Annotated in this window: 58 protein-coding genes, 1 tRNA gene and 1 riboswitch (2 of these 60 cut by a window edge); of the genes, 25 read left to right on the top strand and 34 right to left on the bottom strand. The window is 57.0% G+C overall.

From position 1 onward, the window contains the following. A protein-coding gene (lysM, locus tag AC1VYI_RS05170) for a peptidoglycan-binding protein LysM (RefSeq protein WP_023309194.1) crosses the window boundary here: on the top strand, positions 1 to 138 show its final stretch. Its footprint begins 303 nt before the window's first position; the window shows 138 of its 441 coding nt (coding positions 304-441); its start codon lies beyond the left edge, outside the window; its stop codon occupies positions 136 to 138. 17 nt (positions 139 to 155) lie between these two features. Here the strand turns inward: lysM and AC1VYI_RS05165 are convergent, their stop codons facing one another. Genes AC1VYI_RS05165 through AC1VYI_RS05145 form a run of 5 tightly spaced genes read right to left on the bottom strand, consistent with a single transcriptional unit; the run spans position 156 to position 4,829 of the window. Then, positions 156 to 1,043 carry a MurR/RpiR family transcriptional regulator gene (locus AC1VYI_RS05165; protein ID WP_023309195.1) on the bottom strand — a complete coding sequence of 296 codons (888 nt, stop codon included), beginning with the start codon at positions 1,041 to 1,043 and terminating at the stop codon, positions 156 to 158. Then, entirely contained in the window at positions 1,040 to 1,990 is a 951-nt protein-coding gene (locus AC1VYI_RS05160) for an iron-siderophore ABC transporter substrate-binding protein (RefSeq protein WP_226484295.1), read from the bottom strand. The genes AC1VYI_RS05165 and AC1VYI_RS05160 overlap by 4 nt, the downstream gene beginning before the upstream one ends. A 9-nt stretch (positions 1,991 to 1,999) precedes the next feature. After that, the gene (locus AC1VYI_RS05155) at positions 2,000 to 3,040 is read right to left on the bottom strand and encodes a FecCD family ABC transporter permease (protein ID WP_134867151.1); all 1,041 of its coding nucleotides are present in this window, start codon (positions 3,038 to 3,040) and stop codon (positions 2,000 to 2,002) included. Further along, positions 3,037 to 4,020 (bottom strand): FecCD family ABC transporter permease, encoded by a 984-nt coding sequence (locus tag AC1VYI_RS05150; protein WP_134867150.1) that lies wholly within the window; start codon positions 4,018 to 4,020, stop codon positions 3,037 to 3,039. The genes AC1VYI_RS05155 and AC1VYI_RS05150 overlap by 4 nt, the downstream gene beginning before the upstream one ends. Beyond that, a complete protein-coding gene (locus AC1VYI_RS05145) occupies positions 4,017 to 4,829 on the bottom strand; it encodes an ABC transporter ATP-binding protein (RefSeq protein WP_029740700.1) in 813 nt (270 codons plus the stop codon). Before AC1VYI_RS05145 ends, AC1VYI_RS05150 begins: the two co-directional genes overlap by 4 nt. A 386-nt stretch (positions 4,830 to 5,215) precedes the next feature. Between AC1VYI_RS05145 and AC1VYI_RS05140 the strand changes: the two genes are divergently transcribed. Continuing rightward, positions 5,216 to 7,357: a TonB-dependent siderophore receptor gene (locus tag AC1VYI_RS05140; RefSeq protein ID WP_226484297.1), complete on the top strand. Its 2,142-nt coding sequence runs from the start codon at positions 5,216 to 5,218 to the stop codon at positions 7,355 to 7,357. Between the two features lie 126 nt (positions 7,358 to 7,483). On the opposite strand, the gene parE is transcribed toward AC1VYI_RS05140, so the two are convergent. Genes parE through nudF form a run of 5 tightly spaced genes read right to left on the bottom strand, consistent with a single transcriptional unit; the run spans position 7,484 to position 11,892 of the window. Continuing rightward, positions 7,484 to 9,376, bottom strand: a complete 1,893-nt coding sequence (gene parE / locus AC1VYI_RS05135; RefSeq protein WP_029740698.1) for a DNA topoisomerase IV subunit B — start codon at positions 9,374 to 9,376, stop codon at positions 7,484 to 7,486. A gap of 28 nt (positions 9,377 to 9,404) precedes the next feature. Next, on the bottom strand, positions 9,405 to 9,986 hold the full coding sequence (gene yqiA, locus AC1VYI_RS05130; protein ID WP_008502976.1) for an esterase YqiA: 582 nt from the start codon (positions 9,984 to 9,986) through the stop codon (positions 9,405 to 9,407). Next, positions 9,986 to 10,813, bottom strand: coding sequence for a 3',5'-cyclic-AMP phosphodiesterase (cpdA, locus tag AC1VYI_RS05125; RefSeq protein WP_023309202.1), 828 nt, complete (start codon positions 10,811 to 10,813; stop codon positions 9,986 to 9,988). Before cpdA ends, yqiA begins: the two co-directional genes overlap by 1 nt. Positions 10,814 to 10,840: 27 nt before the next feature. After that, positions 10,841 to 11,263: a DUF1249 family protein gene (locus AC1VYI_RS05120; RefSeq protein WP_003862516.1), complete on the bottom strand. Its 423-nt coding sequence runs from the start codon at positions 11,261 to 11,263 to the stop codon at positions 10,841 to 10,843. Further along, the gene (nudF, locus tag AC1VYI_RS05115) at positions 11,260 to 11,892 is read right to left on the bottom strand and encodes an ADP-ribose diphosphatase (protein WP_008502974.1); all 633 of its coding nucleotides are present in this window, start codon (positions 11,890 to 11,892) and stop codon (positions 11,260 to 11,262) included. Before nudF ends, AC1VYI_RS05120 begins: the two co-directional genes overlap by 4 nt. Positions 11,893 to 12,099: 207 nt before the next feature. Between nudF and tolC the strand changes: the two genes are divergently transcribed. The 3 genes from tolC (at position 12,100) to AC1VYI_RS05100 (ending at position 15,599) form a co-directional block, all read left to right on the top strand. Then, positions 12,100 to 13,578 carry an outer membrane channel protein TolC gene (tolC, locus tag AC1VYI_RS05110; protein ID WP_032659905.1) on the top strand — a complete coding sequence of 493 codons (1,479 nt, stop codon included), beginning with the start codon at positions 12,100 to 12,102 and terminating at the stop codon, positions 13,576 to 13,578. A gap of 189 nt (positions 13,579 to 13,767) precedes the next feature. Continuing rightward, complete coding sequence (locus AC1VYI_RS05105; RefSeq protein WP_023309204.1) at positions 13,768 to 14,436, top strand: DUF1190 family protein; 669 nt, start codon at positions 13,768 to 13,770, stop codon at positions 14,434 to 14,436. A gap of 2 nt (positions 14,437 to 14,438) precedes the next feature. Next, positions 14,439 to 15,599 carry a glutathionylspermidine synthase family protein gene (locus AC1VYI_RS05100; RefSeq protein ID WP_134867149.1) on the top strand — a complete coding sequence of 387 codons (1,161 nt, stop codon included), beginning with the start codon at positions 14,439 to 14,441 and terminating at the stop codon, positions 15,597 to 15,599. 92 nt (positions 15,600 to 15,691) lie between these two features. Here AC1VYI_RS05100 and ygiD read toward each other — a convergent pair whose 3' ends face one another. Beyond that, a complete protein-coding gene (gene ygiD / locus AC1VYI_RS05095; protein ID WP_047650096.1) occupies positions 15,692 to 16,480 on the bottom strand; it encodes a 4,5-DOPA-extradiol-dioxygenase in 789 nt (262 codons plus the stop codon). Between the two features lie 196 nt (positions 16,481 to 16,676). On the opposite strand from ygiD, the gene zupT reads away from it, so the two are divergent. Beyond that, positions 16,677 to 17,450: a zinc transporter ZupT gene (gene zupT / locus AC1VYI_RS05090; RefSeq protein WP_033146665.1), complete on the top strand. Its 774-nt coding sequence runs from the start codon at positions 16,677 to 16,679 to the stop codon at positions 17,448 to 17,450. 32 nt (positions 17,451 to 17,482) lie between these two features. Here zupT and ribB read toward each other — a convergent pair whose 3' ends face one another. Then, a complete protein-coding gene (gene ribB / locus AC1VYI_RS05085) occupies positions 17,483 to 18,136 on the bottom strand; it encodes a 3,4-dihydroxy-2-butanone-4-phosphate synthase (RefSeq protein ID WP_023309208.1) in 654 nt (217 codons plus the stop codon). 106 nt (positions 18,137 to 18,242) lie between these two features. Beyond that, a riboswitch (FMN riboswitch) is annotated at positions 18,243 to 18,393 on the bottom strand. 119 nt (positions 18,394 to 18,512) lie between these two features. Between ribB and ubiK the strand changes: the two genes are divergently transcribed. Then, positions 18,513 to 18,809 (top strand): ubiquinone biosynthesis accessory factor UbiK, encoded by a 297-nt coding sequence (gene ubiK / locus AC1VYI_RS05080; RefSeq protein ID WP_014071796.1) that lies wholly within the window; start codon positions 18,513 to 18,515, stop codon positions 18,807 to 18,809. A gap of 114 nt (positions 18,810 to 18,923) precedes the next feature. On the opposite strand, the gene hldE is transcribed toward ubiK, so the two are convergent. From hldE to AC1VYI_RS05065, 3 genes are read right to left on the bottom strand one after another with little or no spacing between them, the layout of a single operon-like run. Continuing rightward, on the bottom strand, positions 18,924 to 20,354 hold the full coding sequence (hldE, locus tag AC1VYI_RS05075; RefSeq protein ID WP_045404039.1) for a bifunctional D-glycero-beta-D-manno-heptose-7-phosphate kinase/D-glycero-beta-D-manno-heptose 1-phosphate adenylyltransferase HldE: 1,431 nt from the start codon (positions 20,352 to 20,354) through the stop codon (positions 18,924 to 18,926). Between the two features lie 40 nt (positions 20,355 to 20,394). Next, positions 20,395 to 23,250: a bifunctional [glutamate--ammonia ligase]-adenylyl-L-tyrosine phosphorylase/[glutamate--ammonia-ligase] adenylyltransferase gene (gene glnE / locus AC1VYI_RS05070; protein ID WP_226484299.1), complete on the bottom strand. Its 2,856-nt coding sequence runs from the start codon at positions 23,248 to 23,250 to the stop codon at positions 20,395 to 20,397. A 21-nt stretch (positions 23,251 to 23,271) separates the two neighbouring features. After that, positions 23,272 to 24,573: a CYTH domain-containing protein gene (locus AC1VYI_RS05065; protein WP_134867147.1), complete on the bottom strand. Its 1,302-nt coding sequence runs from the start codon at positions 24,571 to 24,573 to the stop codon at positions 23,272 to 23,274. 229 nt (positions 24,574 to 24,802) lie between these two features. Here AC1VYI_RS05065 and AC1VYI_RS05060 point away from each other — a divergent pair, with 229 nt between their 5' ends. Then, the gene (locus AC1VYI_RS05060) at positions 24,803 to 25,423 is read left to right on the top strand and encodes a TIGR04211 family SH3 domain-containing protein (protein ID WP_024906484.1); all 621 of its coding nucleotides are present in this window, start codon (positions 24,803 to 24,805) and stop codon (positions 25,421 to 25,423) included. A gap of 60 nt (positions 25,424 to 25,483) precedes the next feature. Continuing rightward, positions 25,484 to 26,725 carry a multifunctional CCA addition/repair protein gene (locus AC1VYI_RS05055; RefSeq protein WP_023309213.1) on the top strand — a complete coding sequence of 414 codons (1,242 nt, stop codon included), beginning with the start codon at positions 25,484 to 25,486 and terminating at the stop codon, positions 26,723 to 26,725. A 10-nt stretch (positions 26,726 to 26,735) separates the two neighbouring features. Here the strand turns inward: AC1VYI_RS05055 and bacA are convergent, their stop codons facing one another. Continuing rightward, positions 26,736 to 27,557: an undecaprenyl-diphosphate phosphatase gene (gene bacA, locus AC1VYI_RS05050; RefSeq protein WP_023309214.1), complete on the bottom strand. Its 822-nt coding sequence runs from the start codon at positions 27,555 to 27,557 to the stop codon at positions 26,736 to 26,738. 105 nt (positions 27,558 to 27,662) lie between these two features. Further along, entirely contained in the window at positions 27,663 to 28,031 is a 369-nt protein-coding gene (gene folB / locus AC1VYI_RS05045; RefSeq protein ID WP_023309215.1) for a bifunctional dihydroneopterin aldolase/7,8-dihydroneopterin epimerase, read from the bottom strand. 107 nt (positions 28,032 to 28,138) lie between these two features. Between folB and plsY the strand changes: the two genes are divergently transcribed. Both plsY and AC1VYI_RS05035 read left to right on the top strand, forming a co-directional pair. After that, positions 28,139 to 28,759 (top strand): glycerol-3-phosphate 1-O-acyltransferase PlsY, encoded by a 621-nt coding sequence (plsY, locus tag AC1VYI_RS05040; protein WP_023309216.1) that lies wholly within the window; start codon positions 28,139 to 28,141, stop codon positions 28,757 to 28,759. Between the two features lie 84 nt (positions 28,760 to 28,843). After that, positions 28,844 to 30,310: an MFS transporter gene (locus AC1VYI_RS05035; protein ID WP_226484301.1), complete on the top strand. Its 1,467-nt coding sequence runs from the start codon at positions 28,844 to 28,846 to the stop codon at positions 30,308 to 30,310. 40 nt (positions 30,311 to 30,350) lie between these two features. On the opposite strand, the gene AC1VYI_RS05030 is transcribed toward AC1VYI_RS05035, so the two are convergent. Next, on the bottom strand, positions 30,351 to 30,773 hold the full coding sequence (locus AC1VYI_RS05030) for a MarR family winged helix-turn-helix transcriptional regulator (RefSeq protein WP_045356087.1): 423 nt from the start codon (positions 30,771 to 30,773) through the stop codon (positions 30,351 to 30,353). Between the two features lie 147 nt (positions 30,774 to 30,920). Here AC1VYI_RS05030 and AC1VYI_RS05025 point away from each other — a divergent pair, with 147 nt between their 5' ends. The 9 genes from AC1VYI_RS05025 (at position 30,921) to ureG (ending at position 37,565) form a co-directional block, all read left to right on the top strand. Continuing rightward, on the top strand, positions 30,921 to 31,934 hold the full coding sequence (locus AC1VYI_RS05025; RefSeq protein ID WP_134867146.1) for an alpha/beta hydrolase: 1,014 nt from the start codon (positions 30,921 to 30,923) through the stop codon (positions 31,932 to 31,934). 145 nt (positions 31,935 to 32,079) lie between these two features. Then, complete coding sequence (locus tag AC1VYI_RS05020) at positions 32,080 to 32,907, top strand: urease accessory protein UreD (RefSeq protein WP_134867145.1); 828 nt, start codon at positions 32,080 to 32,082, stop codon at positions 32,905 to 32,907. Positions 32,908 to 32,917: 10 nt separating this feature from the next. After that, on the top strand, positions 32,918 to 33,220 hold the full coding sequence (locus tag AC1VYI_RS05015) for an urease subunit gamma (RefSeq protein WP_006811999.1): 303 nt from the start codon (positions 32,918 to 32,920) through the stop codon (positions 33,218 to 33,220). Between the two features lie 10 nt (positions 33,221 to 33,230). Next, positions 33,231 to 33,545: an urease subunit beta gene (locus AC1VYI_RS05010; RefSeq protein ID WP_045404057.1), complete on the top strand. Its 315-nt coding sequence runs from the start codon at positions 33,231 to 33,233 to the stop codon at positions 33,543 to 33,545. After that, positions 33,538 to 35,241, top strand: a complete 1,704-nt coding sequence (ureC, locus tag AC1VYI_RS05005) for an urease subunit alpha (RefSeq protein ID WP_134867144.1) — start codon at positions 33,538 to 33,540, stop codon at positions 35,239 to 35,241. Before AC1VYI_RS05010 ends, ureC begins: the two co-directional genes overlap by 8 nt. A 9-nt stretch (positions 35,242 to 35,250) precedes the next feature. Then, entirely contained in the window at positions 35,251 to 35,715 is a 465-nt protein-coding gene (gene ureE / locus AC1VYI_RS05000; RefSeq protein ID WP_039263017.1) for an urease accessory protein UreE, read from the top strand. 9 nt (positions 35,716 to 35,724) lie between these two features. Further along, on the top strand, positions 35,725 to 36,264 hold the full coding sequence (locus tag AC1VYI_RS04995; protein ID WP_134867143.1) for a HupE/UreJ family protein: 540 nt from the start codon (positions 35,725 to 35,727) through the stop codon (positions 36,262 to 36,264). Next, on the top strand, positions 36,264 to 36,938 hold the full coding sequence (locus AC1VYI_RS04990) for an urease accessory protein UreF (RefSeq protein ID WP_023309226.1): 675 nt from the start codon (positions 36,264 to 36,266) through the stop codon (positions 36,936 to 36,938). Before AC1VYI_RS04995 ends, AC1VYI_RS04990 begins: the two co-directional genes overlap by 1 nt. Positions 36,939 to 36,947: 9 nt before the next feature. Further along, a complete protein-coding gene (gene ureG / locus AC1VYI_RS04985; protein ID WP_014071813.1) occupies positions 36,948 to 37,565 on the top strand; it encodes an urease accessory protein UreG in 618 nt (205 codons plus the stop codon). Between the two features lie 45 nt (positions 37,566 to 37,610). On the opposite strand, the gene tsaD is transcribed toward ureG, so the two are convergent. Further along, complete coding sequence (tsaD, locus tag AC1VYI_RS04980; protein WP_029741753.1) at positions 37,611 to 38,624, bottom strand: tRNA (adenosine(37)-N6)-threonylcarbamoyltransferase complex transferase subunit TsaD; 1,014 nt, start codon at positions 38,622 to 38,624, stop codon at positions 37,611 to 37,613. A 236-nt stretch (positions 38,625 to 38,860) separates the two neighbouring features. Between tsaD and rpsU the strand changes: the two genes are divergently transcribed. The 3 genes from rpsU (at position 38,861) to rpoD (ending at position 42,938) form a co-directional block, all read left to right on the top strand. Next, a complete protein-coding gene (rpsU, locus tag AC1VYI_RS04975) occupies positions 38,861 to 39,076 on the top strand; it encodes a 30S ribosomal protein S21 (protein ID WP_001144069.1) in 216 nt (71 codons plus the stop codon). 115 nt (positions 39,077 to 39,191) lie between these two features. Next, on the top strand, positions 39,192 to 40,937 hold the full coding sequence (gene dnaG / locus AC1VYI_RS04970) for a DNA primase (RefSeq protein WP_134867142.1): 1,746 nt from the start codon (positions 39,192 to 39,194) through the stop codon (positions 40,935 to 40,937). Between the two features lie 153 nt (positions 40,938 to 41,090). Next, the gene (gene rpoD, locus AC1VYI_RS04965) at positions 41,091 to 42,938 is read left to right on the top strand and encodes an RNA polymerase sigma factor RpoD (RefSeq protein WP_482878161.1); all 1,848 of its coding nucleotides are present in this window, start codon (positions 41,091 to 41,093) and stop codon (positions 42,936 to 42,938) included. 532 nt (positions 42,939 to 43,470) lie between these two features. Here rpoD and mug read toward each other — a convergent pair. Further along, positions 43,471 to 43,977 (bottom strand): G/U mismatch-specific DNA glycosylase, encoded by a 507-nt coding sequence (mug, locus tag AC1VYI_RS04960; protein WP_023309229.1) that lies wholly within the window; start codon positions 43,975 to 43,977, stop codon positions 43,471 to 43,473. 125 nt (positions 43,978 to 44,102) lie between these two features. Here mug and AC1VYI_RS04955 point away from each other — a divergent pair. Then, positions 44,103 to 44,178, top strand: a tRNA-Ile gene (locus AC1VYI_RS04955). Between the two features lie 618 nt (positions 44,179 to 44,796). On the opposite strand, the gene AC1VYI_RS04950 is transcribed toward AC1VYI_RS04955, so the two are convergent. The 4 genes from AC1VYI_RS04950 to AC1VYI_RS04935 form a co-directional block, all read right to left on the bottom strand. Beyond that, on the bottom strand, positions 44,797 to 45,120 hold the full coding sequence (locus AC1VYI_RS04950) for a hypothetical protein (protein ID WP_226484311.1): 324 nt from the start codon (positions 45,118 to 45,120) through the stop codon (positions 44,797 to 44,799). Between the two features lie 350 nt (positions 45,121 to 45,470). Continuing rightward, a complete protein-coding gene (locus AC1VYI_RS04945) occupies positions 45,471 to 45,743 on the bottom strand; it encodes a hypothetical protein (protein WP_045404077.1) in 273 nt (90 codons plus the stop codon). Next, positions 45,727 to 46,275 (bottom strand): DUF2778 domain-containing protein, encoded by a 549-nt coding sequence (locus tag AC1VYI_RS04940; RefSeq protein WP_047173619.1) that lies wholly within the window; start codon positions 46,273 to 46,275, stop codon positions 45,727 to 45,729. The genes AC1VYI_RS04945 and AC1VYI_RS04940 overlap by 17 nt, the downstream gene beginning before the upstream one ends. Further along, positions 46,275 to 46,766 (bottom strand): Hcp family type VI secretion system effector, encoded by a 492-nt coding sequence (locus AC1VYI_RS04935; RefSeq protein WP_126303108.1) that lies wholly within the window; start codon positions 46,764 to 46,766, stop codon positions 46,275 to 46,277. Before AC1VYI_RS04935 ends, AC1VYI_RS04940 begins: the two co-directional genes overlap by 1 nt. Before the next feature lie 325 nt (positions 46,767 to 47,091). On the opposite strand from AC1VYI_RS04935, the gene AC1VYI_RS04930 reads away from it, so the two are divergent. Next, positions 47,092 to 47,310, top strand: a complete 219-nt coding sequence (locus tag AC1VYI_RS04930) for a hypothetical protein (RefSeq protein WP_063408917.1) — start codon at positions 47,092 to 47,094, stop codon at positions 47,308 to 47,310. 126 nt (positions 47,311 to 47,436) lie between these two features. Here the strand turns inward: AC1VYI_RS04930 and AC1VYI_RS04925 are convergent, their stop codons facing one another. From AC1VYI_RS04925 to AC1VYI_RS04880, 10 genes are all read right to left on the bottom strand, one after another. Further along, on the bottom strand, positions 47,437 to 47,637 hold the full coding sequence (locus tag AC1VYI_RS04925) for an ogr/Delta-like zinc finger family protein (protein ID WP_029741756.1): 201 nt from the start codon (positions 47,635 to 47,637) through the stop codon (positions 47,437 to 47,439). A gap of 67 nt (positions 47,638 to 47,704) precedes the next feature. After that, on the bottom strand, positions 47,705 to 48,859 hold the full coding sequence (locus AC1VYI_RS04920) for a phage late control D family protein (RefSeq protein ID WP_134867141.1): 1,155 nt from the start codon (positions 48,857 to 48,859) through the stop codon (positions 47,705 to 47,707). Then, positions 48,856 to 49,320, bottom strand: coding sequence for a phage tail protein (locus tag AC1VYI_RS04915; RefSeq protein WP_226484315.1), 465 nt, complete (start codon positions 49,318 to 49,320; stop codon positions 48,856 to 48,858). The genes AC1VYI_RS04920 and AC1VYI_RS04915 overlap by 4 nt, the downstream gene beginning before the upstream one ends. A gap of 11 nt (positions 49,321 to 49,331) precedes the next feature. Then, complete coding sequence (locus tag AC1VYI_RS04910) at positions 49,332 to 51,611, bottom strand: phage tail tape measure protein (RefSeq protein WP_226484324.1); 2,280 nt, start codon at positions 51,609 to 51,611, stop codon at positions 49,332 to 49,334. Further along, positions 51,604 to 51,723: a GpE family phage tail protein gene (locus AC1VYI_RS04905; protein WP_023616176.1), complete on the bottom strand. Its 120-nt coding sequence runs from the start codon at positions 51,721 to 51,723 to the stop codon at positions 51,604 to 51,606. Before AC1VYI_RS04905 ends, AC1VYI_RS04910 begins: the two co-directional genes overlap by 8 nt. A gap of 32 nt (positions 51,724 to 51,755) precedes the next feature. Next, positions 51,756 to 52,064 (bottom strand): phage tail assembly protein, encoded by a 309-nt coding sequence (locus AC1VYI_RS04900; RefSeq protein ID WP_023309234.1) that lies wholly within the window; start codon positions 52,062 to 52,064, stop codon positions 51,756 to 51,758. Between the two features lie 56 nt (positions 52,065 to 52,120). Then, complete coding sequence (locus AC1VYI_RS04895; protein WP_023309235.1) at positions 52,121 to 52,639, bottom strand: phage major tail tube protein; 519 nt, start codon at positions 52,637 to 52,639, stop codon at positions 52,121 to 52,123. Between the two features lie 11 nt (positions 52,640 to 52,650). Continuing rightward, positions 52,651 to 53,838, bottom strand: a complete 1,188-nt coding sequence (locus tag AC1VYI_RS04890; RefSeq protein WP_023309236.1) for a phage tail sheath protein — start codon at positions 53,836 to 53,838, stop codon at positions 52,651 to 52,653. Between the two features lie 125 nt (positions 53,839 to 53,963). After that, a complete protein-coding gene (locus AC1VYI_RS04885) occupies positions 53,964 to 54,485 on the bottom strand; it encodes a tail fiber assembly protein (protein ID WP_045353954.1) in 522 nt (173 codons plus the stop codon). Then, positions 54,482 to 55,036 carry the end of a phage tail protein gene (locus AC1VYI_RS04880; protein WP_134867139.1) on the bottom strand. It continues 1,227 nt past the right edge of the window, so 555 of the gene's 1,782 nt are visible here — the last part of the coding sequence; its start codon lies off the right edge, out of view; its stop codon occupies positions 54,482 to 54,484. The genes AC1VYI_RS04885 and AC1VYI_RS04880 overlap by 4 nt, the downstream gene beginning before the upstream one ends.

The raw sequence follows: 55,036 nt of genomic DNA, 5'->3' as shown, positions 1-55,036 counted from the left end.
GATACCCTGAGCGCTATCTCCAAAACCGTCTACGGCGATGCCAACAAGTACAATAAGATTTTTGAGGCTAACCGCCCGATGCTCTCCAGCCCGGATAAAATCTATCCTGGCCAGACGCTGCGTATTCCTAAGGCGTGATCCGCGAGCCGGGGAAATCAGCTGCTTTTCTTCCCCGGTTTTAACCCACGATGTAACTCGTTGATGCGCTTCATCGACTTGATGGTGCGCTGCGGCTCGGTGGAGGCCACGGATAAAATAATCATCTCCAGACACAGCAGCACCGTGCCGTGGAGCGGAATTTTGCCTTTTTCGCCGCCGCGCGGAACGTGAATCACCACGCTGGCCTCCTTGCTGAAGCGCGAATCGAGGGCGTTGGTCAGCAGGATGGTTGGAATGCCCAGACGCTTCGCTTCACGCAGCGTGGTTTGCCCCTCCCGGTGCGCGGATTTCTGCGCCATCATCACCAGCACGTCGCCGCGCTGAAGCGCAATCAGCTGCTCGGCAAGCCCTATTCCGGTACGGTTAAGCGGCGTGGCGGGTAACCCCATTCGGCTGAACAGCCTGGCGGTGTACTCGGCCAGAATGCCGGAGGCGCCAATGCCAAATATGGCGACCTGCCTCGCCTGCGCCAGCAGAGAGACGGCCTGGGCCATCGCGTAGCGGTTGTGGGGCTCGGATAACACTTCGCAGGTGTGCTGATGCCCCTCCAGCACGAAATCAATGCTCGCGTTGACGTCGCTGGCGAGCGTATTCACCGTGGTGGACATCTTTTCGCTGGAGGTGACCACCGGACCAAACCACTGCTCCAGCGTTTGCTTGAGATCGCGCAGCCCGGCGAAACCCAGCGCCTGAATGGCGCGGACCACCGTGGCGTCTGAGGTTTTCAACAGCGTCGCGATCTCCATCGCGGTCTGTTCCATCACCGCTTCTCGGTTGTCATGAATATAGCGTGCAACCTGCAGCAGACGCGGCGTCAGCTGATGCGCGCGCGCGCGAAAGCGGTCGCCATAGACATCCACGCGCCCTTTCTCTTTGCGGATCACCGTGTCGCCTCCGGCAGCGGACGTCCGGCAATCTGCGACTGCACCTGCGCGGCCATCAGCCCTAACGAGGCGTACGAATTCGAGATGGCCTCTTCACGCGAGATCAGTACGTAATGCCCGGTTCGGCAGGCATTCAGGAACTGACACCAGCCCGGCATGACCGCATCCATCGCCGCCAGCTCGTCCTGCGGTTTACCGCCCGTATCCCCGCGCCAGGTGGCGAAGACGAAATCGGCATCCAGCTCCGGCAGGCGCTCGGCGCTGACGTCGATGCGCCCTCCTTCCGGGATGCTCTCAATCAGCGGCGGGAAGGTGAACCCGGCGTCGCGCAGCACGCGGCCCAGCGAGTGGTAGCTGTGCATGGCGTTAATCTTTCCCTGATTCGCCTGAATCACGGACACGGTCACCTTGCGGGTATCAATAGTCGCCTTCAGCGCCTTAATCTGCTCCTGATAGCGCCGCTCCAGAACCTTAAGCCGCGCCTGCGTTCCCGTCAGCTGAGCCAGCTTGCGGTAGATTTCCGGCGCGCCGCCGTCGAGATGATCGATGCTCACCGTCGGGGCAATTTTCGCCAGCTGTTCCACCGGGGTGTTGCGGGTCGGCTCGGTAACGATCAGGTCAGGCTTTGCGGCGGCGATGGCTTCAATGTCGATATCGGCCGTGCCGATAAATTTAATGTCGGAATTATCGAAGTCGACGCCGGTCAACATGCCGCTGGAGCGCAGAAAGTGGCTGCCGTCCGGCCGCGTGCGGCCATGGCTTGCCACCGGCGGCACGCCAAGCTCAATCAGCGGAATGGTGATATCCAGATCGTGTAAAGAGACAATCCGTTTCGGATGAACCGGCACCACCACTTTTCGGTTCAGATCGTCAGTAAACGTCTGCGTCGGCTCCGCCGCACCCACCGCGAACCCCACCAGCAACAGCATCGAAAACATTACGCGCATCATAGTCTCCTAAAATCTGTCCCGACGCTGCCAGAGCAGCAGCAGGAAAAACGGTCCGCCAATCAATGAAATCACAATTCCCGCCGGCAGCTGCAGCGGGAGGAATGCCAGACGTCCGACATTATCCGCCAGCAGCACCAGCAGCGCGCCCAGCACGGCGCTTCCAGTCAGGAGCGCGATTTGCCCACCGCGTAGCAGCAGGCGCGCCATATGCGGGGCAATCAGCCCCACGAAACCAATACCGCCCACGCACGAGACGCAGGCCGCCGTCAGCACCACCGGGGCGAGAACCCGCAGCAGCGCCAGCCGGGTTATGCGCACGCCAAGGCCCACGGCGGCCTGATTGCCGAGCAACGCCACGTCCGCAGCCCGTGCGGTAAAAAGCAGCAGCGCAAACGCGGGGGCAGCCCAGAGCGCGGCTAACCCCACCAGCGTCCAGTTTGCCGCATGCAGGCTTCCCGCCAGCCACAGCATCGCCGTCTGCACGTCCCGCACGTCGGCGGTGGTGATAAAGACGCCCATTGCGGCGGCAAACGCCCACGACACGCCGATGCCGATCAGGATGAACCGCGGGCGCGAGATATCGCGCGCCAGGCCGATAACCAGCAGCGCGGTAAGCAGTCCACCGGCCATGCCGACCAGAGGACGCCAGGCCAGGCCCAGCGTCGGGAACTGAAAAATCAGCAGCAGTACCGCCGCGCTACAGCCCTCCTTCACGCCGATAAGCCCGGGATCGGCCAGACCATTGCGGGTGATGGACTGCATTGCCGCCCCCGCCATGCCGAGCATCGCGCCGCACAGCACCGCCATCAGCAGGCGCGGCAGGCGAATATCCATCACGATGTAGCGCGTCTCCGCCGTCAGACTCTCAGGAGAAAACAGCGCGCGCCCGATGGCGGAGGTGGGAACAGGCAGAGATCCGTGCGTCAGACCAAAGCCCAGCAGGCTTAACGCCACCAGCGCCAAAAGCGTCAGGCACGCCAGCGCCCGCGGGCGAACCAGCGCCGATACACGGCCAATACGGATCGCGCGGAATCCGGCCTGGTTCATTTGAACATCCTCGACGCCATAAAGATGAATACGGGTGCGCCGACCAGGGCCGTCATGATGCCGGTTGCCAGCTCCCAGGGCGTAAACAGCGTGCGGGCGGCGATATCCGCCAGCAGCAGAACCAGCGCGCCGCACAGGGCTGACAGCGGCACCATCACGCGTAAATCGACCGACACCAGACGGCGAATGAGCTGCGGCACGACCAGGCCGATAAAGCCAATCGGCCCGGCAATAGAGACGGCCGCGCCGCAGAGCAGCGCTATGGCCAGCAGGGCGAGCAGGCGGGTTTTCAGCAGCGACACGCCAAGCCCCTGCGCCATTCGGTCTCCCAGCGCAAGCATGTTGAGCGAGGGCGACAGACCGATGGCGAGAACAAAACCGGCTGCTGCGGCCCAAAGGGCGCTCCGGAGCGTCTGCACGTTGATCCCGGCCAGGTCCCCTGCCAGCCATGTGCGCATGGCGAGCAGCGTCTGTTCATCGAGAATTAACACCGCGGCGGTAATCGACGAGGCAAACGCCGACATCGCCACGCCGCACAGCGTGACCTTCATCGGCGTAAGCCCGGTGCGACCGGACGAGGAGAACATCAGAACCAGCAAAAACAGCGCGGCGGCACCGGCGGCGGCAACGAGCGGGCGACCAAACGGCAGCGACAGCCCAAGCGCGCTGGTAATCACTACCCCCAGCGCGGCCCCGGCGTTGAGTCCCAGAATATGCGGCTCGCCGAGCGGGTTGCGGATCACGGACTGCAGCAGCACGCCCGCCACGCCGAGCGCGGCGCCCGTCACCATCGCGGCGCAGAGGCGCAGCAGTCTTAATTTGATAATGACGTTATGGTCGAAATTGCGCGGATCGAAATGGAAGAATGCCTCCACCACCGTCTGCGGGGCGATGAAGCGTGCGCCGATGCCCAGGTGCAGAATAGCGCCCAGCGCCAGCAGCAGTGCGGAGATCGGGAAGGCCAGAGAGGAGCGTATCATGGCTGAACAGTGCTCTGGCGAAACGGCATAAAGAACGGCTTGCCGGTCAACGGGTTTATGGACATATGCACGTCGACATCAAACACCGCTTTGATCAGCTCCGGCGTGCAGGCATCGCCCTCATGCAATACGCCTTCAACTTTCCCCTGGCGTAAAAAGACCAGCGAATCGCCGTAGTTCACGGCGAAGTTGAGATCGTGCAGCACCACCACGACGGTACGTCCGTGCTGGCGGGTCAGGGTGTGCAGCAGTTCCAGGATCTCCACCTGATAGCGAAGATCGAGAAACGTCGTGGGCTCGTCAAGCAGGATATACGGCGTTTGCTGCGCCAGCGCCATGGCGATCCAGCAGCGCTGACGCTGGCCGCCGGATAAGCTTTCCACCGGCATATGGGCAAACTCCGCCGTTCCGGTCAGACGCAGGGCCTCTTCCACCGCCAGCTCGTCCTCGTCGCTCCACTGGCGCATAAAGTTTTGCCAGGGAAAACGCCCGCGCGAGACCAGCTCAAAGACGGTTAACCCTTCCGGCAGCAGCGGAGACTGCGGCAGGATACCCAGCTCGCGGGCGACGGCTTTGGTCGGCTGCTCGTGGATCGCCTTGCCGTCGAGAACTGCCGCGCCGCCAAGCGGCTGAAGCAAACGCGCAATGGTGCTCAGCAGCGTGGATTTTCCGCAGCCGTTCGCCCCTACCAGCACCGTCATTTTCTGCTGTGGGATCGCAAGGGAGATATCATCAACGATGATTTTTTTCTGATAGCCCGCAGAGAGGTTCTCCAGAACCAGTCCCGGTTTTTTTGTGTTGTGAGCCACGTGAATGCCAACGTAATAAAAAAGCGCAACAAATATAAATAAAAATCATTCTCTTTTGAGAGTTTGACGCTGCGCCATGTAGTAGTCAAGAGAAGAAACACCCTGATAAAACCAGGGATAAGTCTAAGGGGGAATGAACAAGAAAGGACTTTCAAAAGCATTTAATTCAATAAGTTAATAATTATCCCGCTGCGCTTATACGCCCGGATAAACGTTGTAGCCGATTTTTTCTTTTTTCCATTTACTACTACATTCGCGCATGATTGAATGATTCTCAATTACATGTCCGATGCCCGCCGTGGCTAACGGACAGACCGTAAAGGGCAATGACTCACACATTTTTCCGCGAAACGTCATTCGCGGGATATTTCGGGATAACAGATGTAATGGCTACGTTCACACCTCCACTCTCTGGGGTAAAAGGGCGCGCGCTCTTTTCACTGCTGTTCATGGCGCCGCTGGTGCAGGCAGCAGATAACACCGCGACTAAAGACGGCGAAACGCTTACCGTCACCGCCGATCCAAATACGACGGCGGAGGCCACGAATGGCTATCAGCCGTTGAATACCTCCACCGCGACGTTAACCAACATGCCGATGCTGGACATCCCGCAGGTGGTCAATACCGTCAGCGACAAAGTGCTGGAGGATCAGCATGCCACCACGCTGGATGAAGCGCTCTATAACGTCAGCAACGTGGTGCAGACCAACACCCTGGGCGGTACGCAGGATGCCTTCGTGCGCCGCGGATTTGGCGCGAACCGCGACGGCTCGCTCATGACCAACGGCCTGCGCACCGTGCTGCCGCGCAGCTTTAATGCCGCAACCGAGCGCGTGGAGGTGCTGAAAGGCCCGGCCTCGACCCTATACGGTATTCTCGACCCCGGCGGCCTGATCAACGTCGTCACCAAACGCCCGGAGAAGACCTTCGGCGGCTCACTTTCCGCTACCTCGTCCAGCTTTGGCGGCGGCACCGGACAGGTTGATGTTACCGGCCCGATTGACGGCACGCGTCTGGCGTATCGCCTGACGGGCGAATATCAGGACGAGGATTACTGGCGTAATTTCGGCAACGAACGCAGCACCTTTATCGCCCCGTCGCTGACCTGGTTCGGCGACGATGCCATTGTGACCGTGCTCTATTCGCATCGCGACTATAAAACGCCGTTCGATCGCGGAACGATCTTCGATCTCAACACTAAAAAAGCCGTCGACGTCGATCGCAAAACCCGCTTCGACGAACCGTTTAACGTGACCGACGGCCAGTCCGATCTCGCTCAGCTCAACGCGGAGTATCGCCTCAACAGCCAGTGGACCGCGAAGTTCGACTACAGCTACAGCCAGGATAAATACAGCGATAACCAGGCCCGCGTGATGGCCTACGATTCAAAAACCGGCAACCTGACCCGCCGCGTGGATGCGACCCAGGGCTCGACCCAGCGTATGCACACGACGCGCGCGGATCTACAGGGAAACGTGGACATCGCGGGCTTTTACAATGAGATCCTGACCGGCGTGTCGTATGAGAATTACGATCTGCTGCGTACGGACATGATCCGCTGTAAGAACGTTAAGGATTTCAATATTTACAACCCGAGCTACGGCAGCCTCGGCAAGTGCACCACCGTCTCGGCATCCGACAGCGATCAAACCATCAAGCAGGAGAGCTACTCCGCCTACGCGCAGGACGCGCTGTACCTGACCGATAAGTGGATCGCCGTCGCCGGAATGCGCTATCAGTATTACACCCAGTATGCGGGGAAAGGCCGTCCGTTTAACGTGAACACCGACAGCCGCGACGACCAGTGGACGCCGAAGCTGGGTCTTGTTTATAAGCTCACCCCAGCGGTCTCGCTGTTTGCCAACTATTCCCAGACGTTTATGCCGCAGTCGTCCATTGCGAGCTACATCGGCGACCTGCCGCCGGAAACGTCTAACGCGTATGAAATCGGCGCTAAGTTTGACCTGTTCGACGGCATTACTGCCAATATCGCGCTGTTTGATATCCACAAGCGCAACGTGCTGTACACCGAAAGCATTGGTGATGAAACCGTCGCCAAAACCGCGGGCCGCGTGCGCTCCCAGGGCGTGGAGGTGGATCTTGCCGGCTCGCTGACCGAGAACACCAACATTATCGCCAGCTACGGCTATACCGACGCGAAGGTGCTGGAAGACCCGGACTATGCGGGCAAACCGCTGCCAAACGTGCCGCGCCATACCGGCTCCCTGTTCCTGACCTACGATATTCACAATGCGTTTGCCGGGAATACCCTGACGCTGGGCGGCGGCGGGCACGGCGTAAGCCGTCGTTCCGCAACCAACGGCGCGGATTATTATCTGCCGGGCTATTTCGTGGCGGATGCGTTTGCGGCGTACAAAATGAAGCTACAGTATCCGGTGACGCTGCAGGTGAACGTGAAAAATCTGTTTGATAAGACCTACTACACGTCGTCCATTGCGACCAACAACCTGGGCAACCAGATTGGCGATCCGCGCGAAGTGCAGTTGACGGTGAAGATGGAGTTTTGACGTCAGTGCGGGGCGTTCCCCTCACCCTAACCCTCTCCCCAAAGGGGAGAGGGGATCGCTCGTAGGCCCGGTAAGCGCAGCGCCACCGGGCAAAAAAAAGCCCTGCATCGCAGGGCTTTTTCAGCATCAGGCCTCAATATCCGCCATATCGCCTTTCTCCTGCAGCCAGTTGCGTCGGTCTTCCGAACGTTTCTTGGCAAGGAGCATATCCATCATGGCGTTGGTTTGCTGTTCGTCTTCGTCGCTGATCGTCAGCTGCACCAGACGGCGCGTGTTCGGATCCAGCGTCGTTTCGCGAAGCTGCATCGGGTTCATCTCGCCCAGCCCTTTAAAGCGCTGCACGTTCGGTTTGCCCTTCTTGCGCTTCAGCTGTTCCAGCACGCCCGCTTTCTCTTCTTCCGTCAGCGCGTAGTAAACCTCTTTGCCAAGGTCGATACGGTACAGCGGCGGCAGCGCCACGTGGACGTGACCGTTTTTCACCAGCGTTTTGAAATGCTTCACGAAGAGCGCGCACAGCAGCGTGGCGATGTGCAGACCATCGGAGTCCGCATCCGCGAGGATACAGATCTTGCCGTAGCGCAGCTGGCTCAGATCGTCGCTGTCCGGATCGATGCCGATCGCTACCGAGATATCGTGCACTTCCTGCGAGGCCAGCACTTCATCAGAAGAGACCTCCCAGGTATTCAGGATCTTACCCTTGAGCGGCATGATCGCCTGATATTCACGATCGCGCGCCTGCTTGGCCGATCCGCCCGCCGAGTCCCCTTCCACGAGGAACAGCTCGGTACGGTTGAGATCCTGCGCGGTACAGTCCGCAAGCTTGCCAGGCAGCGCAGGGCCGCTGGTTAGCTTTTTACGCACCACTTTCTTCGCGGCACGCAGACGACGCTGGGCGCTGGAAATCGCCATTTCGGCCAGCATCTCTGCCGCCTGCACGTTCTGGTTCAGCCACAGGGTAAACGCATCTTTCACCACGCCGGAGACGAATGCCGCGCACTGACGTGACGACAGGCGCTCTTTGGTCTGGCCGGCAAACTGCGGATCCTGCATCTTCACGGAGAGCACGTAGGCGCAGCGATCCCAGATATCTTCCGCCGACAGCTTCACGCCGCGTGGCAGAATATTGCGGTATTCGCAGAACTCACGCATCGCGTCCAGCAGCCCCTGACGCAGGCCGTTGACGTGGGTACCGCCGAGCATGGTCGGGATCAGGTTAACGTAGCTTTCCGTCAGCAGCTCGCCGCCTTCCGGCAGCCACAGCAGCGCCCAGTCCACGGCTTCGGTATCGCCGCTAAAGTTACCGACAAACGGTTTTTCCGGCAGCGTTGGCAGGCCGTTTACCGCTTCGCACAGGTAGTCGTTCAGACCGTCGGCGTAGCACCAGGTTTGTGCGGTATTGTTAACGTGATCGGTAAAGGTGATTTCCACGCCCGGACACAGCACCGCTTTGGCTTTCAGCAGGTGCGTCAGGCGAGAAACGGAAAAGCGCGGGCTGTCGAAGAAGCTTTCGTCAGGCCAGAAGTGGACGCTGGTGCCGGTATTGCGTTTGCCGCACGTGCCGACAACCTGCAGATCCTGCACCTTATCGCCATTTTCAAACGCGATGTTATAGACCTGACCGTCGCGACGAACGTTCACTTCCACGCGTTTGGACAAGGCGTTCACGACGGAAATGCCCACGCCGTGCAGACCACCGGAGAACTGGTAGTTCTTGTTGGAGAACTTACCGCCCGCGTGCAGACGACAGAGGATCAGCTCAACGGCAGGCACGCCCTCTTCCGGGTGGATATCCACCGGCATGCCGCGCCCGTCGTCGATGACTTCCAGCGACTGATCGGCGTGCAGGATAACGTCGACGCGTTTGGCATGGCCCGCCAGCGCTTCGTCCACACTGTTATCAATAACTTCCTGGCCCAGATGGTTTGGGCGCGTCGTATCGGTGTACATCCCCGGGCGGCGGCGAACCGGCTCAAGCCCGGTGAGGACCTCAATGGCATCAGCGTTATAGGTTTGCGTCATGATTTAAACTAGCAATTCGCATTGATTGTCAGTGGCTGTGCAGTCCAAGAAAATCGACAATCTGGGTGAAATGATTCTCAAAGCCCGTGAAAGCATGGTTTCCGCCCTCTTCTATAGTCTGGCGGCAGGAGGCGTAATACGCCACTGCCTGGCGGTAATCCAGCACTTCATCACCCGTCTGTTGCAGCAGCCAGATGAGATCCGGCGCCTCAAGCGGGTCGACCTGCATAACTTTGAGATCGTAAATATGGCGTGACTCTAGCACATATTGCTGGCCGGTGTAGGGGTTCTCGTTTTCGCCAAGAAAGTCCCTCAGCAGCTCAAATGGCCGAACCGCCGGATTAACCACAACGGCGGGCAGCATGAAGCATTGTGAGAGCCAGGTGGCGTAATACCCGCCCAGCGATGAACCGACCACACCGAAGGTTTCGCCGCCGTGCGCAAGCACAATAGATTCCAGCATCTCAGCGGCCTCTGCCGGGTAAGGCGGCAGCTGCGGGATAATCATCTCAACGTCGGGGTGATGCTCGCTCAGCCACTGGCGAAACTGTGTCGCTTTTGCGGAGCGCGGCGAGCTGTTGAATCCGTGCAGATAAAGGAGCGTAGACATCAATAGCCTTCTGAAGCGGTATCCGGGCGGAATTTTGCACCGGTCAAACGGCAGACTTCCGTGGTCAGCGAGCCGTCGGCATGCAGTTCCAGCCAGCGCCAGCCTGGCGCGATGGTATCCAGCGTAAAGTTGGCGCAGTGCGGCTTAAACTGAACGCAGGTCGATGGCGTCGCCAGCATGCGGCGTCCGTTCCAGTCGAGATCCTGTTCCTGGTGAATATGCCCACACAGCAGATTTTTCACCCGCGGGAACTTCGCCAGCACGCGATCCAGCGCTGCGGAGTTGCGCAGGCTGTGCTGATCGAGCCAGCTGCAGCCCGCCGGCAGAGGATGATGATGCAGCAACAGCAGCGTGTGGCGTTCAGGTTCAGCAGCCAGTTTGGTCTCAAGCCAGTCGAGCTGAAACTCGCTTAACTCACCGTGCGGGACGCCGAACACCTGGCTGTCAAGCAGCAGGATCTGCCACTGCTCACCCGCAAATACGCATTTCGCCGGCGAAATGCCCGCATCCTGAAGAGAACTGTACATAGCAGGCTGGAAGTCATGGTTTCCTGGCAGCCAGACGCAAGGCACGCTAAAGCTCGCGATGCCTTCAGCAAAATGCTGGTAGGCCGCGGAGGACTGATCCTGCGCCAGATCGCCCGTTGCGACAATCAGATCGCATGCACGGTTTTCAGCGTGAATGGCGCTAAGCACCGCCTGATAACTCTCCCAGGTGTTAACCCCCAGTAGCGTCTCATGCTTTTCGGCAAAAAGGTGGGTATCGGTGATTTGTAATATCCTGACTGGCGCCCCACCAGCAACAGTCAGGTTCAACAGGCTTTCCAAATGGTGTCCTTAGGTAGGTTTATGACGCTAACAAACCGGAATCGCCATTGCTCCATGTGCTAAACAATATCTTAGCCAGTCGGCTAAAAACTGGTTAATTTGATGCTTTTCGTCGCGTTGATGCAACTTTTTATTCGGGTAATCATACCGCGCCTTGAAGCGAAAGATCTGCTGGCTTGAACACACTTCAGCGACCATCGCGTCGTGATAGAGACGCACCGTCATCGACGGCAGGCTCCAGTAGCTAATGCTGGGTGCCGTTTGCTCAATCTCCACCAGCGTAGTGTAGCGCGTTGATTCTGTTATCGTTAACCGATACTGCGCGTTGCTCACCTGATAGCTTACCGTTTCGCCGGGTGCGTCGTTTCGCGGCAGCAGGCGGCGCAGCTGTGCGAAATTGGTTTCGCACAGGCGCATCATTTCTGGGAAGTCAGGCGTATAGCGCTTCATTTTTTCCACTCGTTTCGTAATGTCTGATAATGCAGCTGTAGCCATTGCAGGGCGATGACAGACGCTGCGTTGTCGATTTTCCCCTCTTCTACCCACTGATAAGCCTGTTCCCGGCTCACCACATGAACCCGAATATCTTCGTTTTCATCTGCCAGACCGTGGATCCCTTCCGCCGTCGTGGCGTCCACTTCGCCCACCATAATGGACAAGCGCTCGCTGGTACCGCCCGGGCTTGCCAGATAGCTCAGCACCGGCTTGGTGCGACCCACCACCAGTCCGGCCTCTTCCAGCGCCTCGCGCCGGGCGACGTCTTCAACCGTTTCGCCTTCTTCGATCATCCCGGCCACCATCTCCAGCAGCCACGGGCTCTCACTGACGTCATAAGCGGCGATGCGGATCTGCTCCACCAGCACAACTTCGTCACGCACTGGGTCAAAGGGTAGCAAGACTGCTGCATGCCCGCGCTCAAAAATTTCGCGTCTGATTTCGCCGCTCATTTCCCCGTTAAACAGGCGATGCCTGAAACGGTAAAGATCCATTGAAAAAAAACCGCTATAAAGCGTTTCTCGTGCAATAATTTCTACATCGTTTTTGGCGAATGTCACGGGCAACTTTTCTGGTTTTTGCATGAGTCGAGTCCTGGTAGCAATGGTGATGAAATTGTGAATTTCAAGGCTGTTGTTTGGCTGCCGTTTGTAAGGCTATATGGTAGATTGGTGCAAATTACCGCCAGATGGCACGTTACGCCAACCTTTTGGTATGGAAGATTCTGTTAGAATCGGCAATTATTTTTAAATTAGATCAGCGCTAATACTGCTTCACAACAAGGAATGCAAATGAAGAAATTGCTCCCCATCCTTATCGGCCTGAGCCTGACGGGCTTCAGTGCAATGAGCCAGGCGGAAAACCTGTTACAGGTCTACCAGCAGGCACGTCTGGGCAACCCTGATTTACGTAAATCAGCGGCCGATCGTGATGCTGCGTTTGAAAAGATTAACGAAGCGCGTAGCCCCTTGCTGCCACAGTTAGGTTTAGGTGCAGATTATACCTACAGCAACGGTTTCCGCGACGCTAACGGCGTAAACTCCAATGCTACCAGCGCCTCACTGCAATTGACACAGACGCTGTTTGATATGTCCAAATGGCGCGCCCTGACCCTGCAGGAAAAGAGTGCGGGTATTCAGGATGTGACCTATCAGACCGACCAGCAGACGCTGATCCTGAACACTGCCACGGCGTACTTCAACGTGCTGAGCGCGATTGACGCACTCTCCTACACCGAAGCGCAGAAACAGGCGATTTACCGCCAGTTAGATCAAACCACCCAGCGTTTCAACGTGGGCCTGGTGGCGATCACCGACGTGCAGAACGCCCGTTCACAGTACGATACCGTGCTGGCTAACGAAGTGACCGCGCGTAACAACCTCGACAACGCGCTGGAATCCCTGCGTCAGGTCACCGGGAATTACTATCCTGAGCTGGCGTCGCTGAACGTGGACAGCTTCAAAACGGATAAACCGCAGGCCGTTAACGCCCTGCTGAAAGAGGCGGAAAACCGCAACCTGAGTTTGCTGCAGGCGCGTCTGAGCCAGGACCTGGCCCGCGAGCAAATTCGTCAGGCGCAGGACGGTCATCTGCCAACCCTGAGCCTGAGCGCGTCTACCGGTGTCTCTGATACGACCTACAGCGGCTCTAAAACCAATACGTCCCAGTATGACGACAGCAATATGGGTCAGAACAAAGTAGGTCTGAGCTTCTCCCTGCCGCTGTACCAGGGCGGCCAGGTCAATTCTCAGGTGAAACAGGCGCAGTACAACTTTGTTGGCGCGAGCGAGCAGCTGGAAAGCGCCCACCGCAACGTGGTGCAGACCGTACGTTCCTCCTTTAACAACGTGAACGCCTCGATCAGCAGCATCAACGCCTATAAACAGGCCGTTGTGTCTGCACAGAGCTCTCTGGATGCGATGGAAGCGGGCTACTCGGTCGGTACACGTACTATCGTGGACGTGCTCGACGCGACCACCACGCTGTACAACGCGAAACAGCAGCTCTCAAGCGCGCGTTACCAGTACCTGATTAACCAGCTGAACATCAAACAGGCTTTGGGTACGCTGAACGAGCAAGATCTGCAGATGCTGAACAGCGCGCTGGGCAAACCGGTCTCCACCTCTCCGGACAGCGTTGCACCGGAGAACCCGGAGCAGGTTGCCGCGGTTGATAACTTCAACGCTAACAGCAACACCCCAGCGGCACAGCCGGCCGCTGCGCGTACCACTACATCCGCCAGCAAAGGCAATAATCCGTTCCGTAACTAAGAGTGTCATCAGGTCCACTGCGGCCTGATGCCCTCGCCCCGCCCTCTCCCACAGGGAGAGGGCGCATCTGAATCACATCCGAACGTAAGCCAACGTAAAGATCCCCCTGATTCCGCCCCTCTTCGCTTCATTTTCAACCACTCATCCTCTATCCTGAGCGTTATTACCACTGGGTCCTGGAAGACAAAGATGAAACGGACAAAATCTATAAATCACGCTTCGTTCCGTAAGAGCTGGAACGCGCGTCACCTCACCCCTGTTGCGCTGGCGGTCACGGCTGTCTTTATGCTGGCAGGCTGTGAGAAAAATGACGAAACGGTTTCGCTGTATCAAAACGCGGACGACTGCTCTGCCGCCACTGGTAAAGCGGCCGAATGTAAAACGGCCTACACCAGCGCGCTGAAAGAAGCGGAACGTACCGCGCCGAAATATGCCTCACGCGAAGACTGCGTGGCGGAGTTTGGTGAAGGTCAGTGCCAGCAGGCACCGGCTCAGGCCGGCACCGCACCTGAAAATCAGGCTCAGGCGCAGTCCAGCGGCAGCTTCTGGATGCCGCTGATGGCAGGCTACATGATGGGTCGCCTGATGGGCGGCGGTGCGGGCTACCAGCAGCAGCCGCTGTTTAGCTCGAAAAACCCGGCCAGCCCGGCTTACGGTCAATATACCGATGCCAGCGGCAAAGGCTACGGCGCAGCGACCCCTGGCCGCACCGTGACCGTACCGAAAACGGCGATGGCGCCGAAGCCTGCGACGACCAGCACCATCACCCGCGGCGGGTTTGGTGAATCTGTGGCGAAGCAGACCAGCATGCAGCGTAGTGCGACAGGCACCTCCTCTACTCGCTCAATGGGCGGCTGATCATGGAACGAGTCAGTATCACCGAGCGCCCGGACTGGCGCGAAAAAGCCACAGAGTACGGTTTTAACTTCCACACCATGTACGGCGAGCCGTACTGGTGTGAAGACGCCTATTACAAGCTCACGCTGGCCCAGGTGGAAAAACTGGAAGAGGTGACGGCCGAGCTGCACCAGATGTGCCTGAAGGTCGTGGAAAAGGTCATCGACAGCGACGAGCTGATGGCAAAGTTCCGCGTTCCGAAGCACACCTGGGGCTTTGTGCGCCAGTCGTGGAAAACGAATCAACCTTCGCTTTACTCTCGCCTGGATCTGGCGTGGGACGGCAAAGGCGAGCCTAAGCTGCTGGAAAACAACGCCGATACGCCAACCTCTCTGTATGAAGCGGCGTTCTTCCAGTGGATCTGGCTGGAAGACCAGGCCAATGCTGGAAACCTGCCGGAAGGCAGCGACCAGTTTAACAGCCTGCAGGAAAAGCTGATTGAGCGTTTTGCCGAGCTGCGCGAACAGCATGGCTTTAACCTGCTCCATCTCGCCTGCTGCCGCGACACGGAAGAAGACCGTGGCACGGTTCAGTATCTGCAGGACTGCGCCGCCGAAGCGGAAGTGGCGACCGAATTCCTCTATATCGAGGATATCGGCCTGGGTGAAAAAGGTCAGTTTACGGATATGCAGGACCAGGTGATCAGCAACCTGTTCAAGCTCTACCCGTGGGAATACATGCTGCGCGAGATGTTTTCCACCAAGCTGGAAGATGCTGGCGTGCGCTGGCTGGAGCCGGCCTGGAAGAGCATCATCTCTAACAAAGCCCTGCTGCCGATGCTCTGGGAGATGTTCCCCAACCACCCGAACCTGCTGCCAGCCTATTTTGCGGAAGATGATTACCCGCAAATGGAGAAATACGTCGTTAAGCCGATCTTCTCCCGCGAAGGGGCAAACGTCTCGATTATCGAAAACGGCAAGACGCTGGAAGCGGTTGAAGGGCCATACGGCGAAGAAGGGATGATCGTCCAGGAGTTCTGGCAGCTGCCGAAATTTGGCGACAGCTATACCCTGATTGGCAGTTGGCTCATTAACGATCTGCCGGCCGGGATTGGCATTCGCGAAGATCGCGCGCTGATCACGCAGGATCTGTCACGGTTTTATCCGCACATTTTTGTCGAATAGGCCGCAGCCTGATGCCCTCACCCCGCCCCTCTCCCACAGGGAGAGGGTGCAAACACTAAAAACGGCAACCTGAGGTTGCCGTTTTGCTTTTATTATCCCACCTGCACCGACAGCATACTCAAACTCCCCATCTCGATACCGTCGACCGGGATCGTCACCGGTTCCTGACCATCCCACGCGCCAAGAACGTACAGCAGCGGCAGGAAGTGTTCCGGCGTCGGGTTAGAGAGCGAACCGCCTTCGTGATCCAGATAGTTCACCAGCGGATGCTCCTCAGCCGGGCCTTGCCAGGTCAGGTTCGCTTTGACGTAGTCGTTAAAAGAGGTTGCCCACGGGTACGGCGTGTTCTCACCGTGCCAGCGTGCGGTACGCAGGTTATGCACCACGTTGCCGCTCGCCACCAGCATGATGCCTTCATCACGCAGGGTTGCCAGCTTACGCCCCATCTCCAGATGCCAGGCCGCCGGTTTAGTACTGTCGATGCTCAACTGCACCATCGGGATATCCGCGTCAGGATACATTTTAATCAGCACGCCCCAGGAGCCATGGTCAAAGCCCCAGGCTTCTTTATCCAGCGTCACAGGGACAGGTGCCAGCAACTCTACCAGCTTTTGCGCCAGCTCAGGCGAGCCGGGGGCCGGATAATGCGTGTCGTACAGCGCCTGCGGGAAGCCGCCAAAATCATGAATGGTTTTTGGCGCTTCCATGGCGGTCACGCCTGTCCCACGGGTAAACCAGTGCGCAGACACCACCACGATCGCTTTCGGACGCGGCAACGTCTCGCCCAGATGACGCCAGGCGCGGGTATAGACGTTGTCTTCCAGAACGTTCATTGGGCTACCGTGGCCTAAAAACAGGGCTGGCATACGGGAAGAAGTCATGGTGATATCCTTACAGAAGGTGTCAATTTAATGGTGCTACATTACGCGCAATCCGGCAAAGATGAACGCAGATAAGCGTGAAGAACATCATCAGGAAATTTGAATGTAAGGAATGTGTAAAGCCGGGTTTTAACCCTCGCTTTGCCAGAAATGAATCATTTATATTAATGATAATCATTATCAAAAGGAGCAATGCATGTCAGTCCCCTTGATCCTGACCATACTGGCGGGCGCCGCGACCTTCATCGGTGCGCTCCTCGGCGTGCTCGGCCAAAAGCCCTCTAACCGCGTACTGGCCTTCTCACTGGGCTTTGCTGCCGGGATCATGCTGCTCATCTCCCTGATGGAGATGCTGCCTGCCGCGTTGGGCACAGAAGGCATGTCTCCGCTGCTTGGCTACGGCATGTTTGTCTTTGGCCTGCTGGGATACTTTGCCCTCGATCGGATGCTACCGCACGCGCATCCGCAGGATTTAATGCAGAAAAACGTGACGCCCATGCCGCGCAATATCAAGCGTACCGCCGTGCTGTTAACGCTTGGCATCAGCCTGCACAACTTCCCTGAAGGGGTCGCTACCTACGTGACGGCCAGCAGCAATCTTGAGATGGGCTTTGGCATCGCGCTGGCGGTCGCCTTACACAATATTCCTGAAGGACTGGCCGTCGCCGGACCCGTGTATGCCGCAACGGGATCGAAACGCACTGCGGTGTTCTGGGCGGGCATTTCCGGGATGGCCGAAATCCTCGGTGGCGTACTGGCCTGGCTGATCCTTGGTAGCCTGGTCTCTCCGGTAGTAATGGCGGCGATTATGGCCGCGGTAGCCGGGATCATGGTTGCGCTTTCGGTGGATGAACTGATGCCGCTGGCGAAGGAGATCGATCCTAACAACAACCCCAGCTATGGCGTGCTGTGCGGAATGTCGGTGATGGGATTAAGTCTGGTTCTGCTGCAGACTGCAGGAATCGGGTAAAAAAACGCCGGGACTTCCCGGCGTTTTTATTTTCAGCTGGCTTTGCGCTCGTGCGCCTGACGATACTCAACCAGATCTTCAATCGTGACCACCGGCATGTTGTGCAGGCGGGCAAAAGTGATGCACTCCGGCGCGCGCGCCATGGTGCCATCATCGTTGGTCAGTTCGCACAGCACGCCAGCAGGTTTGAAGCCAGCCAGCGTCACCAGGTCGATCGTCGCTTCGGTGTGACCACCGCGGGTCAACACGCCGCCCGCCTGTGCACGCAGTGGGAAGACGTGGCCAGGACGGTGCAGATCGGATGGTTTGGCACCATCAGCAATCGCTGCACGTACGGTGGTCAGACGGTCAGCCGCAGACACACCGGTGGTCACGCCATGCGCCGCTTCAATGGTCACGGTAAAACCGGTACCAAAGGCGCTGGTGTTGTTTTCGACCATCATCGGCAGATCGAGCTGCTTACGACGATCTTCATTAATACACAGGCATACGATGCCGCTGCCGTGACGGATGGTCAGCGCCATCTGTTCAACGGTCATGTTTTCGGCGGCGAAAATCATGTCGCCTTCGTTTTCACGGTTTTCATCGTCAAGCACCATCACACCGCGGCCTTCGCGCAGTGCATCCAGTGCATGTTCAACACGTTGAGTTGAAGTGCCAAAAGAGGAAAGTAGCGTCTGATTCATGGTAAAAAAACCTCATTAACATTATGGTTACCAGAATCAGGGCAGTCTTAGGAGCGCCGTATAAGCGGCAAAAAGATAACGTGAGCGGGCCCATGCCCGACTTGATCGTTACTCTCTCCCATCCGGACTCTAACCGTCGGCCCCGGAATTACACCGGATCTGCTGACCTTTGAGTTTTCACCCAAAGCGCTCGCGGGCTTTCAGCGTCACGCTGATTTACCGCCGGTGGGGAATTTCGCCCCGCCCTGAGAATAAGCGAGATAACTATAACGCTATTGATTATCCTGGGCAATGCATAAGCATCAAACAATTTTGTTTACCCCGGGCATGACGCGCTACAATGGACACTAACACTTTTCCATCAAGGGAAACGCCAATGATTGACCCGAAAAAAATTGAGCAGATCGCGCGTCAGGTTCACGAGTCTATGCCAAAAGGCATTCGTGAATTTGGTGATGACGTAGAAAAGAAAATCCGCCAGACGCTGCAGGCGCAGTTGGTTCGCCTTGATTTAGTCAGCCGCGAAGAGTTTGACGTGCAGACCCAGGTTCTGCTGCGCACCCGCGAGAAGCTGGCGCTGCTGGAACAGCGTCTGACCGAGCTGGAAAACCGCAATGCGCCGGAAGAAGTGAAGCCGGCACCGGCTATTCCACCGGTGGACGACCAGGAGTAAGTGCTGGTTGTATCGCCCGGTGGCACTTCGCTTACCGGGCATACATATACGCGTAGGTCGGGTAAGGCGCAGCCGCCACCCGACATAAAAAAACGGGCCAGCTGGCCCGTTTTTTTACTGACTGTCCTTCTGGATCTTCTTGATGATGTTGGTGGTTGAACACCCGTCCTCAAAGTTGAGCACCATCACCTCGCCGCCGTTCGCCCAGACCTCTTCGCTACCCGCGATTTGCTCCGGCTTGTAATCCCCGCCCTTGACCAACAGATCCGGCAGAATACCTGCAATCAGGCGCTGCGGGGTATCTTCTTCAAACGACACCACCCAGTCCACCGCTTCCAGCGCGCCGAGCACAATCATGCGCTGCTCGAGCGGGTTCACCGGACGCGTTTCGCCCTTCAGGCGCTTCGTCGATGCATCGCTGTTAACCGCCACAATCAGGCGATCGCCCAGCTTGCGCGCGTTCGCCAGATACGAAACGTGACCCGCGTGCAGAATGTCGAACACGCCGTTGGTCATCACCACTTTTTCACCACGCTTGCGCGCGGCGGCGACGGCCACCTTCAGCTCGTCTTCGGTCATGACGCCAAAACCGGTATCCGCACGACCGCGCACCGCGTTTTCCAGCTCGATTGGCGAAACGGTTGAGGTACCGAGTTTACCGACGACCACGCCCGCCGCGGCGTTAGCGAAGTAGCACGCCTCTTCCAGCGAGTTTCCTGCTGCCAGCGTCGCCGCCAGCACGCCGATCACCGTATCACCGGCACCGGTCACGTCGTACACCTCCTGCGCCTGGGTTGGCATATGCAGCGGCGCTTTGCCCGGCTGCAGCAGCGTCATCCCCTGCTCGGAGCGGGTGACCAGCAGCGCGGACAGCTCAAAGTCAGCAATGATCTTCATGCCGCGCTCAACCAGCTCTTCCTCGGTTTTGCACTTGCCCGCCACCGCTTCAAACTCGGAGAGGTTTGGCGTCAGCAGCGTCGCGCCGCGATAGCGCTCAAAGTCGGTCCCTTTCGGGTCGATCAGCACCGGCACGCTGGCTTTACGCGCCAGCTGAATCATCGTTTGCACGCTCGCCAGCGCGCCTTTAGCGTAGTCGGACAGTACCAGCGCGCCGATATTGCCCAGCGCCTGGTTGATACGCTCGTGCAGCGGCTCGGGATCAACGCCTTCGAACCCTTCTTCAAAGTCGAGGCGGATCAGCTGCTGGTTGCGCGACAGCACGCGCAGCTTGGTGATGGTCGGGTGGGTCGGAACAGAGACGAAGTCGCACTTCACGTTCACGTCCGCCAGCGACTTGCTCAGCGCGCGCGCCGCATCGTCGATGCCGGTCAGGCCCACCAGACGCGACTGCGCGCCCAGAGAGGCAATGTTCATCGCCACGTTTGCCGCGCCGCCGGGACGCTCTTCAATGGTGTCGACCTTAACCACCGGTACCGGTGCTTCCGGAGAGATGCGGCTGGTAGGCCCATACCAGTAGCGATCCAGCATCACATCCCCAACAACCATTACCCCAGCACGTTCAAACTCTGGCAGTGTTACTTTCATTCCTGACTCCAGAAAGATTCACAATTTGCGCGCGATAATATCACACTTGATTTGTTACGCACGGTTCCACCAGCCACTTCTGCCAGCTGGCCGTTACCTGAGCACGTTCATGAGCAAAACAGTCCAGCGCCACGTGCCCCGGCTGCTCCTGCAGCGCCAGGTGATGAAGCTCATCGCGAAGCGTCGTGTAGGCGCGGGTTAAAGCCTGCGCCTCCTGCTCGTCCATGATGTCATTTTGCGCCAGCAGCTCCAGAATGCGCACGTTATCGGACCAGCGCGTCAGCTTCGGCTTGTCGTGGGCGTGCAGCAGCACCAGATACTGGGTAATGAACTCAATATCGGTAATCCCGCCCTCGTCGGCTTTAATATCAAAGCGATCGCGGTGTTTATTGCCGAGGTGCGCGCGCATTTTCTCACGCATTTCCCGCACTTCTGTTTGTAATGTGGCGCCCTCTCGCACCGTCGTCATAACGTCCTTACGGATGACGTCAAACTGCGTTTTGAGCTGCGGATCGCCATACACCACGCGAGCGCGCACCAGCGCCTGATGCTCCCACGTCCAGGCTTCATTCTTCTGGTAATCGGCGAAGGATTCCGTTGAGGTCACCAGCATGCCCGCCGCGCCGGACGGACGCAGACGGGCATCCACTTCATACAAAATGCCCGACGAGGTGCGGGTGCTGAACAGGTGCATGATGCGCTGCGCCAGGCGCAGGTAGAACTGACGCCCGTCAATTTCACGCTCGCCGTCGGTCATTACGTCAACCGGGCAGTCGTGCAGGAAGATTAAATCCAGATCGGAGCTGTATCCCAGCTCCCAGCCGCCAAGCTTGCCGTAACCCACCACGGCAAACCCTCGTCCCTCACGTTCGGCCAGGTGTTTCGGCTGGCCGTAGCGGGCCACCATCTGCACCCACGCCTGATGGACCACCGCGTCGATGATCGCCTCTGCCAGCCAGGTTAAGTGATCGCTCACTTTCATCACCGGCAGCGTTCCGGCAATGTCCGCCGCCGCCACGCGCAGCATCTGCGCCTGCTTAAACTGGCGCAGCGCCTCCAGCTGTTGCTCTTCGTCCTCTTCCGGCACGCGCAGCAGATACTGACGCAGCTCGTCCCGGTAGGCATCCGTCGCCGTTGGCTGATACAGCGTGTTCGGATCGAGCAGCTCATCCAGCAGCAGCGGGTAACGCGCCAGCTTGTTGGCCACCATCGGCGACGCGGCGCAGAGCGTAATCAGGTGTTTCAGCGCCCCCGGAAACTCGCTCAGGAGCTCCAGATAGGTGGTACGCGTGATAATCCCGCTCAGCAGCGGCATCATGCGCGACAGCGGCACCGGCGCGTCCGCCCGCGAGCAGACCTCGCTCAGCAGGTGCGGCATCAGGTGATCCAGCACCTGACGGCCGCGCGGGCCGATGGCGCGTTTGTTCAGCTCAAGACGGAAATCAGCGATCAGCGCCACCACGCGATGGCGCGCGTCGTCGGTTAAGTGCGTCAGCACCGGCGTGGTGTCATCTTCCTGGAGCGCGTCCTGCCACAGCTCGCGCCAGTGCTCGGAAAGCGCATCGTCCGGTGATTCACTTTCGTCATCACCGATCAGCTCGTTGAAGATGCGGCGCACGCCTGCCATATGGGCATCCAGCCGTTCGGTTAACGCGGCCCAGTCGTCCACGCGCATGCCCCAGGCCAGGCGCGCCCGGTTAAGGTCATCGCCCGGCAGGGTCTGGGTCTGTTCGTCATTGATGCTTTGCAGCAGGTTTTCCAGACGGCGCAGAAACAGATAGGCCTCGCGCAGGGTTTGCGCATCGCCGTCCGGAAGCAGGTGCAGCTGCTCGATGGCGCTCAGGGTCGGCAGCAGCGAGCGGGACTGCAGGGACGGCTCACGGCCGCCGCGAATAAGCTGGAAGACCTGGACGATAAATTCAATTTCGCGGATGCCGCCCGCGCCGAGCTTGATGTTGTCCTTCAGCCCGCGCCGGCGCACCTCACGGGCGATCATCCCTTTCATGTTACGCAGGGACTGGATCACGCTGAAGTCGATATAGCGACGGAATACGAACGGGCGCAGCATGGCGCGCAGCTCGTTGGCGTAAGCGTCGTCGCTGTCGCCCATGATCCGCGCTTTAACCATCGCATAGCGCTCCCAGTCGCGCCCCTGCTCCTGGTAGTAATCCTCCAGCGCGGCAAAGCTCAGAACCAGCGGTCCGCTGTCGCCAAACGGGCGCAGGCGCATATCCACGCGGTAAACAAAACCGTCCTGCGTCGGCTGATCCAGCGCCTTAATCAGACGCTGGCCGAGGCGGGTAAAGAACTGGGCGTTGTCGAGCTCGCGACGGCCGCCGCGCGTGGAGCCGTTCTCGGGCCAGGCAAAAATCAGGTCGATGTCGGAGGAGAAGTTCAGCTCGCAGCCGCCCAGCTTGCCCATCCCCAGAATCAACAGCGGCTGAGGGACCCCTTCCTCGCTGCACGGCGTGCCCCACTCTTTACAGCAGGCGGCGTAGAGCCAGTCGCGCGCGGCGACAATCAGCGTTTGCGCCAGCTCGCTTAGCTGCTGCAGCGTGCTCTCTTCGCTCACCAGCTCCAGCGCCTGAGCCCAGGCAATGCGCACCATCACCCGACGGCGGAACTGGCGCAGGACGCGCATCAATGTCGCTTCATCCGTAACGTCTTCGAGCGCGGTTTGCAGCCAGCCGGCATACTGCCGCCACTCATCCGCCTGCGGCGGTGCGTTCTCAAGCTCCGCCAGCCAGTCCGGGTTGGCGGCGATACTTTCCTGCACAAAATCACTGAAGGCGAGCACGCTCTTCGCCTGCTCGCTTAACGATGACGCCGGTAATGACTCAGGCAAACGTTCGCAAACGGTCTGCCACTGCTGCTGTAACGGTGAAGAAAGCGGCATTATAGGGGTTCCTTGCCAGAGTTAACGTTTTCCGCTGTGCAGCCAGAACGGCTCCTGCGAAATGGCCTCGTTACGGAAATGCTCAATCTCAATATGCTGGCGGGTCTCAATGGCATGCTTCAGCCCCTGCCAGTTTTCCAGCCAGGCCTGGGTTTTAACGCCGTCATAAGCGCCGGAAAGCAGCAGCATGCTGTCGATGTTGCGCGACAGACGAGGAAGCTGATCGCCATACCGATCGCCGAGCGGATACGCAAAGGTGCTCTTCAGCTCGGCGGCATGACGGGAAAGATGAATATCCGCGAAACGCTTAAAGTTTTCCGCGATTTTGGTCTCCGCTTTCGCATCCAGGAAGGCGCGCCAGCCGCGCGTCACCAGAAACTCGGTCAGCGCCAGTTTTGCCGTCGCGGCTTGCGGGCTGTAGATTGCCGTTTGCGCCGATACGTCGGAGAGCATCAGCGTTTCGGTTTGCGTCAGCAGGTCACGTAAGTGAGCGCTCGCTTTGCGAGGAACAATACCGCCGAACAGCGTCAGGGTATGGCGCACCAGGGCAATCGCCGCCAGCACGTGGTATTTCGCGTTTTTCACATTTCGCACCCACAGCTCTTCATGGTATTGCCACTGAGAAAGCGCCAGCTCCAGCGCGGCTTCCAGCCCCTGTTCAACGCTGGCTTTTGGCGCAACGTGCAAAATGGTCGTCTCTTTCAGCACGCGGGGCGCATTTCCGGCGGCCAGATGGTAACCCCGCGCGGCTTTACTCAGGCTTCCCTGACGCAGTCCGGACTGGTTCACCAGCCTGCGCGCCAGCTTCAGCACGTCATTTGCGTCCCCTTCCAGCAGCTCAAGCTCGAGTTCGCAAATCGGCTCCTGGCACTCACCGGCCTTCACGTCCCCCAGATCGAGGGCGATTTCGATGCGGCTTTTGCCTTCCGTCACCAGCCATTTCTCGCGCCAGAAATCGGTGCTGAACAGCGGCTGCACCTGTTCCGCCAGCGTGGAAGGCAGCTCGCCATCCGGCCAGACTTCCGCCGGGAAACGTTCCAGCTCAAGTTCCGGCTTGCTGATGTCGATATTGTATTCCGGGCGCTGATGTAAACCGCCGACCACGCGGCCGGCAATTTTCATCGTCATCTCGTAGCGCCCGCTCGCGCCGCGGATGCGCAGCCCCATATCGTGGCGACGCAGCCAGCTGTCTGGCGTTTCATAATAGATATTAAGCAGTTGTACCGGTGCATGGTGTTCGCCGGAAAGCGTATGCAGATGCTGGCGGAGTGCGTCAACGCTGTCTTTTTCGACGATAAACTTTAATTCGATTTCTTGAGCCATAGCCTTGTACTTTTGCGGGCGTCACAGACGCGTCAATGAGGGCGAACTTCCTCGCCATTTGTTTGTCAGTACATAGTATTTTGCGCCAAATTGCCATGCAATGAGCAATTTGGCGGGCGTAAATGTATAGAGTCGTGACACAGATGATTCTGATTGCTGACGAATGCTTTGCGTAGAGACACTGTTGCCACTACTATCGTTCCACTATTTATGAAAATAACGACTAATGATGCTTAAATTACGCCTGATTGGACTTACTTTACTCGCTTTTAGCGCCGCAACCGCAGTGCACGCTGAAGAGAAGCGTTACGTTTCTGACGAACTGAACACCTGGGTACGCAGTGGCCCCGGAGATAATTATCGCCTCGTGGGCACGGTGAATGCCGGCGAGGAAGTCACCCTGTTACAGACCAACGCGGACACCAACTATGGTCAGGTTCGCGACAGTACCGGCCGTACGTCCTGGATCCCGCTGAAAGAGCTGAGCACCGTGCCAAGCCTGCGCACGCGCGTTCCCGATCTGGAAAACCAGGTGAAGACCCTGACCGATAAGCTGAACAACATCGACGGCACCTGGAACCAGCGCACCGCTGAAATGCAGCAGAAAGTGGCGCAAAGCGACGGTGTGATTAACGGTCTGAAAGAAGAGAACCAGAAACTGAAAAACGAGCTGATTGTCGCGCAGAAGAAGGTGAATGCCGCCAATCTGCAGCTCGACGACAAACAGCGCACCATCATCATGCAGTGGTTTATGTATGGCGGCGGCGTGCTGGGCGTGGGTCTGGTGCTGGGTCTGGTGCTGCCGCATCTGATCCCAAGCCGCAAGCGTAAAGACCGCTGGATGAACTAATTCGTCTTCTCTGCCAGACTTACGTATTATTCTGGAAAAGAGAAAACGGGAGAGTTGGGCGTGAAGAGTTATCTTGTCGGTGGTGCGGTACGTGATGCGTTGTTAGGTCTGCCGGTCAAAGATAAAGACTGGGTGGTGGTTGGCGCCACCCCTGAAGAGATGCTCGACGCGGGCTACCAGCAGGTAGGCCGCGATTTTCCCGTGTTCCTGCACCCGAAAAGCCGTGAAGAGTATGCCCTGGCGCGTACCGAGCGGAAATCGGGCTCGGGCTATACGGGCTTCACCTGCTATGCCGCGCCGGACGTCACGCTGGAGCAAGATCTCCTGCGCCGCGATCTCACCATCAACGCGCTGGCGCAGGACGAAGACGGGCAGATCGTAGATGCCTATGGCGGTCAGGACGATCTGCGCAACCGCCTTTTACGTCACGTTTCTCCGGCGTTTTCTGAAGATCCGCTCCGCGTGCTCCGCGTGGCGCGCTTTGCCGCGCGTTACGCCCATCTCAGTTTCCGTATTGCCGATGAAACAATGGCGCTGATGACCGCCATGACCGAGGCGGGCGAGCTTGAACACCTGACGCCAGAGCGCGTCTGGAAAGAGACGGAAAATGCCCTCACCACGCGCAACCCGCAGGTCTTTTTCCAGGTCCTGCGCGACTGCGGCGCGCTGAAGGTGCTGTTCCCGGAAATAGACGCGCTGTTCGGCGTGCCTGCTCCGGCGAAATGGCACCCGGAAATTGATACCGGCGTACACACGCTGATGACGTTGAGCATGGCCGCCATGCTCAGCCCTGACGTGGACGTGCGCTTTTCCACCCTGTGCCACGATCTCGGCAAAGGCCTAACGCCAAAAGAATTCTGGCCTCGCCACCACGGGCACGGCCCGGCAGGGGTGAAGCTGGTCGAGGGGCTGTGCCAGCGTCTGCGCGTGCCGAACGAGATCCGCGATCTGGCGAAACTGGTGGCCGAGTTCCACGATCTGATCCACACCTTCCCGATCCTGAAACCGGCCACCATCGTTAAGCTTTTCGATAACATCGACGCCTGGCGCAAACCCCAGCGCGTAGAGCAAATTGCGCTCACCAGCGAAGCTGACGTGCGCGGTCGTACCGGGTTTGAAGCGTGCGATTACCCGCAGGGACGGTTACTGCGTAAAGCCTGGGACGTAGCGAAAGCGGTGCCCACGAAGGACGTTGTCGAAGCGGGATTCAAAGGACCGGAAATTCGCGAAGAGCTCACGAAACGGCGAATTCAGGCGGTGTCGGACTGGAAGGAAAAGCATTGCCCTCAGCCTAAAGACTGAGGGCCATCGGTCAGAAGAAGACCACGTACACCGCAGCCGCCACGATAAAGCGATAGATCGCGAACGGAATAAACGAGATACGCTTAATCAGCTGCAGGAAGGTTTTGATGGCAATCAGCGCCACGATAAAGGCGGTGATGAAGCCAACGGCAAACATCGGAATGTCGCCAGCCGTCAGGAAGTGATAGCTCTTATAGACGTCGAGTACGGTGGCGCCCATCATCATCGGCACCGCCAGCAGGAACGAGAACTCTGACGCGGCGTAACGGCTTACGCCCATCAGCATCCCGCCGGAGATGGTAGCGCCTGAACGCGAGAAGCCCGGCCACAGCGCCAGACACTGGAAGCAGCCAATGATAAACGCCTGACGATACGTCATGTCGTCCAGGCCTTCCGCGCGCGGCGTTTTTGGCTTCAGCACTTCCGCGGCGATCAGCAGTAAGCCCCCCACCACCAGCGCGTACATTACGTTAATCGGGTTAAACAGAGATTTGATGACGTCGTGGAACACCAGGCCCAGCACCACCGCAGGGATCATCCCGAGCAGAATATGGATCAGTGACAGACGACCTTTACCGGCCCCCTCGTGCTGAGGCGGACGACCAAAATGGATGCCGATCAGGCCAAACAGGCGACGCCAGAACATCACGACCACCGCCAGAATAGACCCCAGCTGGATCACAACTTCAAACGTTTTTGCGGTATCGCCTTCAAAGCCCAGCAGATGGCCAACGATAATCATATGGCCCGTACTGGAGACCGGCAAAAACTCCGTCAATCCTTCGACCACACCCAGTATTGCCGCCACCAGCAGCGAGTGCATATCGCTCATCTATAAACCCCTAAAAAGATATAAAAAAACGGTGCCCCATACGGACAACCGATAAGATACAGTCTTGAGACCGGTATAACCTAAAATGGTTTAGCTATTATGACGTTAAATCTTTCCTTTCAGATTTGTGCCACGCTCAATAATGACGCCAACATTGGCGGCGCGCGCCACCGCTCCCGGCTTGCTCAGCTTGATGCGCACCCACGGTGAGTTGAATTTTTTCAACAGCAATTCTGCGACTTCTTCCGCCACCCGTTCGACCAGCGCAAAACGTTGCCCTTCAACGTGGGCGATGACCGTTTCACTGATATCGGCATAGCTCAGACAGTCGTTCACGTCATCGCTTTTTGCCGATTTGCGGTTATCCCACCCCATTTCGATATCGAACACCAGTTTCTGCTCGATGGTCTGTTCCCAGTCGTAAACACCAATTGTGGTGATTACCGAAAGTTGCTCTATAAATACAATATCCATCACGACCTGCCTGCTTTTTGGCTAAACCGGATACCACTTCCGGCGAATTATGCGTATTATCCACAGATGCTGAGAATACAGATACATTTTCAAAACGGAACAGCGTTATGAGTGCAATCGCGCCTGGAATGATCCTCCTCGCCTATCTTTGCGGCTCAATCTCCAGCGCCATTCTGGTCTGCCGCATTGCCGGGTTACCTGACCCGCGTGAAAATGGTTCCGGGAATCCGGGGGCGACCAACGTACTACGAATTGGCGGCAAGGGAGCAGCCGTAGCGGTTTTGATTTTTGATGTTCTGAAAGGGATGCTGCCCGTCTGGGGCGCCTATGCGCTGGGCGTTACGCCTTTCTGGCTCGGGCTCATTGCGATTGCGGCCTGCGTTGGCCACATCTGGCCCGTATTCTTCGGCTTTAAAGGCGGTAAAGGCGTTGCGACCGCCTTTGGTGCCATTGCACCTATCGGCTGGGATCTCACCGGCGTAATGGCCGGGACGTGGCTGCTCACCATTCTTCTGAGCGGCTATTCGTCGCTGGGCGCAATCGTCAGCGCGCTGATCGCCCCGTTCTACGTCTGGTGGTTCAAACCCCAGTTCACCTTCCCGGTGTCGATGCTCTCCTGTCTTATCCTGCTGCGTCATCACGACAATATCCAGCGCCTGTGGCGTCGTCAGGAGACCAAAATCTGGACGAAGCTCAAGAGGAAGAAAAAAGACGCTCCGAAGGGTTAGTTATGCCTTATAGCCAAATGTGATTTTGGTCACCTTCTGCCTGTGGTAACTGTTAGGGACACAACACAACCACATAAGAAGAAAATGGCTGAAATCACAGAATCAACTCCCCTTTCAACGGCAGGTATTCCCCCTGATGGCGACATTCAGTGGGTGCGCAGCGCTTCGGATGTATCACGCCTCGTTAATGACGGTTCTCAGGGCCGGACAAACGCCCGTATCGTGGTCGGTATCGCTTTGGGCGGCATTTTCCTCGATGCCTACGATCTGGGCGCGCTGGCGTTTGGCATTAAAGACATCACCCGCGAATTTAGCCTGACGCCCGCTGGTACCGGTATGGTGGCCTCGGCGATTACCTTTGGTGCCATTGTCGGGGCGCTGCTTGGCGGCTATCTCACGGATAAAATCGGGCGCTACCGCGTTTTTATGGCTGATATGGTGTTCTTCGTGGTGGCAGCGATCGCCTGTGCGCTGGCCCCGAACGAATACGTGCTCGCGGGCGCCCGCTTTGTGATGGGGCTGGGGGTTGGGATCGACCTTCCCGTGGCGATGGCGTTTTTAAGCGAGTTCGCCAGGCTAAAAGGGCCCGGAAATAAGGCTTCCAGCGTCGCGATGTGGTGCCCCACCTGGTATGCCGCCATCAGCATCTCCTACCTGCTGGTGCTTTTCTTCTACGCCGTGCTTCCGGAGAGCCACAGCGACTGGCTGTGGCGTTTGATTCTCGGCTTTGGCGCGGTGCCCGCGCTGGTGATTATCGCCATCCGCAGCCGCTATATGAGCGAATCTCCGGTCTGGGCGGCGAATCAGGGCAACCTGAAAGAGGCGGCGTCAATTTTACGCCAGTCGTATAACATCAATGCCCACGTGCCGCAGGACGCGCTCGGCCAGCCCGCACCCGTCGTGAATAAAGCGAAATGGTCAAACTATCTGAACCTGTTCCGCGGCGTCTACTTACGCCGCACGACGCTCGCCACGCTGCTTTCCGTCGTCTCGTCGTTTGCCTATAACGCCGTGGCGTTTGGCCTGCCGGTGATCATCTCCAGTTTCTTTGTCCAGTCGATGCTCACCACCATTCTCATTTCTCTGGCGCTTAACCTGCTGTTTGCCTTCGTCGGCGGACTGCTGGCGGTACGCTACGTGCCGCGCTTCGGCGCCTGGCGGATGTCGCTTGCGGGTTATGCCTGCCAGCTTGTCGCATTGCTTGGCCTGGCGCTGATTGGCCGACCGGAAGGTGCCTCTGAAGGCGTGCTTGCCGTAGCCATGCTGGCGCTATTCCTGTTCGGTCAGGGCTTCGGCCCGGGCGCGCATACCATGACGTTTGCCTCGCTGAGCTACCCAACCTCGCTGCGCGGCGTGGGCGTGGGCCTCAACCAGACGCTGATGCGCAGCAGTTCCACGCTGTCGCTGTTTCTGTTCCCGCTGCTGGTCGCCTCGCTGGATACCGCCGTGTTCTGGGCGATTGCGCTGGCGCCGTTTATCGGCCTGGCGTCGCTGCTGGCAATCCGCTGGGAGCCGTCGGGGTATGATGTGGATGCAGAGGACTATCGGTAACGACACATTACTTCGGTGGGTTCAACCCACCGAAGGGTTATTACAAATCGTCGAGAAGCGTTCGGGAGAGTTTTTTTAGCGTCTCAAGCTCATCGTCATTCATCCGCATGCTGCAACGAATCTGATCCGGCAATGCCATCACCCGTTTCTTAAGGTCTTTGGCCTTGTCGGTCAGTACAACATTTTTCATCCTTTCATCACCCACAACCGCGATACGGTTGAGGAATCCTTTTGCCTCAAGCTTTTGTACAAGCGGGGTCAATGTGCCCGAATCAAAAAACGTCTTATCGCTGAGATCGCGAAGTGGGATGTTGTCTTTCTCATAAAGCGCCATCAAAACAACGAATTGCGGATAGGTCAGATCCATCTCTTGCAGTAAGGGGCGATACTGGCGAACAAACGCGTTGGTGACCGAGTACAGCGAGAAGCAAAGTAAATCGTCTAGCGTTTTGTTTTCTTTCATTTTTCTATCAACTCCAAATCGGTTGCCTAAAAAAATTATAAATAATGTTTGACTAAAAGTATCTTGCGCGCAAGCATTACACCAACAACTAAGTAGCGCACTATTTAGTTATCTCATCCGATCAAATACGCTTAAAGAGGCACTACCATGAAAACACTAACCGCCATCCTGGTTTCTTCCGTCTTCGCGTCAGCCGCGGCATCCGCTCAAACCACCAATACCCCAACCCCGACCGCAGGCGTACAGGCATTTCTTAATATTTTAAATTCCGGCAAGGGTAAGCCAATGGAACAGATGACCCCGCAGGAGGCCCGCCAGGTACTGATTGGCGCGCAGCAAGGCGCAAAACTGCCGCCCGCTCAGGTTTCTGAAAAAACGATCCAGGTAAATGGCCAGGCGATCAAACTGAAAATAGTGAAACCTGAAAACGCCAGCGGCACGCTCCCCGCCTTTATGTTCTTTCACGGCGGCGGTTGGGTGCTGGGTGACTTCGCTACCCACGAACGCTTAATCCGCGATCTTGTTCGCGCTTCGGGTGCCGCTGCGGTTTACGTCGATTACACCCCGTCACCTGAGGCCCATTTCCCGGTAGCAATTAATCAGGCCTATGAAGCGACAAAATGGGTCGCCGGGCACGGTCAGGAAATTGGCGTGGACGGTAGCCGTCTGGGTCTGGTGGGTAACAGCGTGGGCGGCAATATGGTGGCTTCGGTGGCGCTGCAGGCCAAACAGTTCAATGGGCCAAAGATTCGCTACAACGTCATGCTCTGGCCAGTTACCGATGCGAATTTTGATACTGCCTCGTATAACCAGTTCGAAAATGGCTATTTCCTGTCGAAAAACATGATGAAATGGTTCTGGGATAACTACACCCCCAGCGCTGCCGATCGCAACAATATCCTTGCCTCTCCGCTTCGCGCCAGCACCGCGCAGTTGAAAGGCTTCCCCGAGACGCTGATCCAGACAGCGGAGCTGGACGTTCTGCGGGATGAAGGTGAAGCATTCGGGCGTAAACTGGATGCGGCTGGCGTCCCGGTGACCGTCACGCGCTATAACGGCATGATCCACGACTACGGCCTGCTTAACCCGCTGAGCCAGGAGCCAACGGTGAAAGTTGCGCTTGAGCAGGCAGGTGCAGCGTTGCATGAGCACCTGAAATAGTCTCGTCATTGCTTATACAGAGCACGGCCCCGGCCGTGCTTTTGTATTTCTCCTGCCTGGCCATCCATAAGCGACTCATATGACAGGCTTCATTTCCGCCAGGGCATACTGAAACGTATCCCGATGGTGTGGAAATGGATGCAGCATGTTAGCAGCTCAGGTCACTGATAATACGTATAAAGGCTGGCAGGCGTCGCTTGCCCTGCAGTTTTGTCACACCCCTGAGAAAACCCTCCTGTACTCCGCCCACCACGTCGGGCCGCTCACCGTTCAACGTCCGTTTTACCCAGAAGGCGAAACCTGCCACCTTTACCTGCTGCACCCGCCAGGCGGGATTGTGGGCGGCGATACGCTGAACATTTCCGTTCGGCTGGACGCCAAAAGCCACGCGCTCATCACCATGCCCGGGGCCAGCAAGTTCTATCGCAGCAGCGGCCCGCAGGCCCGTCTGAACCAGCATTTTTACCTCGATGAAGATTCCACGCTGGAGTGGCTGCCGCAGGACACCATTATCTTCCCCGGCGCGAATGCCGCGCTGCGCTCCGTCTTCCATCTGAAGGCCTCCAGCACGCTGCTGGCGTGGGAGCTGTACTGCCTGGGGCGTCCGGTGATTGGTGAGACATTCAGCCACGGCACGCTGGAGAGCCGCCTGGAGGTGTGGGTAGATGACGAGCCGCGCCTGATTGAGCGTCAGCATCTTAGCGACGGCGATCTCACGCCCGTCGCCGGACGTCCGTGGCTCGGCACGCTGCTGTTCTATCCGGCCAAAGAAGAACATCTCGACACGGTGCGCGAACGGCTCGCACCGCTGGAGAATTACGCAGGTGCAACGCTCACTGACGATCTGCTGTCGGTGCGTTTTCTCTCCGACGACAACCTGATTTGCCAGCGGGTGATGCGCGACATCTGGCAGTCGCTTCGCCCGCTTCTCACCACCAAAAATGCCTGTTCGCCGCGTATCTGGCAGACATAAGAGAAACGTTATGGAACTGACCCCCAGAGAAAAAGACAAGCTGTTGCTGTTCACCGCCGCGCTGGTTGCCGAACGCCGCCTTGCGCGCGGGGTAAAGCTCAATTACCCGGAATCGGTCGCGCTGATCAGCGCCTTCATTATGGAGGGCGCGCGCGATGGCGAAACCGTCGCCTCGCTGATGGAGGCGGGCCGCCACGTCCTGAGGCGCGACCAGGTAATGGAGGGCGTCCCGGAGATGATCCCGGATATTCAGGTCGAAGCCACCTTCCCGGATGGATCGAAGCTCGTCACCGTCCACAACCCGATCGTCTAAGGAGCGCGTGATGATCCCAGGTGAATACCAGATCCAGCCCGGAACGATTGCCCTCAACGTCGGGCGTGAAACCCAACGCGTGGTTGTCGAAAATCACGGCGACAGGCCGATCCAGGTCGGATCGCACTATCACTTTTACGAGGTCAACCCGGCGCTGAAGTTCGATCGGGAAGCCACCAAAGGCTTCCGACTGAACATCCCGGCGGGCACCGCCGTGCGCTTCGAGCCCGGCCAGAAGCGGGAAGTGACGCTGGTTCAGGTCACGGGGGCGCAGCGCATTTTCGGCTTTCGCGGCGAGGTAATGGGCGAGGTGAAACATGGCTGACATTTCACGCCGGGCGTATGCCGATATGTTCGGCCCCACCACCGGAGATAAAGTGCGGCTGGCCGACAGCGAGCTGTGGATCGAAGTGGAAGACGATCTCACGGTCTACGGCGAAGAGGTCAAGTTCGGCGGCGGAAAGGTGATCCGCGACGGTATGGGTCAGGGGCAGATGACCGCAGACGGCTGCGTGGATCTGGTTCTTACCAACGCGCTGATCGTCGATCACTGGGGGATCGTAAAAGCCGATATCGGCGTCAAGAACGGACGGATCTTCGCCGTCGGCAAAGCCGGGAACCCGGACATTCAGCCCGGCGTGACGATCCCGATTGGCGCGGCAACGGAAGTGATTGCCGCCGAGGGGAAGATCGTCACCCCCGGCGGGATCGACACCCACATCCACTGGATCTGCCCGCAGCAGGCGGAAGAGGCGCTGGTCTCCGGCGTCACCACCATGATCGGCGGCGGCACCGGACCGGCGGCGGGCACCAACGCCACCACCTGCACGCCGGGACCGTGGTATATCGCCCGCATGCTGCAGGCTGCCGATACGCTGCCGGTGAATATTGGCCTGCTCGGCAAAGGTAACGGCTCCAGCCCGGACGCCCTGCGCGAGCAGATTGCCGCGGGCGCCATCGGGCTGAAGATCCACGAAGACTGGGGCGCGACGCCCGCCGCCATCAATTGCTCGCTGGAGGTGGCTGACGAGATGGATATTCAGGTGGCGCTGCACAGCGACACGCTGAACGAGTCCGGGTTTGTCGAAGACACGCTGGCGGCCATTGCCGGGCGCACCATCCACACCTTCCACACCGAAGGCGCGGGCGGCGGCCACGCGCCGGATATTATCACCGCCTGCGCGCACCCGAATATTCTGCCCTCCTCCACCAACCCGACGCTGCCCTATACGGTGAACACCATCGATGAGCATCTCGACATGCTGATGGTCTGCCATCACCTCGATCCGGATATCGCCGAGGACGTGGCGTTTGCCGAATCCCGCATTCGTCGTGAAACCATCGCCGCGGAAGACGTGCTGCACGATATCGGCGCGTTCTCGCTTACGTCGTCAGATTCACAGGCCATGGGCCGCGTCGGGGAAGTGATTATCCGCACCTGGCAGGTGGCGCACCGCATGAAGGTCCAGCGCGGCGCGCTGCCGGAAGAGACCGGCGAGAACGACAACTTCCGCGTGAAGCGCTACGTCGCCAAATACACCATTAACCCGGCGCTCACCCACGGCATCGCCCATGAAGTCGGTTCGATTGAGGCGGGCAAGCTGGCGGATCTGGTGGTCTGGTCCCCGGCGTTCTTCGGCGTCAAACCCGCCACCATCGTCAAGGGCGGGATGATCGCCTGCGCGCCAATGGGCGATATCAACGCCTCGATCCCTACGCCGCAGCCGGTGCATTACCGCCCGATGTTTGGCGCGCTGGGCGCCGCGCGCCACGCTACCCGACTGACGTTTATCTCGCAGGCCGCCAGTGCGAACGGCATCCCGCAGCAGCTCAACCTGCAGAGCGCTACCGCGGTGGTGAAAGGCTGCCGGACGGTGAAAAAAGCGGACATGATCCACAACGGCCTGCAGCCGAATATCACCGTCGACTCGCAAACCTACGAGGTGCGCGTCGACGGTGAACTGATAACCAGCGAACCGGCTGACGTTCTGCCGATGGCGCAACGCTATTTCCTGTTTTGAGGAGTGATGATGATCTATTTAACCCAACGCCTGGACCATGCGCATCCGATTACCGCCAGCGTCACGCTGCCGATTGACGTGCGGGTGAAAAGCCGCGCCCGCGTAGCGCTGAACGACGGCCGCGAAGCCGGGCTGATGCTGCCGCGCGGCCTGCTGCTGCGCGGGGGCGACCTGCTGACTACCGACGACGGCAGCGAGGTCATCGAAGTGATCGCCGCCCCGGAGTCGGTTTCCGTGGTGCGCTGCGCCGATCCGTTCCTGCTCGCCCGCGCCTGCTACCACCTGGGCAACCGCCACGTGCCGCTGCAGATCATGCCCGGCGAGCTGCGCTATCACCACGACCACGTTCTCGACGACATGCTGCGCCAGTTCGGGCTGGACGTGACCTACGCCAGCCTGCCGTTTGAACCGGAAGCGGGCGCGTACGCCAGCGATGCCCACAGCCACAGCCATTCTCACGCTCATTCACATTAAGGATCCATCATGCGCAAGTATTTACCGCTGTTACTGCTGGCTTTTTCCGTTCCCGCGCTCGCGCATCCCGGTCACGGTACCGACAGCTTCCAGGCCGGATTTCTCCACCCGCTGACGGGGCTCGATCACCTGCTGATGCTGGCGGGCGCGGGCGTGCTCTCGGCCCTGAGCGGTCGCAAACTCCTGCTGCCGTTTGCCACCCTCGGGATGATGCTTGTCGGCGCCATTGCGGGCAGCCTGCTCGGCGGCTTCAGCGGCATGGAGATGCTGATTATCGCCTCGCTGGCGGTATCCGGCGTGATGATGTTTAAAACCGAAAAACGTCTGCTGCTGGCGGTACCTGCCCTGGCGATATTCCACGGCTGGGCGCACGGCGTGGAGATGTCCGGCCACAGCTTCTGGCTCTTCACCAGCGGCTTTATGCTCGCCAGCACCACAGTGCTGTGCGCCAGCTTTGCCGCGGGGCTGCTGCTGCGCCGTCACGACGGCCTGCGTAAAACCTTCGGCGGCGGGCTGATCGTCTCTGCCCTGCTGGCGCTGATGAGCTGATGGAGCACGCCCGCCAGAGGCTGCGCCTGATGCAGCTATCCAGCAGCAGCCTGCCGGTCGGGTCGTTTACCTGGTCGCAGGGGCTGGAGTGGGCCGTTGAGGCAGGCTGGGTCACCAACGCCGACGCGTTCAAACGCTGGCAAATCCAGCAGATGGAGCAGAGCTTTTTCTGCGTCGACCTGCCGCTGTTTATTCGGCTATTCCGGGCCTGCGAGCAGCAGGATCTGACGATGGCCAAACGCTGGACGGCATACCTTCTCGCCTGCCGGGAAACGCGCGAGCTGCGCGAAGAGGAGCGCAACCGCGGGGCGGCGTTTACGCGCCTGATTAAAAGCTGGGAGCCAGACTGTCCGCCCGAATGGCTGCCGCTGTTTATGCAGAGCCAGCTCTGCGGCATGGCCTGGCTCGGCGTGCGCTGGGGCATTAGCGCGCGCGAGCTGGCGCTGAGCCTCGGCTACAGCTGGATGGAGAGCGCGGTCATGGCGGGCGTCAAGCTGGTGCCGTTTGGGCAACAGGCCGCGCAGCAGCTGATTATCGAACTGGGCGACCATTACGCCGCCGGGCTTGAACAGGCATTTTTGCGTAGCGACGACGCGCTGGGGGCAGCAACGCCGCTGTCCGCCATCGCCTCCGCGCGCCACGAAACCCAATATTCACGACTATTCCGTTCCTGAGGAGTCAACATGGCTGATTACAAACATCCCCTGCGCGTGGGCGTGGGCGGCCCGGTAGGATCGGGCAAAACCGCGCTGCTGGAAGCGCTCTGCAAGGCGATGCGCGACACGTACCATCTTGCGGTGGTGACCAACGATATCTACACCAAAGAGGATCAGCGCATCCTCACCGAGGCGGGCGCGCTGGAGCCGGAGCGCATCGTTGGCGTGGAGACGGGCGGCTGTCCGCACACTGCCATCCGGGAAGATGCCTCAATGAACCTGGCGGCGGTAGAAGCGTTAAGCGAGAAATTCGGCAATCTGGATCTGATCTTCGTTGAAAGCGGCGGCGATAACCTGAGCGCGACGTTCAGCCCGGAGCTGGCGGATCTGACCATTTACGTGATCGACGTGGCCGAAGGGGAAAAAATCCCGCGTAAAGGCGGGCCGGGGATCACCAAATCCGATTTTCTGGTGATCAATAAAACCGACCTCGCGCCGTACGTCGGCGCGTCGCTGGAGGTGATGGAGCGCGACACTAACCGCATGCGCGGCGAGCGTCCATGGACCTTTACCAACCTGAAGGCGGGTGACGGGTTAGCGACGATTATTGCGTTTCTGGAAGAGAAAGGGATGCTGCGGGTGTAGCCAAACGATCCCCTCTCCCTGTGGGGAGAGGGTTAGGGTGAGGGATTACGCCTCCGGCAGTTCCGCCAGCGGCCAGCGCGGACGCACGGACACGCTCAGGTCGGACGTTGCGCCCGCGTTCAGGCGCACCATTCCCGCGTAAGCGATCATCGCGCCGTTGTCGGTGCAGAATTCCGGACGGGCATAGAACACTTCCCCGCGACGCTTTTGCATCATCTCGGCGAGCTTCGCGCGCAGCGTGCGGTTAGCGCTGACGCCACCCGCCATCACCAGACGCTTAAAGCCGGTCTGATCCAGCGCGCGCTTACACTTGATCATCAGCGTGTCCACCACCGCATCTTCGAACGCGCGGGCGATATCGGCGCGGGTCTGCTCGCTGTCATCGTTGTTGCGAATCGTATTCGCCGCGAAGGTTTTCAACCCGGAGAAGCTGAAATCCAGCCCCGGACGGTCGGTCATCGGACGCGGGAAGACAAAGCGCCCTTCCGTTCCCTGCGACGCCATTTTTGACAGCATCGGGCCGCCCGGATAATCCAGACCCAGCAGCTTGGCGGTTTTGTCGAACGCTTCACCGGCGGCATCGTCGATCGATTCGCCCAGCAGCTCGTACTTGCCAATGCCGGTTACGCTAATCAGCTGCGTATGGCCGCCGGAGACCAGCAGCGCCACAAACGGGAATTCAGGCGGATTCTCTTCCAGCATCGGCGCCAGAAGGTGCCCTTCCATATGGTGAACCGGGATCGCCGGCACATCCCACGCGAACGCCAGCGAACGGCCAACCGTTGCGCCGACCAGCAGCGCGCCGACCAGGCCCGGGCCTGCGGTATAGGCCACAGCGTCGATATCATTTGAACTCAACCCGGCCTCTTTCAGCGCCGCCTGGATCAGGGGAACCGTTTTACGCACGTGGTCACGAGAGGCCAGTTCAGGTACGACGCCGCCGTAGTCAGCGTGCAATTTCACCTGACTATACAGCTGGTTGGCCAGAAGCCCTTTTTCGTCGTCGTAAATGGCGATGCCGGTTTCATCGCAGGATGTTTCAATACCCAGTACACGCATGACTTGTTTTACCTCGTTTCAATACCGCGCAGTGTAGAGCCTGGGCGGGTTGATGTAAAACTTTGTTCGCCCCAGGAAGAAGGCTCGTGTATACTCCTCACCCTTATTAAAGTCCCTTTCAAAATCGCATCGGTGCTTTACAAAGCAGCAGCATTTGCAGTAAAATTCCGCACCATTTTGAAATAAGCTGGCGTTGATGCCAGCGGCAAACCGAATTTATTAAAGGTGAGAGTTACATGCCGGTAATTAAAGTACGTGAAAACGAGCCGTTCGACGTAGCACTGCGTCGCTTCAAACGTTCATGCGAGAAAGCAGGTGTTCTGGCTGAAGTTCGTCGTCGTGAGTTTTATGAAAAACCAACGACCGAACGTAAGCGCGCTAAAGCTTCCGCTGTGAAACGTCACGCGAAGAAACTGGCTCGCGAAAACGCACGCCGTACTCGTCTGTACTAATTGGTTGAGGGCCTCAGCCCTCAATTGACAGACAGAGTAATAGTCGTAAGGCCGTGCTTCCGGAAGGAATGCGCGGCTTGTTTTCGTTTATAAGTCGCTTAAAATTTTGGGGCATATGGCCGGAAGAATCCCACGCGTTTTCATCAATGACCTGCTTGCCAGAACCGACATCGTCGATCTCATCGACGCGCGGGTAAAGCTAAAAAAGCAGGGCAAGAACTATCATGCGTGCTGTCCGTTCCATAACGAAAAAACCCCCTCCTTCACCGTAAACGGTGAAAAGCAGTTCTACCATTGCTTCGGCTGTGGCGCACACGGTAATGCCGTCGATTTTTTAATGAACTACGACAAGCTCGAGTTCGTTGAAACCGTCGAAGAGCTGGCGGCGATGCATAACCTTGAAGTGCCGTATGAAGCAGGCAGTGGGCCAAGTCAGATCGAGCGCCATCAACGGCAAACGCTGTATCAACTGATGGATGGCCTGAATTCGTTTTACCAACAGTCTCTTAAGCAATCTGCGGCTGAGCCTGCGCGTCAGTATCTGAACAAGCGCGGACTGAGCGACGATGTCATTACGCGTTTCGCTATTGGTTACGCCCCGCCCGGCTGGGACAACGTGTTAAAGCGTTTTGGCGGCAATAGCGAAGATCGTAAGTCTCTCATCGATGCAGGCATGCTGGTCACTAACGACCAGGGACGAAGCTACGACCGCTTCCGCGAACGGGTGATGTTCCCGATCCGCGACAAGCGTGGCCGGGTAATAGGTTTTGGTGGTCGCGTGCTGGGTGATGCCCTGCCGAAATACCTCAACTCCCCGGAAACCGATATTTTCCATAAGGGCCGCCAGCTGTACGGCCTTTATGAGGCGCAGCAGAATAATGCGGAACCTCCGCGTCTTCTGGTCGTCGAAGGCTATATGGACGTCGTGGCACTGGCGCAGTATGACATCAACTACGCGGTTGCGTCGTTAGGGACGTCCACCACCGCCGATCATATTCAACTGCTGTTCCGGGTGACCAACAACGTCATCTGCTGTTACGACGGTGACCGTGCAGGGCGCGACGCCGCCTGGCGCGCGCTGGAAACCGCGCTGCCGTATATGACCGACGGGCGTCAGCTACGCTTTATGTTTCTGCCCGACGGCGAAGACCCGGATACGCTGGTGCGTAAAGAGGGCAAAGCTGCGTTTGAAGCGCGGATGGAACAGGCTCAGCCGCTCTCCACGTTTTTGTTTAACAGCCTGATGCCGCAGGTCGATTTGAGTACCCCTGACGGGCGCGCGCAGCTCAGCACGCTGGCGCTGCCGTTAATCAGCCAGGTGCCCGGCGAAACGCTGCGCATCTATCTGCGTCAGGAGTTAGGCAACAAGCTCGGCATTCTGGATGACAGCCAGCTTGAACGTTTAATGCCAAAACAGGCTGAAAACGGTGCGGTTCGGCCCGCGCCTCAGCTAAAACGCACAACCATGCGTATACTGATAGGGTTGCTGGTCCAAAACCCCGAGCTTGCGCCGCAGGTGCCGTCGCTGGCGGGTTTAAACCACGAAAAATTGCCCGGGCTTGGCTTATTTTCAGAACTGGTCAACACGTGTTTGTCTCAGCCAGGTCTGACCACCGGACAACTTTTAGAGCATTATCGCGGCACAAAAGAGGCCGCTACCCTTGAAAAATTGTCGATGTGGGACGATATAGCAGATAAGGACATTGCAGAAAAAACGTTCACCGACTCACTCAACCATATGTTTGATTCGATGCTTGAGCTGCGCCAGGAAGAGTTGATAGCTCGCGAGCGCACACACGGTTTAAGCAGCGAAGAACGCCGGGAGCTCTGGATGATTAACCAGGAACTGGCGAAGAAATAAAAAATTTAACGGCTTAAGTGCCGAATATCGATCGGGAAGCCCCCGGCAGCCGCACTGAGAGGCAGCGGCAAAAATATAAGTACGCCCTCGCTTTAAAGGTTGGCAGCCCCATCGCCGACACCAATCAAACGAATTAAGTGTGGATACCGTCTTATGGAGCAAAACCCGCAGTCACAGCTGAAACTTCTTGTCCAACGTGGTAAGGAGCAAGGCTATCTGACCTATGCCGAGGTCAATGACCATCTGCCGGAAGATATTGTCGATTCAGATCAAATCGAAGATATCATCCAAATGATCAATGACATGGGCATTCAGGTGATGGAAGAAGCACCGGATGCCGATGATCTGTTGCTGGCTGAAACCTCCAACAACACTGACGAAGAAGCGGAAGAAGCTGCTGCACAGGTACTGTCCAGCGTGGAATCTGAAATCGGGCGTACCACTGACCCGGTCCGCATGTACATGCGCGAAATGGGTACCGTTGAACTGTTGACCCGCGAAGGCGAAATTGACATCGCAAAACGCATCGAAGACGGGATCAACCAGGTTCAGTGCTCCGTTGCCGAGTACCCGGAAGCGATCACCTATCTGCTGGAGCAGTACGATCGCGTTGAAGCAGAAGAAGCGCGCCTGTCCGACCTGATCACCGGTTTTGTCGACCCGAACGCTGAAGAAGATATGGCACCTACCGCCACTCACGTCGGTTCTGAACTGTCTCAGGAAGAGATGGATGATGACGAAGACGAAGATGAGGAAGAGAGCGACGACGACACCGCGGACGATGACAACAGCATCGACCCGGAGCTGGCGCGTGAGAAGTTTGCCGAGCTGCGTACCCAGTACGAAGTGACGCGTGACACCATTAAAGCGAAAGGCCGCAGCCATGCCGCCGCTCAGGAAGAGATCCTGAAACTGTCTGAGGTATTCAAACAGTTCCGCCTGGTGCCAAAACAGTTCGACTACCTGGTGAACAGCATGCGCGTGATGATGGATCGCGTACGCACCCAGGAACGCATCATCATGAAGCTGTGCGTTGAGCAGTGCAAAATGCCGAAGAAGAACTTCATCACCCTCTTCACCGGCAACGAAACCAGCGAAACCTGGTTCAACGCGGCTATCGCGATGAACAAGCCGTGGTCTGAAAAACTGCACGACGTGAAGGACGACGTACATCGCGGCCTGCAGAAACTGCATCAGATTGAAGAAGAGACCGGCCTGACCATCGAGCAGGTTAAAGACATCAACCGTCGTATGTCCATCGGTGAAGCGAAAGCCCGCCGCGCGAAGAAAGAGATGGTTGAAGCGAACTTGCGTCTGGTTATCTCTATCGCCAAGAAATACACCAACCGTGGTCTGCAGTTCCTGGATCTGATTCAGGAAGGCAACATCGGTCTGATGAAAGCGGTAGATAAGTTTGAATACCGTCGTGGTTACAAGTTCTCCACCTACGCAACCTGGTGGATCCGTCAGGCTATCACCCGCTCTATCGCGGATCAGGCGCGCACCATCCGTATTCCGGTGCATATGATTGAGACCATCAACAAGCTCAACCGTATCTCCCGCCAGATGCTGCAGGAGATGGGCCGCGAGCCGACGCCGGAAGAACTGGCCGAGCGCATGCTGATGCCAGAAGACAAGATCCGTAAAGTGCTGAAGATCGCCAAAGAGCCAATCTCCATGGAAACACCAATCGGTGATGATGAAGATTCGCATCTGGGTGATTTCATCGAGGATACCACCCTCGAGCTGCCGCTGGACTCTGCCACCACCGAGAGCCTGCGCGCTGCGACGCACGACGTTCTGGCTGGCCTGACCGCTCGTGAAGCGAAAGTCCTGCGTATGCGTTTCGGTATTGATATGAACACCGACCACACGCTGGAAGAAGTGGGTAAACAGTTCGACGTTACCCGCGAACGTATCCGTCAGATCGAAGCGAAGGCGCTGCGCAAGCTGCGTCATCCAAGCCGCTCTGAAGTGCTGCGTAGCTTCCTGGACGATTAATCGGTCCTGACAGTGAAAAAGCTCCCAATCGGGAGCTTTTTTTTTGTTTATTCCCTCTCCCTTTGGACTGTGGGCTCCCCAGTAATTTATAAGCAGAGGCAATAACCTTGTTTCAGAACGAGTGAAGACTTTCAGCGATGCTCTGGTCCGGCTGTAAATCGCTGAGGCGTTTCTTGCAGGCCGGGGCGAGGCGCATGGATGCGCCGAGAGGGCGGGCTTTACAGAGACGTTACCTCCGCCCGTACCCGATAAGCCGGAAGGAATAAGCCGAGGGCACCGCGAAGCGGCGATTTACCGCCGGGAGCCCGGGTCGCCAGGGTGGTGGCGACTGAGCCACCCTGGCACGTTCACAGGTCATGTCGTGACAGAGTAGCAAGGAACATAAAGTGAACGGAATGACCACCACGGCCGTATATTCCCCTCACCCTAACCCTCTCCCCGGAGGGGCGAGGGGACTGTTCCGTGCTGCCATAACGTTGTGGGGATCCCTCAGTCATGTGGGGAGAGGATGAGGGCATCAGGCCGCAGAGGATTAAAGCCCCCGCACCATCAGCGCCTCATCCAGCTCCCGATACGCCTCTACCAGCTTATCCAGCGTCGCCCTGTTGAGCCCGCTCGGATTTGGCAGCACCCACACCTGCGTAACGCCAATCGTGATGCTCTGCTTGCCCCACTGCGTTCCACGCTGGCTAAACGCCTGCTCGTAGGCCTGCTTGCCGAGGATCGCCAGCGCGGCCGGCTGATAATCCTCTATCTTCTTGATCAGCTCCCGTCCGCCGCTGCGCAGCTCATGTAGGTTGACCTCGCTCGCCTGTACCGTAGGCCGCTCGACCAGCATGGTGATCCCGCAGCGCGTGTCCAGCAGATGCTGTTCCTCTTCCGGCTTGAGCAACCTGTCGGTAAACCCGGCCTGATAGATCACCTTCCAGAAGCGATTGCCCGGATGGGCAAAGTGAAAACCGGTGTGCGCCGAGGACTTGCCCGGGTTGATTCCGCAGAACACCACCCGCAGGCCTGGGGCCAGAATATCGTTGATCATCTTTACTCCCGCTCGATACATCGTCAGAGAAGTATAAAGGATTGATTATGCGTTGTTTATAAAAACAGCAGGCAGGTGTGAATGGCTGGATTGCTGCGGGGAGTTACTTTATAATTCACCGCCACGGCCCCTTAGCTCAGTGGTTAGAGCAGGCGACTCATAATCGCTTGGTCGCTGGTTCAAGTCCAGCAGGGGCCACCAGATACAGCAAGGGCTGACGAGATATCGTTGGCCCTTTTGCTTTTTTGGGATATGCCGGGATATTCCGCAAAGGGAAGCATGGTTAACTATCGTGACTACGTGCCGTTAAAAAGATAAACTTTCTAACCACACTCAACGAAGGGATAAAGCATGAGCCCACGGCGCCCAACACCTCAGGAATTATACTTTCAGTCTATTGAAAGGCAGCAGGAACGTGAAAGATACAATGAGTTTCTAACCTCTCGGGGTTATGAAAATAGCCCTGATAGCGCTCACCTGTACACAATGAGCAGGGGCTATACCGGCATGAAAGCAAGGGACACTATAATCATGCTGGCGGGTGAACTGCCTTACATGTATGACTAATAAAGTTAATGGCCCTTTTTATCACATCACCTCATTTTTTTATTTTCGCGGGTGTAAAAATTTGATGAAGCGGGCCGTTCCGCAAAACAAAAGCCTCAGGGATTGATCTTCCACCTCCTATCGATGGGTATGCAGCAAGATAAACGATACAGAAAAGCTAAATATACATCTGTATATTTAGCTTTTCTGTTACGAGTCTAATGATGGTGGTAGTTCAATAGCGAGGTTCCAGATGGTCAGTATGGGAACGTGTCAGGAATGGTTATAAAGCATAAATGATCTGTCCAGCCAGATAACGTAAAAGGTAGCATTACGCTTGTAACCCACCATAGGTGCCTTACTGCAAAATCGAAATGCCATAAGTTCTACGTCTTCGGTTACATTGGCAGGAATAGCTGCTTTGAATGAGCTACGGGAGATTTTTTCGTATCCGAGCTTATGCCGGTCCTGCTGGCGGATATCCGCCAATGAAAGTTGACTCAACCGGAAAAGCTTATCAGTTAACGCTGCCTTTTCCTTTTGCTCATAGCAATCAACGCAAAAACCATTTTTGAAAATCACAAAACGAAAATTCATGAGGTTTACCGTAAGAAAACAAGCCTGACAGGCATGCCAGCTGCACTATCGCCCTGCAAGCAGGGTGGAGCACAATATGCTGGTAGTTTCCAAAATGATTAAATGTAAGCTGTGCAGTTCGCAGCTCCCCGAATGCGAATACGTTTTTTACGACGCAATCAACAAATAAAACAACCATTTACAGATATCAGGATTGAAGCGAAAAACCGGAAACTGCTAATTGTGTACTTTTAACGGAGTACTTAACTGCGAATTCGTAAAATTAACTCCCCAAAAAAAGCCCCTACGCGGGGCGTTTGTTAGTTGCTGGTGGTGGGCCTGCTATAACCCGTCAGAACTGCACAACTGTTTTATGAATTGCGCGCTAATAAGACAAGCTTTTCCCCGCTAAAAACGATCACAGCGGCTACCAGCGCATTAAACATGATGTACATCGTGAAATAATTATCCTCAACACGGTCTGGGTAAGGTTCCAGTTTCTCTGTCGGGATGTAATTCATGAGATTCGTGACGGTATATTTCATGCTGTCGGCCAGCGGGTCGAATACCCCTGAGAGCATCAGCGCAAACGTGATAGTCAGAAACATCAGCAGGCGTAACGACCACTTAGCGGAGCGTGACATCGCAACTCCCTGAGGCATTACCAATCACCGTAATATCACCATAAGCCCAGAGTTTATCCCCCTGCAGAATCCGGTGCCGGTGAGCCTTCAACAGAGCAGCACGTACTATGTAAAAATCACGCGAAAGAAAGAAGGTGATGCAGCCCTCACTGATGCCAGAACCATCTGGACGCGGTGGATGCAGGCGAAAATGACCCCGCTGATAGTGATGCGAACTGTCAACGTCAAAGGTCATGTAGTCATCCACTACACCGTCTTTGCGGAACAGGGCAAACCAGTCGTAGTAGTTATTTCCGGTAAATGCGTGTTTGAACCATGTCTGGCTGTGAGAAAATAATCCACCAGACGGACGATCTACAATCCAGTAACTCCCTGGAGGGACGGTGGCATTTGTCATGTACGAACATTCAGGTTTGTTGGCGAGATCGCCCAGCCCGGAAAACACCGGAAATGAACCTACCCCGCCCACATCCAAACGGGCTACGCGCCCCTCGTCGTAAAGATGGTTAAAATCAACCCGGCAACTGATCATCAGGCCACCACTCGCTGGTTCCATGAGTCTGTGTAAGAAATATTCCCGTCGAGATATAGCCAGGTAATGCTTTCATACGCCAGCGACACGGATTCAGTAGGGTTATTCATTTGACCGCCAGTGTTTTTAAAATTGTGCATCACTGGCGTGACAGCCACCACTTTGACGTTTTTCAAAATAACGTGCATGAATTCTTCCTCTACGCCTGCGTCATTAATCCGATACCATTTAATGATTGCCTGCTGGAGTGTCTCGCCCTGACAGACGGCACGATTCAGGTAAGGTGTAGCCTTATCGAGCTCTTTGGTAAAACTTAACTGGTCATGCACACGCGTCCCCGTAAGTTTCCCAAAAGTATTATCGTAAGGGATATGCACGCCGTGGTTAAAGCTCTGCATTTCAATAGCACCTTCACGCAGTAGAACATTGCTACTCCCTTGAATCAGGGTTCCAGTAGAGTTATAAAGCCAAATATATGCGGGAACAGCCATTTTATTAATTCCATTTAGTTGAGAAATTAACAAAACCTTACAGCCACTATTTTTATCAAAATGTAATTTTTTATAACGATTGAAACCCCGATAAAATATTTATATAAATAAAAAAAGCCAATAAATATGCTGAATATTTTAAAGTTGAAAAGGGTGGAGTTTTTTAAAGTCAGACTTTCGACTTTTTTACGCGGTCATATTCTACCTGGTCAGAAAATTGTGCTTTCACCTGCTTCATTGCTTACAGACATTCGACAGCATGCTGGCGATCTTCTGAGGTGATTTCGCCGCACGGCTTACTATTCAGAGCGTAAAGCACCGCATAGTGGCCGCCAGCGCCAGCAGCATCGGGAAAGGGGGTTATGTCGTCGATTATGCCCACGGCGAGTGGACGGGGTTTGTCAGATTGAACGCCTGCGGCCATTGTTCAGCTAGGCTGATCAAGCCACCGGCGGCGACTGATTTTATTTTTTCTCTGCTGTCTGGTGGTTTCCTGTTTCACCTGGAGATCAAGCCATTTATCTCCGAGGCTGAGCCTGATTAATTTTTCTGTTCACAGATTAATTCCCCTGGTGAAAATTCTTTCAGCAGGGGCCACCAAATTTTGTTTTTAGAATCATATGATTAAGCCACTCGACTGAGTGGCTTTTTTATTGGTTTTTTTGAGCAGCTAACCGTGGTTCAGCGAAGCCGTTCGGACACGCTCAGAGGCGCCCGGGGTTGCGATAAGGCGCTCCACGGACTCCATCGTCACGAACGTACAGCTGCAGTCCACATTGGTGCACTGGTGATAGCGCTCTTTGGTATTTTCACTTAGATAGCGACTGGTACGCGCATGCGCAGAGTGCTTGCACTTAGGACAATGAAACATGTACCCCTCCACTTGATTCACATTTTGTGAATCAATAATACCCAAAATAAAACCAATAGCAACTACATTACTCACTATCAACAGTAAATTTTTCGTCGCTGACGTTCAGCTCAAGCTTAAGCTGCGTGGTAAATCCGCTATCGTTGAGGGTATGCACCACCTCGCTGATGATCCACGCCTGCTCGTCGATGACGCGTTTAAAACCGTTTACCAGCACCGGCGTTTCGGGGAACAGATCGGCGCGTCCCAGGGCAAGCTGGATGGAAAACTCTACGGTTCCCCGCTGAAGCGCGCGCCACTTAGCCTCTGCGGCCCTGAGCGCCTGCTCTTCAGAGGCATAAACCGTGGTGAGCTCAAATACGTTTTCCGCCGATCCCACCAGCCTCTCTTGCGGTTTCTGCTCCTTGCCTGCTGCTCCCGCTACCGGTGCGGCGGCATCCGGGTGCTGCAGTGCTTCTGTCTGCTGCCCTCCGGACTGACGATTAATACTCAATTGAGGATTTTGTTGTTTGGGGTCACGCGTTTGCAGCCATTTGGCCGTTACGCCGGAATAATTTTCACGGTCAGCTATGGAAAAAAGGTGCTTATCTCCATCCCCACGTTCAATCATCATTAAGGAAAGCGGAGTGCCGCTGGCCGTCACGGCCTGCCCCGCTTTCATAAAGATTATCTTCCCGGCTTTGATTGAAACAAATGCTCCATTACGTTCAGCAAGGCGGGAGAGGAACGCCGCGTCTGTCTCCTGAGACTGGTCAATATGAGAGATGGCGATGGATGCAAGCCCCGACGCGACGCTGGCGGTCAACTGGTTACGCTGAGCGATGGTATCGACTATCGCGCCAATCGTCGTGTCATGCCACGACTGTTCGCGCCGCACGTTTAGCTTTCCACGAAAATCTGCGCTGAATCCCCGGATGGTAAGCGTGTCCGGCGCGCCCCGGAAATGAATCGCATCAATCGTAAAGTCCCCTTTCTCCTCGAGCGGGGTTCCCTCCCATCCCAGCCATAAGGACAGCCTTGCCCCCCGGGCAGGCAAGTCCAGCAGCCCGTCGGAATCATCCAGCAGAATATCCAGCTGATCGGCTTCCAGCCCCCGTTTGTCGATCATGGTCAGGCTGATAAGACGATGGCTGAAATTTTGCGTGATATCACGATCGTCAAGCTTAAGCATAAAATCAGGGGCGATTTTTCCACCCGCCCGGATATTCATTTCGGTGATCATCCCACCAGCCCTCCAATGCTATTCCGTGCGCTTTCCACCAGCTCTGAGGCCTGCGTTCGCAGGTCGCCAAACGTCGTCATCAGCGATTCGTCCACGCGTTTTAGCGACAGGGTAAACTCAATTTTTCGGGCGGTACCGTCACTGTAAAAATCCGAATGCGTGTGCGTGACTTTCTCAATGACAAACATGCCGTGAATGATGCCGGTACCGTCTATCAGCGACCATGCCCGCCCCTCATTTGCCATCAGCTCAACCGCCTTGAGCGAAAGCCGCCCTCCCGTGAGTTCCGGGTAAAGTAAGCCGGAGAGGCTAAAGGATGTCTCACCTTCGCCAAGGTACTGCCAGGCTTTGGGTTTCCCGATGCGAGCGCTGGATGCCCAGCGGTAGTCTTTTGTGAATATCATTGACTGATACGGTAAGGTTCGTCGTTCAAAGACAAACAGACCCAGCACCATTAACATTTTCTCTCTCCTCAAACATACATAAAGCTGGATTGCCGCTGTCTCGCTTTATCACGTTCACTGTTTTCTATTTCCTCCCGGATTTGACGCGTCAGATCCGTTCCGGAGGCCGTGCCCCCCTGCAGCGTGATGTGATATTCGCTTTTACTCTGATCGACGTAAGAGCGTCCTCCAGTAGCGATGGTCGGCTGATACCCCAGGCTGCCGCCAGAGATCCCCGCGCCTGGAATATAAGCGCTGCCCGACGGTGAGGATGCCGCTTCTGCTTTTGCCGCAGCGGCGTCGAGATCGCCCGACTCGTTTTTGATAATGCCGAGCTTCTCCAGCAGCCAGCTGGCCTTGCCGCTCAGGCTATTAAAGAGATCAAGCGGTGCCATTAACGCATCGCCCAGCGCCTGACCAAAAATCACGCCAGCGTTTTTACAGCCATCCAGCGTTTCCTGCGTCGCCTTGATCGGCGTAATCAAGTCGGTGAACCATTGCCAGATACCGCCCAGCTTCTCCGAGATAGAGTCAAACACCGCCATCACCGGTGAGAACAGCGCCCCCAGCGGTGCGAAAGCCGTCGAAAGCCCTTCCATCACCCCGCCAAAGAAGGCGCTGATGGGCTCCCAGTATTTAAAAATCAGTAAGGCACCGGCAGCAATCGCCGCGCCAAGGGCAATCACCGGCCAGCTAAGCGCGCCCAGCACCGTCATGATGGCGCCGCCCACCACGCTGAATACCGTTCCCAACATCCCGGCCGCGGTAATAACCATATTGACGCCTGTCAGAACCGGGCCGATGACCGTGCCTACGCCGCCCAGCACGCCAGCAAACGCCTGCGCGCCGACAACGATGCTGGCGAGGGTCTGCGTCAGCTCAGGGTTGGCATTCACCCAAAGAGAGGCCGTGCCAAGCCAGCCGGTTGCGGTTGTTATCAGGTTGCGCAGAGCGCCATCCGCTTTATCAAATACATCAATCTTCAACCCGTTCCACGCGGCCTGGAATCGGTTGATATCGCCGTCAAGATTATCGGTCTGCACGGAAGCCGCGAGCGCGGTACTGCCCTTTGCCCCCTGCAACTGCTGGCGTTTTTCATCAAGCGATCCATCACCCGCAGCGGAAGCCAGCGCCCCCGCGGCTTTTATGGCATCCGGAGTCTGAACATGGCGCAACATCGCGCTGAGCGCGTCCCCCGCGGCAGCGCCTTTCATTCCTTTTTCTGCCAGAACGCCCAGCAGCGCGGTGGTCTCTTCAAGCCCCATACCGGCGGCATCCGCAGCGGGCGCAGCAGAGGTGACGGCCGCCACCATCTCAGCGAGGCTGGTATTCGAAGAGGTAAAACCGCGCGTAAGCACATCTGCGATGCGTCCCGCATCCGTATCGGCCAGGCTATACGCGGCCTGCGTGCTGGCGATCATATCGGCCGCTTTAGCCGCGTCGACACTCCCCGCCAGGCTGAGGTTGACCGTTGGCGCGGTGGCCGCAAGTAGCCCATCGGCGTCATAGCCTGAACGAGTCAGTTCGGTTTGTGCCCGGAGGACCGTATCTGCAGGTACTCCGGTCCTGGCGCTGACCTCACGCGCCTGCTGGCGAATGGCCTCAAGCCGGGAATCCCCCTTCGCCAGACCAAGGTTTGCCTGAATGGCCGACATCTGCTTTTCAAAGCTGATGCCAGGGGCGATAAACCGGGACGTCTGGTCAAAGCCCGCTTTTGCGATGCCCACGCCCGTATTCGCAAGCTGACGCACCCGCGCGGTAACGCGTTTGCCTGACTCGTAGCGATTCTGAACGACACTCAGCCGCTCCTGCTGCTGATTGACGCGGGCCAGCGCATCCCTCTGTCGGTTAAGCTGCTGCGTTTTTTCGCTGATGTGACTTTTTAAACGACGCTCATCCGACGAGAGCGTGCGCGTGTTCACTCCCGCCTGAGCGAGTTCAGTGCGCTGACGCTGCACCGAGTAGCGTAAGCTGTTGTACTCATGCTTCAGGTCGACTGCCGATTTTCGGGCTGCAGTCAGCGCATCAGCCTGCGCCTGGGTGGGGTTTTGCGTGTTTTTAAACTGTACCGCCAGCGCCGCAGCCTGCTGTTTCGCCTGAGCAAGCGACTGCTCCGTCGTGGCGAGCCGGGCATTTGCTTTTCTGAAGCCGTTAATGCGCCCCGCTTGCTCATCGAGCGCCCCCAGCGCCGTCTGCGCATCGCGGATATCGCTCGCGAGAGTGAGGCTGGCGTTCTGGAGAGCGTTAAGCGGTCGGGTTGCCCGGTCGACTGCCTTAAGCAGCTCCTGAAGACTGACATTATTACTCATGGTGGTTTCCGCTTCGCTGTAGCGCTTTTTCGCGCCATAAGAGGAGTTCGGTCACGCTAAGGGAGTACAGTTCTGACGGCGGCCAGTGAAAAATCACCGCGATATCCGCCATCAGATCGTCGACCGACACATTTTCGGGAAATTTCAGCGAGCCGAAGCCGGTGACAAAAAACCGATCACCTTACCTGCAAAAGAGAGCAGATCGCAGGCGTCCAGGCGCGCAACCTCATGCTCGGTCAGCGCTGGGGAGGTCATTCGCGGCAGCACCTTAATCAGCGCATCAACGTCAGATTGCGCCAGCGACGCCAGCGATACGCCGCGCAGGGTCCCCGCATTGGGTTTTGCGACGGTCACCTTTTCGATTTTTTGCTCGCCGCGCTGAACGGGGCTATCAAGCGTGACGATATGTGGGTTTTCACTTTCGTTCATGGCGGTCTCGTTGATATTTTCCATTTCGTTACTCTTCTGAAAGTTAACTCACCGGCCGGTCATCCCGGCCGGTTAAAGGGTTACAGGCCGATGGCCTTACGGTGTTCTGCCAGGCGATCGACGCCATCGACTTTGAGCACCATGTTGATGATGTCGATTTCGATGATCTCTTTGCCATCAATGGTCAGCTGGTAGTAAGCGCACTCGGTGGACATCTTGGTGGTGCCGCTCTCGCCCTGCTTGTTTTCACCGCCATCAAACTCTTTATGACGGCCGCGCATGACGATTTCGACGGCGGAGATTTCGCCGGTATCATCGCGCTGATAAGAGCCGGTAAAGCGCAGCGGCACACTGTCCGCGCCCGGAGAGGCATACTGCGCCCACAGGGCGGCGTCCGGCAGACCGCCAACGGTCCACTCCAGCGCCAGGGCATCATCGTCCAGGCCGAGGTCGACAGAGACCGAGCCCGGCATACCGCCGCCGCGATACTTCTCCAGCTTGCGGGTAAGCTTCGGTAGGGTCACAGACTCAACAACGCCCATATAGCTCAGGCCATCGTTGAACATATTCAGATACTTAAGTTTGCGTGGTAACGCCATGCTTCAGCTCCTTAGCTGTTAACCGAATCTGACAGGTCAGCCAGATAGGTATCGGTGATGCGCTGGCGCAGGGTCAGATTTTCCAGCGGCGGGACAGGGGTGTAGTCGTAATCGATATACAGTTTCCCCGCTTTCAGGGTGGTTGCATCGTTCGACTCAGGGTCATACCAGCAGGAGCCGTCGACGATATAGCCGTTGGTTTTCAGCTCGCGGAACTTGGCGTTAATACCGGAAACGATGTCGCGGATAAGCGTTGGCGTGATGGGTTTATCCATCGCCCACGCGTGCGCTTCCGCCATGGTATCGGCCAGCACCTGTGCGGTACGGGTGTAGTTTTCAAAGACGAATAACGGATCGTCTGAGCAGGTACGGTTCCCCCAGAATTTGAAACCGTCGTTGCGAATCAGCGTAGTGACGCCAGCCTGGTTGAGCAGGTTCGCATCGGTAGCCTGTTCCTGCAGATCCCAGGAAACAGAAGCGCTTACGCCCGTAACGCCGTTGACGCCAACGTTTGACAGGGTTTTATGCCAGCCGATTGTCTGGTCGATTTTGGCGCGCAGGCCAAGCGCACGGGCGGTAGCCCAGGCCGTCGTCGTTGCGTTCGTGGTGGTATCCCATGCCAGAAAATCAGGATGGATAACCATCAGCTCGCGCTGGCTGAAGTTTTTGCGGTAGTTGATCGCTTCAGAGATGGTTTTACATCCCCATGCGCTGACATAGCCGAACGCGCGCAAGCTCTGGCACATGGCGGCCAGTGCGGTCGCCACTTCCTGAGAGTCCAGCCCCGGCACGCCGAGAATACGCGGCTTAACGCCGGTCACCGTTTTCGCCGTGAGAAGCGCCTTCAGGCCGGTATATTTACCGTTTTCATCAGTAGTACCGATGATGTTGGAAACGGTCTGCTTGCGCGCCTCTTCCGGGGTTTCAGCGGTGCCTTCGGCCACGCGAACAACAACGACAACCGGTTTGCACTGGTCGGCGATCGCCTGCAGAGAAGCGGACAGCGTCCCCGCCTTGCCGGCTTTCGCAATCGCGTTTTGCACGTTGGTAATGAGCACGGGCTCGTTTAAAGGAAATGTCTTGTCGTCAGCATCGCTGGCCGTACAGACCATGCCGATGATTGCCGTCGAGACGGTGGAAATGGTGCGGGTGCCATCGTTGATTTCGATAACTTCCACGCCGTGGTGATAATCGCCCATCCGGTTAACTCCTTCGTTTAGTGGTGAGGCTATTTTCTGTGGAGCGCGCGATTGATGCGACGTATTGGGGTTGGAGAAAGGATTACACAACAAACGAAAAACCCTCCAAAATGGAGGGTTTGAGGTCAGGCTGGGCGTTCGGGCCATTGAATGTCTGGTAAGGTGCTGAGATCCAGCCGGTTTAGCATCACCCGGTAGCGTTTCCAGAGTAACAGCATGGCAGCTTCCTCGTCTGCTGCGATACCGAGATCGGAGGCATCCTGGAGGGGGGCAATAACATCCGAAGCTTCGGCAAGCAATTCACCTCTTCTGGTTTCCGCCTGTTGAATTAATTCCTCTCGGGTCAACTGGCGTGGGATAATTTTAGTGCCATTCCATACCCACTCGCCGTGTATATTCAGCCCTTCTGGCACATCTGTTTGATCAACTTCGGAAACTGACATACCAAGAGGAAAGAGGCGATCAACCTGATTACTGAAAGAGCGAATAATATTATTTTTGTCGTAGCATATCTTTAGGGTGTCGGCCTGAAAGCGTGACATATGGTAATACCAGTCAAGCCCCTCATCTGACTGAAGAAATATAGCGTTAAACAAAAAGTCTTTAAATTCTGGTTCATACTGAACGAAATTTTTAAGTGTAATCATGCTGTATGACCTACAGTAATCCATCCGATATTAGACATGTACTTCTGAATTGGGCGGTAGAAAATCGTATCGCCGCCGGGGTTTTGGCCTTCAGCATTCCACCCCGTCATTGCGCAGCCAGCAGGTACCCGCTGCCAACCGTTTTGCGTAATAATAAATGCCCCCTCCGCCCCCATTGCGACATCACGGACAAAGTATTGCAGCGTCCAGTCCTGTCGTGCATAAGGGCTTAAATCCTGCTGAGGGGGTGGGTTATTTGATGAGTACACTCGTACCTGGCCGCCAGATTCAAATAGGCCCTGACCTGCAACAATATTACCTCCGCTACCGACCTGTCCAGGAGCATTAAAATTACCGCTAATATCAAATTGGTAATTAACACTGTTTCTGGCATCGCCAGTTAAATTAATAATTGCTGTTCCAAACGCGTTAGTACCCGTGCGGTAAACTCCAAAACTAATCGCTGTTCCGTAACCATGACCTGCCGTTTCCGAAAAGCCTTTGATAATAGGTAGATAAATAGAATTACCGTTAGGCGACTGATATCCTTT

The sequence above is a fragment of the Enterobacter sp. QK-SA4 genome, assembly GCF_056856775.1.
The sequence above is the reverse complement of the archived record's forward strand: the minus strand, read 5'-3'. Positions and strand labels throughout refer to the sequence as shown.

What these genes read in the sequence shown, in the direction of transcription:
- dnaG (WP_134867142.1), top strand. Translation starts at nt 39,192, where the DNA reads ATGGCCGGAAGAATCCCACGCGTTTTCATCAATGACCTGCTTGCCAGA.
- AC1VYI_RS04940 (WP_047173619.1), bottom strand. Translation starts at nt 46,275, where the DNA reads ATGATCAGTTGCCGGGTTGATTTTAACCATCTTTACGACGAGGGGCGC.
- AC1VYI_RS04900 (WP_023309234.1), bottom strand. Translation starts at nt 52,064, where the DNA reads ATGGAAAATATCAACGAGACCGCCATGAACGAAAGTGAAAACCCACAT.
- AC1VYI_RS05025 (WP_134867146.1), top strand. Translation starts at nt 30,921, where the DNA reads ATGAAAACACTAACCGCCATCCTGGTTTCTTCCGTCTTCGCGTCAGCC.
- AC1VYI_RS04920 (WP_134867141.1), bottom strand. Translation starts at nt 48,859, where the DNA reads ATGATCACCGAAATGAATATCCGGGCGGGTGGAAAAATCGCCCCTGAT.
- AC1VYI_RS05020 (WP_134867145.1), top strand. Translation starts at nt 32,080, where the DNA reads ATGTTAGCAGCTCAGGTCACTGATAATACGTATAAAGGCTGGCAGGCG.
- glnE (WP_226484299.1), bottom strand. Translation starts at nt 23,250, where the DNA reads ATGCCGCTTTCTTCACCGTTACAGCAGCAGTGGCAGACCGTTTGCGAA.
- AC1VYI_RS05160 (WP_226484295.1), bottom strand. Translation starts at nt 1,990, where the DNA reads ATGCGCGTAATGTTTTCGATGCTGTTGCTGGTGGGGTTCGCGGTGGGT.
- ureG (WP_014071813.1), top strand. Translation starts at nt 36,948, where the DNA reads ATGGCTGATTACAAACATCCCCTGCGCGTGGGCGTGGGCGGCCCGGTA.
- AC1VYI_RS04925 (WP_029741756.1), bottom strand. Translation starts at nt 47,637, where the DNA reads ATGTTTCATTGTCCTAAGTGCAAGCACTCTGCGCATGCGCGTACCAGT.
- AC1VYI_RS05015 (WP_006811999.1), top strand. Translation starts at nt 32,918, where the DNA reads ATGGAACTGACCCCCAGAGAAAAAGACAAGCTGTTGCTGTTCACCGCC.
- AC1VYI_RS04935 (WP_126303108.1), bottom strand. Translation starts at nt 46,766, where the DNA reads ATGGCTGTTCCCGCATATATTTGGCTTTATAACTCTACTGGAACCCTG.
- ureE (WP_039263017.1), top strand. Translation starts at nt 35,251, where the DNA reads ATGATCTATTTAACCCAACGCCTGGACCATGCGCATCCGATTACCGCC.
- AC1VYI_RS05010 (WP_045404057.1), top strand. Translation starts at nt 33,231, where the DNA reads ATGATCCCAGGTGAATACCAGATCCAGCCCGGAACGATTGCCCTCAAC.
- rpsU (WP_001144069.1), top strand. Translation starts at nt 38,861, where the DNA reads ATGCCGGTAATTAAAGTACGTGAAAACGAGCCGTTCGACGTAGCACTG.
- rpoD (WP_482878161.1), top strand. Translation starts at nt 41,091, where the DNA reads ATGGAGCAAAACCCGCAGTCACAGCTGAAACTTCTTGTCCAACGTGGT.
- parE (WP_029740698.1), bottom strand. Translation starts at nt 9,376, where the DNA reads ATGACGCAAACCTATAACGCTGATGCCATTGAGGTCCTCACCGGGCTT.
- AC1VYI_RS05150 (WP_134867150.1), bottom strand. Translation starts at nt 4,020, where the DNA reads ATGATACGCTCCTCTCTGGCCTTCCCGATCTCCGCACTGCTGCTGGCG.
- AC1VYI_RS05105 (WP_023309204.1), top strand. Translation starts at nt 13,768, where the DNA reads ATGAAACGGACAAAATCTATAAATCACGCTTCGTTCCGTAAGAGCTGG.
- zupT (WP_033146665.1), top strand. Translation starts at nt 16,677, where the DNA reads ATGTCAGTCCCCTTGATCCTGACCATACTGGCGGGCGCCGCGACCTTC.
- AC1VYI_RS04890 (WP_023309236.1), bottom strand. Translation starts at nt 53,838, where the DNA reads ATGGGCGATTATCACCACGGCGTGGAAGTTATCGAAATCAACGATGGC.
- ubiK (WP_014071796.1), top strand. Translation starts at nt 18,513, where the DNA reads ATGATTGACCCGAAAAAAATTGAGCAGATCGCGCGTCAGGTTCACGAG.
- AC1VYI_RS05140 (WP_226484297.1), top strand. Translation starts at nt 5,216, where the DNA reads ATGGCTACGTTCACACCTCCACTCTCTGGGGTAAAAGGGCGCGCGCTC.
- AC1VYI_RS05035 (WP_226484301.1), top strand. Translation starts at nt 28,844, where the DNA reads ATGGCTGAAATCACAGAATCAACTCCCCTTTCAACGGCAGGTATTCCC.
- AC1VYI_RS04895 (WP_023309235.1), bottom strand. Translation starts at nt 52,639, where the DNA reads ATGGCGTTACCACGCAAACTTAAGTATCTGAATATGTTCAACGATGGC.
- AC1VYI_RS05155 (WP_134867151.1), bottom strand. Translation starts at nt 3,040, where the DNA reads ATGAACCAGGCCGGATTCCGCGCGATCCGTATTGGCCGTGTATCGGCG.
- bacA (WP_023309214.1), bottom strand. Translation starts at nt 27,557, where the DNA reads ATGAGCGATATGCACTCGCTGCTGGTGGCGGCAATACTGGGTGTGGTC.
- AC1VYI_RS05060 (WP_024906484.1), top strand. Translation starts at nt 24,803, where the DNA reads ATGCTTAAATTACGCCTGATTGGACTTACTTTACTCGCTTTTAGCGCC.
- plsY (WP_023309216.1), top strand. Translation starts at nt 28,139, where the DNA reads ATGAGTGCAATCGCGCCTGGAATGATCCTCCTCGCCTATCTTTGCGGC.
- AC1VYI_RS04910 (WP_226484324.1), bottom strand. Translation starts at nt 51,611, where the DNA reads ATGAGTAATAATGTCAGTCTTCAGGAGCTGCTTAAGGCAGTCGACCGG.
- AC1VYI_RS04905 (WP_023616176.1), bottom strand. Translation starts at nt 51,723, where the DNA reads ATGGCGGATATCGCGGTGATTTTTCACTGGCCGCCGTCAGAACTGTAC.
- AC1VYI_RS04950 (WP_226484311.1), bottom strand. Translation starts at nt 45,120, where the DNA reads ATGAATTTTCGTTTTGTGATTTTCAAAAATGGTTTTTGCGTTGATTGC.
- AC1VYI_RS04995 (WP_134867143.1), top strand. Translation starts at nt 35,725, where the DNA reads ATGCGCAAGTATTTACCGCTGTTACTGCTGGCTTTTTCCGTTCCCGCG.
- yqiA (WP_008502976.1), bottom strand. Translation starts at nt 9,986, where the DNA reads ATGTCTACGCTCCTTTATCTGCACGGATTCAACAGCTCGCCGCGCTCC.
- AC1VYI_RS04915 (WP_226484315.1), bottom strand. Translation starts at nt 49,320, where the DNA reads ATGTTAATGGTGCTGGGTCTGTTTGTCTTTGAACGACGAACCTTACCG.
- tolC (WP_032659905.1), top strand. Translation starts at nt 12,100, where the DNA reads ATGAAGAAATTGCTCCCCATCCTTATCGGCCTGAGCCTGACGGGCTTC.
- ribB (WP_023309208.1), bottom strand. Translation starts at nt 18,136, where the DNA reads ATGAATCAGACGCTACTTTCCTCTTTTGGCACTTCAACTCAACGTGTT.
- folB (WP_023309215.1), bottom strand. Translation starts at nt 28,031, where the DNA reads ATGGATATTGTATTTATAGAGCAACTTTCGGTAATCACCACAATTGGT.
- AC1VYI_RS04945 (WP_045404077.1), bottom strand. Translation starts at nt 45,743, where the DNA reads ATGTCACGCTCCGCTAAGTGGTCGTTACGCCTGCTGATGTTTCTGACT.
- ygiD (WP_047650096.1), bottom strand. Translation starts at nt 16,480, where the DNA reads ATGACTTCTTCCCGTATGCCAGCCCTGTTTTTAGGCCACGGTAGCCCA.
- nudF (WP_008502974.1), bottom strand. Translation starts at nt 11,892, where the DNA reads ATGCAAAAACCAGAAAAGTTGCCCGTGACATTCGCCAAAAACGATGTA.
- AC1VYI_RS05030 (WP_045356087.1), bottom strand. Translation starts at nt 30,773, where the DNA reads ATGAAAGAAAACAAAACGCTAGACGATTTACTTTGCTTCTCGCTGTAC.
- AC1VYI_RS04990 (WP_023309226.1), top strand. Translation starts at nt 36,264, where the DNA reads ATGGAGCACGCCCGCCAGAGGCTGCGCCTGATGCAGCTATCCAGCAGC.
- AC1VYI_RS05065 (WP_134867147.1), bottom strand. Translation starts at nt 24,573, where the DNA reads ATGGCTCAAGAAATCGAATTAAAGTTTATCGTCGAAAAAGACAGCGTT.
- ureC (WP_134867144.1), top strand. Translation starts at nt 33,538, where the DNA reads ATGGCTGACATTTCACGCCGGGCGTATGCCGATATGTTCGGCCCCACC.
- AC1VYI_RS05100 (WP_134867149.1), top strand. Translation starts at nt 14,439, where the DNA reads ATGGAACGAGTCAGTATCACCGAGCGCCCGGACTGGCGCGAAAAAGCC.
- AC1VYI_RS04885 (WP_045353954.1), bottom strand. Translation starts at nt 54,485, where the DNA reads ATGATTACACTTAAAAATTTCGTTCAGTATGAACCAGAATTTAAAGAC.
- tsaD (WP_029741753.1), bottom strand. Translation starts at nt 38,624, where the DNA reads ATGCGTGTACTGGGTATTGAAACATCCTGCGATGAAACCGGCATCGCC.
- AC1VYI_RS05120 (WP_003862516.1), bottom strand. Translation starts at nt 11,263, where the DNA reads ATGAAGCGCTATACGCCTGACTTCCCAGAAATGATGCGCCTGTGCGAA.
- hldE (WP_045404039.1), bottom strand. Translation starts at nt 20,354, where the DNA reads ATGAAAGTAACACTGCCAGAGTTTGAACGTGCTGGGGTAATGGTTGTT.
- mug (WP_023309229.1), bottom strand. Translation starts at nt 43,977, where the DNA reads ATGATCAACGATATTCTGGCCCCAGGCCTGCGGGTGGTGTTCTGCGGA.